Below are 57,671 nucleotides of genomic sequence, written 5' to 3' on the forward strand. Positions count from 1 at the left end.
ACATTTTCTCTCCGGCGCCATTAAGCCGATAAATATTGCGATTTAGGGAGAGAACCCCGGGTTTTGGACGAAAGTGTCCAAGGTTAGGGGGTTGAACCGAAATTGCACTTATCGGCACCGTCAGAAGCGTCGCAGATGCGGCGTTAGTGTCCAATTGCGCTTATCGGCACCGTCCGGAGCGTCGCAGATGCGGCGTTAGTGTCCAATTGCGCTTATCGGCACCGTCCGGAGCATCGCAGATGCGGCGTTAGTGCCCATTTGCGCTTATCGGCATGGCGTTACGCGGTTTTTCCGTGTAACTACGCTCTTCGGCGCAGCCTTATCTCCAGAACCTCCGGATTTTATACAAAATCGCCGTTTTCCCGCATTATCCGGAGGGGCTTCCCCGGGTTACGATAGTCATGCAAGCACTTACAACGAAGTTCTATAGGGGGTCTACCAAAGTGAATCACTTGCTCACGAAAAGCCGCGCCGCCGGCGCGCTCTCGCTGCTCCTGCTCTCGGGCGCGCTCGCGGCGTGCGGCGGCAACAACAATGAGAACGGCGGCGCATCGCCGTCCGCATCGTCTCCCGCCGCAAGCAGCGCAGGCGCATCGTCCTCCGCTCCGGCCGCCAGCGCCGATCCGACGCAGCTCAGCGGCACGGTCAAAGTATGGGATTGGGACGAAGCGTTCCAGAAGGGCATGATCGCGGAGTTCAACAAAAAGTACCCGAACGTCAAAGTCGAGGTCACCGTCGTCAACCCGAACGACTACCTGCAGAAGCTGCAGAGCGGCATCGCCTCCGGCTCCGACGTGCCCGACGTCATCCTCGGCGAATCCGCGTACCGCGGCAAGCTGTTCGACCTCGGCGTACTCGACAATCTCGAAGGCGCGCCTTACAACTTCGACAAGAGCACGGTGCTAGACTTCACCGTTCCGTACATCTCGAACGGCAAGGGCGAAGTCATCGCGGTCGACCAGGCGATCACGCCGGCCGGGTTCGCCTATCGCCGCGACCTCGCCAAAGAGTACTGGGGCACCGACGACCCCGCCGAGCTGGAGAAGCTGATCTCCACCTGGGACGACTTCATCGCCAAGGGCAAGGAGCTGAAGGACAAGAGCAGCGGCAAGGTGCTCATGCTCCCCGGACTCGGCGACGCCTTCATCCCCCTGAAGGGCCAGCGCTTCGCGCCGTACGTGAACGGCACGGAGATCGATCTGACATCCAAGGTCAAGGAGCCGCTGAACCGTCTGTTCGAGATGCGCGACGCGGGCATTCTGGGCAAAAACGAACTGTGGACGCCGGCCTGGTCGGCCTCGATGGCCAAGGGCGAATTCATGTTCTACCCGATGGCGCCGTGGGGTCCGAAGTGGCATATCTCCGCCAACGATCCGGACGGCAAGGGACGCTGGGGTCTCGTCAAGGCGCCGGAGGGCGGCTTCACGCGAGGCGGCACCGCCGTCGGCATCTACAAAGACAGCAAAAACAAGGAAGCGGCCTGGGCGTTCGTGCAATACGCCTACCTGTCGGACGAAGGCTCCGCCTATAACTTCAAGACGTTCGGCAACATGACCGGCTCCAAGTCGTTCTACGAGACGCACAAGGACCTGATCGAAGCGCCGGGACCGTACGACGAATTCTTCGGCGGCCAGAATCTGGCGAAGTACTTCATGGAGAAAATCGTCCCCGACATGAAGGGTGAGCCGCAGTCGAAGTACGACTCGGTCGTCGACGGCGTGTTCAACGCGCTTTACCCGCTCTGGACCAAGGATACGTCGGTCACCGCGGACGCCGCGCTGCAGAAGTTCATCTCCGAGACGAAGAACAAAGCGTCCGACGCGACCGTCAAGTAATCTACAGAATAGAGGGATGAACGTGAACGCGGAACAAAGCCTCCTACCGGCCGCCGCCACCTCCGCCGCATCCCGCAAACGCAGATGGGGGCCACATTTGTGGCCCTATCTTTTCGCGCTGCCGTTTGTGCTGACCTATGCGGCTTTTCAACTGTATCCGGTCCTCTACTCCTTCGTGCTGAGCCTGCATGACTGGAACGGCATCGGCGAGAAGACCTATATCGGCTTCAAAAACTACGTCCAGCTGTGGACGAACGATCCCTTGTTCATCAAGTCGCTGTGGAACACGCTGATCATGATGCTCATGTTCATCCCCCTGACGCTGATCCTGGGCCTCACGCTCGCGTACTGGACGTTCCAGCTGACGCGGGGCAAGCGCCTGTTCCAGACGATCAACGTGCTGCCGTATATCACGACGCCCGTCGCGATCGGCTTCATCTTCTCTTATCTGTTCGACTGGCAGACCGGGCTCGTCAACCTGCTGCTGACGAAGTTCGGCTGGCTGCAAGAAGGCTTCTATTGGCTCCAGGACCCTTGGGGCTCCCGCGCGATCATCGCGCTGATGGTCATCTGGCGCAATCTCGGCTACTTCATGATCATCTACATGGCCGGCATGACGGTCATTCCGCAGGACGTATACGAGGCGGCCAAAATGGACGGCTCGACGGGCTTCCATACGTTCCGCAGAATCACGATGCCGCTGCTGCGCAACATCACCGTGTTCCTCGTCGTGACGTCGGTCATCGGCGGGCTGCAGCTGTTCGACGAGCCGAAGCTGCTGTACGGCGGCTGGTCGGGCTCCGCGCAGGTCGGCGGACCGGACAATACGGCGCTTACTGTCATCTGGAAATTCGTGGACGAATCGTTCATTTCCAATACGCGCTTCGGGTACGCCTCCTCGATCGCCTACTCGCTGTTCGTCATTATCGTGTTCTTCTCGATCTTGAGTTACCGTCTGACGGCGCCGAAGGAGGATAAGCGATGAACGCGGCAAAAACAGCCAAAACGCTCATGTGGATCTGCCTGATCGCCATCTCGCTGCTGTCGCTGTTTCCCTTTTATATCATGATCGTCATGGGCACGCACTACAACGAGGACCTGTTCAAGGGCATTCCGATCGCGCCCGGCGGCTACTTCGCCGACAATCTGAAGACGGTCATGTCCGCCGACTTCATGGGCGTCTACCTCAACAGCCTGATCGTGTCGGTCTCCTCCGTCGTCCTGGCGACGCTGACGAGCACGCTGATCGGCTACGCGCTCGCGAAGTTCGAATTCCGGGGACGCAGGGCGCTGCAGACGTTCGTCGTCCTGACGATGATGGTGCCGACGCAGGTCGGCCTGATCGGCTATATCATCGAGATGCGCAACCTCGGCGTCGGCAACACGCTGTGGCCGGTCATTCTCGTGTGGGCGGCGTTTCCGTTCGGCGCGTTCTTCATGGTCCAGTTCATCCGCGATTCGATCCCCAACGACTTGCTCGAGTGCGCGCGGATCGACGGCTGCTCGGAGCCGGGCATCTTCGTCCGCATCGTGCTGCCGATCATGAAGCCGGGCCTCGCGACGCTCGCCACGCTCGTCTTCCTCTGGTCGTGGAACAACTACCTGCTCCCGCTCGTGACGATCAACAAGGCGGACTGGTACACGCTCCCGATCTTCATCTCGAACCTCGGCATCGTCCACCGCACCGACTACGCGGCGCGGATGCTCGCGCTGACGCTGACGACCGTGCCGGTGCTGATCCTGTTCGTCCTCGGGTCGAAGACGTTCATGAAGGGGTTGACCGCGGGGGCGGTCAAGGGTTGACGGCATAGCCGTTGAGGCTGGCAGGCGCAGGGTGCCATGCGCCGCAGGTTGGGCTGGCACGCCGCGGGGTGCAGTGCGCAGCAGGCTGAGGCTGTCACGCCGCAAGGTGCAGTGCGCCGCAGGTTGAGGCCGTCGACGACGATAACTGCATTTATGCCGTTATTCGCGTCGGATGGCCTCTTCCTACACCGGATAGCTGCAAAAACGCAGCTAAACCGAGCTCAAGGGCTACTCCACAGGGCGTTTCGGATCAATTAACTGCATATTTTCTGCTACCTCGGACGGCCTGTCGGACTCGGCTCAAAATAGCTGTAAAAATGCACTTATCACCCCCTTCCTGCCTCCGTGATACGTGTCTGCGAGAGGCCGAGAATACGCAAAAAAGCTTGATGTTACTTAGTGGAACGGAGTGTTGCGGCGATGCGGAGGAACGAACGACATATGAAGCTGGACGGGGAATGGCGGTTCCTGCTCGATCGGGACGATCGCTACGCGGATGCGCCGCCGCCGGACGACGCCTTCGGCGAAGGAAACATCCGCGTGCCCGGCTCTTGGGAGGAGCAGGGCTACGGGGACGAGCCGCCGTACGGCCAGATCGATACGTGGACCAAGGTTCGCGAGTACGAAGGCGCGGCATGGTACCGGACGACGTTTCGCATAGGGGACGGGGAAGCGCGTGCGGACGCCGGATCGGCGGCAGCGATCGACGCGGAGGGAAGCGGCACGAAGGGCATCGGCACGGGGGGCATCGGCACGGGGGGCATCGGCGAGTCTGTCAAGACGGCGGACGGCAGCGCGACAGCGGCTGGCCGGTCGGTCGGCGAACCTGACGGCGCGGCGGACGGCCTGTCCGAGGCGTTCTGGGAGCTGACGATCGCGGGCGCGCGCTGGACGACGCAGGTCTGGTTGAACGGCGCGTACGCGGGCAGCCAAGACAGCCTGTCCGCGCCGCACGCGTACCGGCTGGACGGCACCGTCCGTCTCGGCGTCAACGAGCTGGACATCCGCGTGGACAACCGGATGCGATTGCCGCTGTCGGACAGCCATATCCATACGCGGCATACGGCCACCGCATGGGGCGGCATCACCGGCGGCGTGCGGCTCCGTCGCCTCGCCCGCGCGCGCGTCGAGGCGATCGCGATTGAACCCGAACCGGAAGCCGGCGTCTTCCGCTGCCGCGTGAGGGCCGGCGGCGAGATCGCGGCGGGCGACACGATCGTCGCGACGTTCCGAGCGCCGGACGGCGGGATTTTCCGGGCATCGGCGGAGCTATCGCCCGCAGGCCCCGTTCGCAGCCACGATAGCCAAGGCGGTCACGGCGGTCACGGCTGGCGCGGCGATGGCGGCGGTCACGGAAGCAGTGGCTGCGAAGTTGCGGAATTCGCCGCCGAGTTGACCTGCGCGCTCGGCGACGCGCCAGCCCTCTGGAGCGACGCCCGGCCGCTGCTGTACGAGGCCGAGTTTGCCCTAATCCGAGACGGCGAGACGCTGGACCGTAAGACGCGTCGCACCGGACTGCGGCGTCTGACCGCCGACGGCAAGCGGCTGCTGTTGAACGGGCATCCCATCTGGCTGCGCGGCTACGTCGACTGCTGTATTTTCCCCCTGACGGGCTATCCGGTCTGGGACAAAGCGCATTACGAGCGCCAGTTCCGCATCGCGAAGTCGTACGGCTTCAATCACGTGCGGCTGCACGGGTGGACGGCCCCCGAGCCGTTCTGGGAAGCTGCCGACGAAGCCGGCATGCTGGTGCAAACGGAACTGCCTCACTGGTCGGCGTACTATCAACCGCGCGAAGCGACGCCGCCGGCGGACGTTGACGCCTTTCTCGAATCCGAGCTGCGACGCATCTACGCGCAATTGAACGCGCATCCTTCGTTCGTCCTGTTCGCGCCGGGCAACGAGCTCGCTCCCGACAACGGCCATCCGCGGCTGAACGAGCTTGTCCGGCTGGCGCGCGAGCTGGATCCGACGCGGCTGGCCACGGATAATACTGGCTTCGGGCAGCTGCCGGAGCAGGACCGCGAGGGAGACTTTTTCATCCCCTCGTTCAACTGGCACGTGCCGCTCAAGACCGAGGAGATCGCCATGCCCGCCACCGACCGCGACTTCTCCGCCGTCGCCAGGCTCAGCGCCAAGCCGGTCATCGGGCACGAGCACGCCCAATTCACGATGTACGCGCGGCCCGAAGAAAAGGAGAAGTACACCGGCGTCCTGCGTCCGACCTGGCTGGAGACGATCGAAGAGACGCTCGAAGCCAAGGGACTCGCTGCGCGCGTGCCCGAATGGATCGAGGCGACCGGCGTCCACCAGATCAGGGCGCTCAAGGAAGCGATGGAGCGGGCCCGGCGCACGCCGGACGCGGCAGGCGTACAGCTGCTGGATATCCGCGACTTTCCCGGACAGGGTCATGCGACGACCGGGCTGCTCGACGTATTCTGGGACAGCAAGGGGACGATCGCGCCCGAGCGCGCGCTCGACTTCAACGGGCCGACGGTGCTGCTTATGTCCTGCCCCGCCCGTACCCTGTTCGCCGGAGAGCGCATGCCGGTGCGGCTGCTCGTCTCCCACTACGGCGAAGCGCCGGTGCTGAAGGGTCGCGTCGCTTGGCGGCTCTCCGCCGGGGAGGAGACGATCGGTTCGGGAGAAATGGAAGTCGCGGGCCTGCGCGCCGGCGAGGTGGCGGAGATCGGCGTCGTACACGTCGGCAGCGGGCCGGAGCGGGCCGCCGCCCGGATCGCGCTCGAGGCAAGATGGCTTGACGATGGCGCGACGACATCCGACGCCGCGATCCGCAACAGCTGGTCGTTCTGGTCGTTCCCGCGTCCGAGACCGGCGGACTCCGACGCGACCGTATGGACCAGCGCGCCCGCCCTGAAAACCGTGCTGTACGGCGCGATCCATGAACCGAACGCGAGCTTCGACCCCCGCTTCGATCCCGCGCGGCGCGGCGTGCGCCTCGCCGTCGTCGAACGCCTGACGACCAACGTGCTGCAGCACCTCGTCGCGGGCGGCCGCGTGCTGCTGCTCGCCGGCGAGCCGGAGCTGTACGACGCCGTCACGACCAAGTACCTGCCCGTCTTCTGGAACTACCTCATGTTCTCCGAGCAGGCGGGCGGCACGATGGGCGCGATCGTCCGGGATCATCCGGCGCTCGGCGGATTCCCGCACGAAGGCGCATCCGACTGGCATTGGTACCACCTGCTGAACGGCACGCCCGCCATCTGCCTCGATGCGGCGCCCGGCATCCGTCCGATCGTCGAGATCGTGGACAACTTCAACCGCGCCAAGCGGCTCGCGGCCGTCTTCGAGGCGCGCGTAGGCGCCGGCCGGCTGCTCGTATCCACGCTGGCCTGGCGGACGCCCGCCGACTTCAAGCGCCCCGAATCCGCCTATCTGTTCGCGGAGATGTTGAACTATGCGCTCGGCGACCGCTTCGAGCCCGAGACAACGCTGACCGTCGGACAAGTGCTCGGCATGGTCCGTCTGCGGGGCATCCATTCTTTTCTATAAAACGGCACCTGCCGCTTCCCCGTAATTTAAGCTGCCGCCAGCCCGAGGCTGGCGGCAGTCGTTCGTCGGCGCGCCGATTTCCGCACAATTAGGGCTCCCCGCCCCAACTCCCCGTCTGCCGATATTCCGCCGGCGTCAGCCCGGTATATTTCTTGAACACCTTGTAGAAATAAGTGCTGTTGTTGTACCCCGTTTTCTGCGAGATCTCCTCTACCGAGTGCGGCGTGGCGGCAAGCAGCTCCTTGGCCCGCTCGACCCGGTATTCGTTCAAGTAGTCCGGCACCGACTTCAAGGTGAGCTTCTTGAAAATGCGGCCGAGGTACGCGGGAGACATATCGAGCATTTCCGCGATCTTGTACAGCGACAGCTCCCGGTCGGCGTACTGCTGCCGGATGATGTCGTCGATCGAGGCGATCAAGTTATCGTGCTTCGCATTGTTTTTCTTTTCCCGGAAGCCCTGGCACAGCTGATCGATCAGCTCGCCGAAGTGATCGCGGACGTCCTGCAGTGTCTCCAGCTGGTGCATCCGCTGGACGAAGGCGCCGAAGTCGTAGTCGGCCGCCGCGCCGGAGCCCTTGTCCATATAAGCCGTCGCCGAGCTGATCGAGAAGGCCAGCTGGTTGAACAGCATGTTGTAAACGAGATAAACGGGCGGATCGACGCAGCGGACGATCTCGTCGAACCGCTTCCTGGCTTCCTCGGCTTTGCCCAGCTTGAGCGTCTCCAGCATGTTGTGCTCGAGCGCCGCAGGGTAGATGAACGCCGCGGTCGCCTGCGGTCTGTGCTGCCGGCCATGCAGGATGCAGCGGTGGCCCTCTGTGAATTTAAACTCCATCTGCAGACGCGCCTCCTCGTACAGGTCCGACACGCCTGCCAGACCGTCGCCGATCCGACTGACGGACGCGGACAGGGACAGTCGCAGGTACCGTTCGGCCGCATCCTGCACCCGCTTGACCGCGTCGCAGATCGCCGTCTCCGCGAGCGCGCCGCCGTTCGCGAGCACGGCGATCGTCCGCTCGTCCATATCGATGCATTCGCGGACGCCGCCGATGCCGGAGAAGCATTCGGAGGCGATATTCATGACGCCATACTTTAGCAGCACTCTGTCGTTGAACGGATATTGGCCGGCGAACGCGTCGAACCGGTCGATGACGAACAAGACGACGACAAAATCGCCGGCAGGGTCGAGCGCGATATCAAGCCCCTTCATTTCCGATTCCAGGTTCGGCTGCCATCGGTGTCCGCCGTGACGCAGAAGCTGACGCATGAAGTTCTGCTTGAGCTGGTAGTCGTGGTTGCGCTTCTCCTTCATCAGCGCGTTGAGCCGGGCGAGCACCTTCTCGATCGGCTTGTACAGCGATTTGGACAAGAAAAAGGACACGCTCAATCCCAGCAGCAGGATAACGAAGCACACGATCAGCACGGTCTTCTTCATCGCGTCGATTTTCCCCATGATCGTGTCGTAAGGAAGCACGCGCATGAAGATCCAACCGGTCGCCTCATGCTTGGAATAGACGACGAGCGAGCGGGCTCCCTCTACGTCGCCGACGAAGTAGCCGGTCTCGTGCGTCGAAGAGCCGCTTAAGGCTTCCTTGACATAAGGCTTGTCGCTCAAATTTTCGAGAAACGGAAACGTCTCGGTGCTGGTCACGAGCGTCCCCTTGCCGTCGACGACGAATGTCGACCCGTTCTGGTTGCGGTCCAGGCTCGCGATCGCGTCCTTCATCCAGCTCTCGGGCACGTTCAGCATGACCATATTATCGATATCGCGGGACGCGCCCTGCAGGTCGTAGAAGACGAACGTGTAGACGTTGGCCGTCTTCGGATCCTGGAACCGCGTCGGGACCGGGAGGATCCGCGGGATCGGAGCGAGACGCTGGTAATCGCCGAACCGCTCGACCAGACTGCGCGCATCGGCATCATAGAAGTCGCTATACGCCTGCACCGCGTTAACGGACGACTTGGAGGCGGTATAGAACGTTTTTGAGTTCCTGCTATAAATGTAGATCGAGTGGAAGGAATAGTTCACGTTCAGATAGGTATTAAGCCGGTTCAGTGCGGTGCTCGTCTCCATGAGGGTGCCTGGGGACGCATAATGAAGCAGCTTGTCCAACTGGGGATCGGCATAGATCTGCAGCGCGTAGTTGGTCGAGTAGTCGATCATCGACTTGGCGCCGTAGCTCGTCTGGGCCAGGCTGCTCTTCTCCGAGGCATAGATGTTGGACAGGGCGATCTTCTCGAAGCTCGTGTACAGCGCGAAGGACAACGTCGCGATGGTGAGAACGATGCACACGCAAAACGAGAGAAAGATCTTGGCGTAAAGCTTGTTGGAGGTGCGGGCCTCGGCGGGATTCATCGGGCAGTCCAGGCTCCTTCGTCGGGCGGGATATTGCTCATTATTATAATGAATAACGCGGATACAGGTAAGGGAAGGTGCAAAAAGTGTAGCGCAAATGCAATTCGTATAGCGCCTTTACGCAAAAAAGTAGAGTCGATTCGCCGGTTTGTTAAGTATACGAAGGGCCCTTGCCGCGTCTAGTATGGAATCAGGAAATCGATTGTCCCCTGCAACGGACGGACGGAGGGCTTCATGGAGAGAAAAGCGCAGATAGAAATGTATTCGTTTCAGATCATCGGCTATGTCTTGATCACGTTGTTCGCGGCCTTGTGCCTGATTCCGTTTCTCATGATCGCGGCCGGCTCCTTCACGGAGGAGTCCCATATCGTGAAAAACGGATACAGCCTCTTCCCGAGCGCCTTTTCGTTAGAGGCGTACGCGCTCATCTTCAAAAATCCGAAGCAGATCTTCGGCGCCTACGAGATCACGCTGCTCGTCACCGCGGTAGGCACGCTGGCAGCGCTGCTGCTGACGACAATGACGGCTTACGTCCTTCAGCGCAAGGATTTTGCCATGCGCAACGCGTTTGCTTTCTACTTTTTCTTCACGACGCTGTTCTCTGGCGGACTTGTGCCCTGGTACATCCTGATCGTCAAGTACCTGGGCTGGAAAGATTCGGTGCTCGCCTTGATCGTGCCTTCCTTGCTCAACGTGTTCTATATCATCATCATGAGAGCGTTCATCAGCTCGACGATCCCCGACGCGATCAGCGAGTCGGCCAAGATCGACGGCGCCGGCGACTTCAGGATCTTCGCGTCGATCATCCTGCCGCTCAGCAAGCCCGCGCTCGCGACGATCGGACTGTTCATCGCGCTCCACTACTGGAACGACTGGTATCTTGCCACCCTGTTCATCAACAAGGAACACTTATATCCGCTGCAATACTTTCTCTATAAAATTCTAAGCAGCATCGCGTTCGCCAACTCGTCTGTGGCGCAGCAGGGCTCGTTCGTCGTCGACGCGCCGAAGGAGTCGTTCAAGCTGGCCATGACGGTCGTCGCGACCGGCCCGATCGTGCTGCTGTATCCGTTCGTGCAGAAGTACTTCATCCAGGGCATCACGATCGGCGCCGTCAAAGGATGAATCCGGCCGCAAGCCGGTTTATCGCATATAAACAATAGGATCTGAAGGGGTGCGTGCTTCAATGATGAAAGGATCGAAAGCGCTGATGGCCGCCGGGCTGGCGGCGGCGGTACTGGCCGGTTGTTCGTCCAACTCGGGTAGCAATTCCTCGGCTTCGCCCACGGCGAGCGAGAGCGGGAGTCCATCCGCAAGCCCAAGCGCAAGTCCGAGCGCGAGCGCGGCGCCGGAAGCGAACAAGCCGGATACGTCCAAAGAAGTGAAGCTCAAGATGTACCTGATCGGAGACGCGCCCAAGGATCTCGGGCTCGTGTACGACGAGGTCAACAAACTGATGAAAAAAGACATCAACGCCACGATCGAGCCGATGTTCCTGTCGTGGGGGGATTACGTCCAGAAGTACCCGCTGCTGTTCGCGACGGGCGAAGAATTCGACCTGGTCTATGCCGCCAACTGGAACAAGTACGGGGAACAGGCGAACAAAGGGGCCTTCCTTGAACTCACGCCGGAGCTGCTGAACACGTACATGCCGCAGACGATGAAGGAGATGCCGCCGGAAGCCTGGGAGCAGGCGAAGGTGAAGGACAAGATCTACATGGTGCCGTCCTCGTACAAAGGATTCTCCCATGTCGTCGTCGGCGTGCGCGGCGATCTGCGCGAAAAGTACGGCATCCCGGAGTTGAAGACGGTCGACGACTTCGAAAAGTATCTGGACGCCGTCGCTAAAAACGAGCCGAGCCTGGTCCCGTTCGATGCAGGCGCAAGCACCTATGCGACCGGAGATTTGATCATCAACACCAAGTTCACGCCCAAGCTTATCATCGGCAGTTCGGGCGTCTCGGTCGACCTGAAGGACCCCTCCGGCAAGCTGATCGACATCTCGCAGACGCCGGAATACATGGCATACGCCAAGAAGATGGCCGATTGGAACAAAAAAGGCTACTGGTCCAAAAACGCGCTGCTCAACAAAACGCCGATCAAGGACTCGTACCTGGCCGGCAAGAGCGCATCCATGGCCGGCAACCTGCTCGATATGAGTCTTAGCGTCGCGACCGCCAATCAGAACCATCCGGAATGGAAGTCCGAGCTGTTCGACCTGTACAACGGTGCGGCCACCTTCGTCAATCCGTATATCGGCGACGGCATGGCGATCAACGCTAACTCCAAAAACCCAGAGCGCGCGCTCATGGCGCTGGATCTGCTGCGCAACAATGAGGCCTACTTCAACTTGACGACGTATGGCATCGAAGGCAAGCACTATAAAATGACGGCCGACGGCAAGGTACAGGAGCTCGGCGGCGCGGAATCCGGCTACAAGGCCGACTCCGGTTCGCCGTGGGGATGGAAGACGGCCGCGCTGTATAAACCGATGTCGGACCAGCCGCCGGAATTCAAAAAAATCCAGGAGGCCTGGACCAAGACCGCCGTCAGTAACCCGCTGCTCAACTTCGTTTTCGATACGACGAACGTGAAAAACGAATTGGCCGCGCTTAAAAACATCGCGGACCAGTACCGGACGCCGATCACGCTCGGGGTCGTGGACGATCCCGTCGCGGCGGTGAATACGATGAACGCCAAGTATAAGGAAGCCGGTCTCGAGAAGGTCGTGGCCGAGGCGCAAAAGCAAATCGACGCGTTCCTGCAGAGCCAAAAATAACAAGCTGAAGAGGACGGGAGAGACGCGGTGCCGCTAAGCCCGACGTCTCTCCCGTTTCGTTTGACTGGAGGAGATTACCTTGCACCCCAAAAGAATATGGCGCGACCTGCGCAACAACCGCACGCTATACTGGATGATCCTGCCGTCCGTCGTGTTCTTCTTCGTGTTCTGCTATTTTCCGATGGCCGGCATGATCGTAGCTTTCAAGGGTTATTCGTACACGAACGGTATTTTCGGCAGCCCTTGGGTCGGCTTAGACAACTTTCAATTTTTCTTTCAATCCGGCAAGGCATGGCTCGTGACGAAAAATACGGTGCTCTATAATCTGGTATTCATGATCGTGAACAACCTGCTCGAAATCACGATAGCCATCGTCCTCTTCGAGCTGGCGGGCAAGTATTTCAAGAAATTTTTGCAGTCCGTCATCTTTCTGCCCTACTTTATCTCCTGGGTCGTTGCAGGCGCGATCGTCTACAACCTGTTCAACTATGAGTTCGGCGCGATCAATACGTTCCTCAAGTCGATCGGCGTCTCGCCGGTCAACTTCTACAACAATCCCGATCTGTGGCCGTATATTCTCGTTTTCTTCAGCGCCTGGAAGTCTGTCGGCTACGGTACCGTCGTCTATCTGGCGACGATCGCCGGGATCGACAAGGAGATGTACGAGGCGGCCAAGATCGACGGCGCCAACGTCTATCAGCGCATCCTTCGCATCACGGTGCCTTCGATCGTCCCGACGATCGTCGTGCTGCTGCTGCTCAAGGTCAGCCAGATCGCCAGGGGCGACTTCGGCATGTTCTACCAGCTGATCGGCGGCAACGGACCGCTGTACGACAAGACGGACGTCATCGACACGTACTCGTTCCGCGCGCTGCTCGACCTGCAGGAGTTCGGGATGGCGGCCGCGGTAGGCTTGTATCAGTCCGTGCTCTGCTTCGCGCTCATATTGATCACGAACGAATCGGTCAAGCGGGTTCGCAGGGACAGCGCACTGTTCTGAGCAGTCGTCTTTCGTCTTATAAAAGGAGGTGATGCGAACGTCGGAAGATTGGAGTTGGCAAGGAATGGCTGGCTGCAAGAAACCGCAACAAAATCGACAAGGGAGCTGATCGTTGAAGATGATGGGTCAAGCATTGAAAAGAAGACTCGCGCTAACGATGGTATTCGTATGGGTGCTCGGCTGCTTCGCCAATTTCCCGTTCGCCAAGTTAACTGCCGCGTCAGCCGCTACGGCGTGGCCGGCAAGCGTATTATCCGGCAACAATATGCCTTTCCGGCCGGCCGACGGGCTCGTCACGACGCAGAATCCGCCGGACTTTAGCTGGCCGGCCGTACCCGGATCGGATCAGTATCAACTGCAGGTGGGCCGCAGCGCGTCCGTCGCCGATGCGGTGTACGATCAGACGCTGGAAGACAACTTTTACAACTTCCCCGATATTTTTGGCGCCGGTACATGGTACTGGCATGTCCGCTATCATACGGACGCCGATGGCTGGTCCGAATGGAGCGACGCCCGCAGATTCCGGATCGAAGAGGATTACGTGGAATTCCGCGTTCCCTCTGTCGAATCGCTGATCAACAAGATTGGCACCACGCACCCGCGCATCTGGACCAACCCGACGACGCTTGACGAATTCAAGGAGTTGAGCACGACGCCGGGACCGGCGCAGACCTTTTACCAGGGTGTCTACAATGGCGTGATCAAGGACGTATTATGCACGCCGACGGCGGCGCAACCGAATAAATGCAAATTCGTCGAACCGATCTGGACCGCGACGACCAATGACCGAACGTCCCAAGAGTACATCGACGCGACGACCGCGATCCGCAAGTATACGGAGCCGCTGATGAGTAGGATGCTGAACGCGGCCTTCGTCTATTTGATTACGGATAACGCCGAGGTTGGACAGTACGCGAAGGCAAGACTGCTTGAAGTCGCCGCCTGGGATCCGTTCGGGGCGACGAGCTACGAGCACCAGGATCAGGTGTTCCGCCTCATCGCGCTCAACAGCGCGATGGCTTACGACTGGCTTTACGGCATCCTCAGCCCGACCGAGAAGCAGGCGGTTCAGGATATGATCGACGTCCGCGCCTCTAAGATGGTGAGCGAGCTCGTCGACGAGCATCCGATCCAGAGTAGCCCGTTCAACTCGCACGGCTGGTCGGCGTTCGGATACATCGGCGTCATCGCCACCGCGATGCTGGGCGATCTCGAAGACGCCGACGACTGGTTCCGTAAGGTCGTGCCCGCTTACATCAACATTCTGCCCCCTTGGGGCGGAGAAGATGGCGGCTGGTCTCAGGGTACCGGCTACTGGCAGTGGTCCACCACGATATCCAAGCAATTCACGGATGTCTTGCTGAGCGCCAGCGGCTTCAACCTGTACGACAAAGCATACTCACGCAACGAGGGCTTGTATCCGTTGTATGCGTTTCCCAAAGGATCTACGAAAGGCATCTTCGGACACGACAGCCAATACGTACCCTCCGACCCCAGCGTGACCGTCTACAGCCGTCTCGCGCAGATGTATCAGGATCCCCGGCTGCAATGGGCGGCACAGGCGGTCGGCACGGGCATGAACGAGGCGCTCTACAACTACTTTTACGGAGACGACGATCTGGAACCGCAGCCGCCCGTGGACCTGCCGGACGCCAGATGGTTCCAGGACATCGGACTCGTGACGATGCACTCGGAGTTGTACGATCCGGACCGCGTGTCCCTCTACTTCAAGTCCAGTCCGTACGGCTCCTACAACCATAGCTTGGCGGATCAGAACAGCTTCATTCTGAACGCCTTCGGCGAATCGCTGGCCGTCGAGGCCGGCTTCTACGACTCTTACGGGAGCGTCCACGACAAGTACTTCGCGAAGCAAACGTTGGCCGCGAACGCGATCACGATCGACGGCAAACAAGGTCAAGCCTACGACAGTCTGGACGCGGACGGCAAGATCGTGAGCTTCGTCACGCACCCGGACTTCGACGCCACGACCGGCGCAGCCGCGCCGGCCTATGCAGGCAAGCTGACCGAAGCGAACAGGAGCATCGTTTACGTCCGGCCGGATGCCTTCGTCGTAATAGACAAGCTGAAGACGGCGAATCCGGCGGGTTCGAAGTTCGAGTGGCGCCTGCATGCGGACGACGAACTCGTCATCGACGAGGATCAATCGGGCGCGACGATCCGGAAAAGGGGGGCCGCGCTGAAGGTTCGCATTCAGGCGCCCACTGGGCTGACCGCGACGCTCGAAAACGAGTATCTCGACGAAGAAGGCATCGTGCGGAATCCGTTGGCATCCACGGCCTTCGCGGACAAAAGGCAGTTGCATGCGGCCTTTACCACGGCGCAGACGCCTGCCACCACCTTCGTGTCCACCATGGAGGCATACAAGAAAGGAACGACGCCTGCGGAGGTCGCGTCCGAAAACCACGGCACCTATGAGAAGCTGACGTTCGCGGACGGCTCCGTCGTCTACGCTCGGCTCGCGGAGAGCGGCGAGATCGACGCCGGCACCATCAAGTTCGACGGCACGGCCGCCGCGGTGAAGGGCGACACCGTCCTGCTCGTAGACGGTACGAAGCTGGTCAAGGACGGCGTCACGGTCATTCAGAACGACCAGCCGGCGACGGTCGTATACGGCGATGGCCGGCTGTCCGTGTCCGGTCCATCGGATACGAAGGTCAGCCTTCATGCGCCGGAGGTCGCGCGTCTGCGCGAGGCGGACACCGGCACGGACATCCCTCAGGGCGGCGCCGTGACGGAGACTGTCGGCCTGCGCGGCATGCAATGGGATAAGTCCGGAGACACGATCACCCTTCACGTCGAAAAAGGCCAACGCGCCTTCAAGCTGAACGACGCGCCGATGCCGCATTCGATGGCGCCGGTCACCGTAACGACCGAGATCGACGGGGAGCAAGCAGAGAAGACGCTGCAAGTATACACGGATACGGAAGGCGTGCCCGTCGCCTGGGGCAAGCTCGGCAACACGCCCGGTCTGTACCAAGTGATAGAGGTGCCCGAGGGCTTTGTTTTCGATCGGCACGGCGCACCGAAGAACGTCTATCTGGAAGCCGACGCTTCCTTTATCATTCGCGGCGCGGTCGGTCCCGTGAAGCTGACCAGGGTCGGCGGGGATGACATCGCGCCTTCCGAAGTCTGGGCCGATCCGGAGGATGCCAGACAGAAGCTGTCCTTCGATTGGGTCGAAGCGGAGAAGTATACGTATGCCGATCCCGGCGTGACCACTTACACGACCCGTCCATTTTTGTCGGGCGGCAAGGGCGTCGGCACTTGGAGCGTGGTAGGCCAGCAAATCGACTGGACCTTGAACGTGCCCAAGGCGGGCACCTACGATCTGGTGCTTAAATATGTGGCGGGCTTCAATCTAACCGCCGGCCAGACCATCTCGACCCGCAGCATGATGATCGGCGGAGAGCCGACGGCGTTCGAGGCCCCGACGACGTTGGATGCGAACGGAAAGCCGGACTTTGGCACGCTGCCCGAGTATTGGCGCGGGCTCCGGATCAAGCTCGGGAAGCAGCTCCCGGAGGGTCCGGTCGACATCTCCATGTGGTACGACGTCGGCGCGATGAACCTGGATTGGATCGGCCTGATCGAACGCAAGGACGATGAAGTACGCCCGGCGACGCCCGGCGGTCTCCATGTCGTCTCGCAGACGGACACGTCGGCGACGGTCGCCTGGAGCGCTTCGACGGATAACGTTGCCGTCGACGGATACGCCGTGTACGTAGACGGCGTCAAGAAAAAGACCTTGCCGGCCGGCACGCTGACCGCGACGATCGACGGGCTCGCCCCCGGTAAGACGTACGCCTTCAAGGTGGAGGCGACGGACACGAGCGGCAACCGTTCGCAGCTCAGCGAAACGCTGAGCGTGACGATGGGAGACGACATGGCGCCTTCATGGGGCGAAGCTGCCTTGCGGCCCGTTCACCTGTTCCCGAACGCGGTCCGGCTGGCCTGGGATCCCGCGGCGGACAAATCGGGCGCGGTGGCCGCGTACGAAATCTACCGGAAGGACGCGGGACAGTCGGCCTCTACGAAGATCGCTACCGTAAGCGGCAGCACGTATGGCTACGACGCGATCGGTTTGCAGGCGGGAAGCGGCTATACGTTCCAGGTGCAAGCACTGGACGCGCAAAACAATAGGACGACGGACGGTCCGAGCTTGACGGTCACGCTGCCGCAAGCAGGCAGCTCCGGCGACTACTACGAATCGTTCGACGACAAGCCGATCGGCGATATGTTAAGCGGCAGCGGCTGGACGGTGGAGAAGAGAGCCGAGACGTCGGTCGCGATCGAAGCGCTGCCGGACGCAGGCGGCCAGGCGCTGGCGCTGACGGATCAATACCCGACGTCTACCGTTGCGAACGAAAGTCCGGTCGTGCTGCGGTCGAACGCAGGGATCGACGGCAAGGTCGCGTTCGAGACCAAGTTCATGTACAAGAAGGTGGACGCCGACAGCATCGGCAACTTCGAGCTGTGGCTGCGCGGCAACGGCAAAGACGTCGCGCGGTTCAACGGCTTCACGGACGGCACGGTCGGCTATTGGACCATGGCGGGTGGCACGCTCAAAAATGTCAGGATCCCGGGGCCTTCGCTCTTCCTGTTGCCGAACGACAAATGGATCACGCTCCGCGTCGATCTGGATACGGCGACCAAGACGTTCGACGTCACGTTCCAGACGGACGCGCTCAAGGACTATTCAGGATCCTCTCCTGCCGCTCCGGCAACATTGGACCGGACGACCGGCACCTATAAAGTCAGCGGCATTCCTTTCTACAACAATGCGACGACGACCGCCATCGATGCGTTCCGCTTCAGCACGTTCGCGTCGACGAGCAAGTTCCTGATCGATTACGTGACCTTGTTCAAAAACGTGCCGGTCGACGCCACGGCGCCCGCATGGGGAGAGACGGCCGCGCTCCGCGCGAATCAGCTGTTCCCGACGACGGCCAGACTGGATTGGGATCCGGCAACGGACGATTCGGGCAGCGTGCACGGCTATTCGATCTTCCGACAGGAAGCCGGGCAGTCCGGCTTCACGAAGGTCGCATCGGTGAGCGGCAGCACGTACGGCTACGACATGACCGGTCTGCAGGCGGGCGGCACCTATACGTTCCGAGTGCAGGCGACGGATGCGAAGGGCAACGAGTCGATCGACGGCCCGTCCGTGACCGCGACGCTGCCTGCCGCGGCGACGGGCGGCGACTACTATGATTCGTTCGACGACAAGCCCGTCGGGAACATGATGAACGGCGGCGGTTGGACGGTGAGCATAAGAGACGGAACGTCGGTCGCGATCGAAGCGCTGCCGGGCGCGGGGAGCAACGCGCTCCGGCTGACCGACAACTATGCGCCGTCGAATACGGACACGACGGAAAGTCCCGTGGCGCTCCGTTCGAACGCGGCGCTCGCGGGCAAGCTGACGTTCGAGACGAAGTTCATGTTCGGCAAAGTGAACAGCGACATCGGCAACTTCGAGCTGTGGCTGCGCGGCGGCGGTAAGGACGTCGTGCGCTTCAACGCCTTCTCGGACGGCACGTTCGGATACTGGAAGCCCGGCGGCGCGACAGCGACTGCCGTCAAGATTCCGAAGGCCGCCGGCATCCAGCTGCCGCGCGATAAGTGGGTCACGCTTCGGTTCGATGTGGATACGGAATCGAAGACGTACGACGTCACCGTACAGACGGATGCGCTCAAAGATTACGCAGGCACGGTGGATGCGCCGGGCACGGTGGACGCTGCCGCCGGCATCTATCGCGCGACTGGCATTCCGTTCTACAACGGCACGGCGTCCTCGGTCGACGCCTTCCGGTTCAGCTCCTTCAGGTTCACCGGTATGTACACGCTCGACTACGTGACGCTGTACAAGAAGGCCGAGACGCAAGCAGACGCCGTCAAGGTCTCGTTGAAGGACAGCGCCGGCCAGCCGCTTAGCGGGGCCGTCGTGTCGTACTATGACGGCGGCTGGAAGGACTTCGGCGTCACCGGCGCCTCCGGCTCGGTCAGCAAGTCCCTGCCGGACAAGAGCTATTCCTTTGCGGTATCGTATGAAGGCACCCGCAGCCAAAAGGAGCAAAATACGGGAGATAACGCGAACGTCGTCTTCCAGACGAAACGCGTCAAGGTACAGCTCAAAGACAGCGCAGGCCAGCCGCTCGGGGGCAGCGCTACGGTCAGCTATTATGCGGACGGATGGCGGACGTTCGGCACGACGAACGACGGCGAGGCCGGCAAGGAGCTGCTGCCTGGCAACTATACGTTCAACTTATCGTTCGAAGGCGCCTATCAAAGCAAGGCGCAGGATGTCGGCAACGACCCGAACGTGGTTTTCCGGACGGCTAGCGTCAAGGTGCGGCTGGAAGACAGTGACGGCGATCCGCTGGACGGCGGCGAAGCAAGCTACTATATGGACGGCTGGCACACGTTCGGCGCCTTGACCGGCGGCGAAGCGACGAAGGAACTGCTGCCCGTGAACTATACGTTCAGCGTGTCGTACGAGGGCGCAAACTTGAGCAAACAGCAGAACGTCGCGGCGAATGCGACCGTCGTTTTTCAGACGTCGAACGTCGCGGTCCGGCTTGAGGACGGCCAAGGGAATCCGATCGCAAGCGGCGAGGCGAGCTTCTACGCGGGCGGCTGGCGAACCTTCGGCACGACGGACGTCGGCGGCGAAGCGCGCAAGAAGCTGCTGCCCGGCAACTACACGTTCGCGATGACCTATGACGGCAAGATCAAATCGCTCACGCAGGATACGTCGGTCTCGCCAACGGTCGTTTTCGAAGCTTAACGCACCGCAAATACAAGAAAGCAGCCTCCGCCAGTCGATGAGACCGGCGAAGGCTGCTTTTTTGCGATCGATCGGAATGCGCCGGCGCCCCGGCCGTCAGCCCTCCAGAATATTCTGGCCGATGTACGTGCCCTCGCGAAGCCCGGTCGGGCAGGCGAACATGGCGCTCGCGACATGGTCCACGTATTCGTTGAGCGCGTCCTTGCTCTGCATCAGGCGGAGCATCCGAATGAACTGTTCGTCCGGGTTGCGCTGGTAGCTGATAAAAAGAAGGCCGGCGTCGACGTTCCCCGTCCGGGGATCGACCTTGTCCGTATACGAGTAGGCCCGGCGGTGCATCTGCTGCTTGGTCTGCTTGGCCAGATGGACGTGGGCGTTGACCGGCTGGCTGGACAGGTCGACGGGATCGAACTCTCCCTTCGCGCCGTACGCCGCGCCGGACACCTTGTGCCTGCCGAACGTGTCTTCCTGGTCGGCCAGCGAGGTCCGATCCCAGGATTCGAGCTTCATCCGGATCTTGCGGTAGGCGAGATACGAGCCGCCTCTCAGCCAGTCCGGTTCCCCCTCGTCCGCCCAGACGACGCGGTCGTAGCCGTCGGGCGAGTCATGCAGCGCATTCGCCGTGCCGTCCTTGAAGCCGAACAGGTTGCGCGGGGTCGTCCCCGGCTTGCCGCTGGCGAAGCCCTCCTGCATCCAGTTCAGCGACGCGATGCCGGTCGACAGCCGGATCAGGTTGCGAATCGCATGGAAGGCGACCTGCTGGTCGTTGGCGCACACCTGCAGACAGATGTCCCCGCCGGAGATGGAGGGATCGAGGTGGTCCCGCGCCATGCGGGGAATGTCCTTCAAGTGCTTCGGCGCGAGGCGGGCGATGCCGAAGCGATCCTTGCCTTCGTCCAGGAAAAAGGAAGGCCCGAACCCGAACGTCACGGTCAGCTTGGACGGCGGGAGATCGAGCGTCTCACCCGTATCGCTCGGCGGCACCAGCGGGTTGTCCCCCGTCCGCATCGTGCCGCCCGCCATGCTCAGATCGCAGAACCGCGTCCAGTCCTTGAACATGCCGGCCAGGTCCGCCTTGCTCTTGGAGGTCACGCGGAAGCTCGCCAGGTACAGGTATGTTTGCGGAGGCGTGACGATGCCCGGCTGATGCGCCCCGTAGAGCGGGATCGCGTCGTCGTTCGACTCGGCCGAAGCCTTGTTCGCCGGCTTGCCGTTCAGGTTCAGGATCGCGCCGAGCCCCGAGGCGCCGATGGCGAGGCCCGCGCCGGCAGCGACCGACAATTTTAGAAAATCCTTGCGCGTCATGCCCGGTGGATGCTGCTCCACGTCGGTAACCTCCCCGAATTAGAGGATGGCGGCGGTCTGGGACATCAGATTGGACAGCACGCTCAATTGATCGCTGATCTGGCGAATCTGATCCGTCGTCAACTCCGTATAGCTGATATACTGGCCGTCCTTCACGAATCCGGCCAAGCTTTGCTCCATCGATTGAAACGCCTCGTCAAGCTTCACGGCCAGATCGTCGTGGCTCTCGTTGAGCGCGGGAATGATCGCCAGGTAGACCGTCTTGGAGCCTTCGACGTTGGCCGCCAGGTCGACGAGGTCGATATGCGAATACAGCTCTTCCTCGCCCGTGATCTTGGACGTCGCCGCTTCGTTGAGCAGCTCCATCGCGCCGGCTACCATCGCCTTGGGCTCGAGCTCGTACCCCTGCGCTTGCTTCTGCAGTTCCTTCACGTCGGTCATGAGCTGATCTGCGTATTTGTCTTGGCCGGCGAGCGAGTTGTCGGCCCATAGCGCCTTCTCGATCCGGTGGAATCCGGTCCAGGCGTTCGGATCGTCCACGTCCGCCAGGCGGGCGTCGATCTTGGGATCGAGGTCGCCGAAGCTCTCCGCGATCGGCTCGATGCGCTCGTAATAGATGCGCGCCTGCGCATAGTCGAGCTTCGCTTGATCCGCGTTGCCGGCCTTGACGGCGTCCACGAACGATTGCGTCTGCGCGGCGAGCAGGTCCATCTGCTCGGAGACGTAGGACTGGTACTTCTCGACCGCCTTGGCCAGCAGCTCGGAGGCGTTCGCGGCCGACGGCTTGGCGTTCTGCAGGGCGGTCACGGCATCGATCAGGCTCGCGGCGTTGGCCTTGAGCGCGGCATAGTCGATCTTATCATAAGCGGAGGCGGAGAAGATCGGCATCTCGTACTTCTCGACGTCCGTATATTCGAGCGGGAAGGACTGGCGGACCGCATTTTCGTACGAGAGCCAGATGTCGTTGATCGACTTGCCGAGCGCCTTCACGTCTTCCGCGTCCTGCTTGTCGATCGCGTCCTGCAGCTTGCGAGTCTCCTCCAGCAGCTTGGCGGAGCCGTCCTGGATCGCGCCGGGGGCCGCGGACGCGGACGAAGATGCCTGCGCGGACGCAGACGCTTGCGCGGACGCGGTCGCGGATGCCGCCGTCGTCGCGCCGTTTCCGCTGTCCGCTTCGTTCGCGTCGTTGCCGCAGGCGGCGAGCGCCATGACGCCGGCCAACGCGAGCACGTTCAAAAATGTCTTTTTCATCAACAAAAACCCTCCATTATCTATGCGGGAATCGGACGCGGTTCGCCCGCCCTCCCTTAGGAAATCGCGCGCCGGCGCCGGCCGGCTGCATAAGATAGGATCGCGGCGAGCGCGCCGGCGACGGCGAACAACAGCTGGGGCAGCGTGCTGTACCACGACGGATACAGGCTCAGGACCGCGAGATCCGGCAGCCCCTCCTGCACCGTCGCGGGCAGCAGGCCGGCCATCTGCAGGCTGTGGATGCCGGATCCCATGAACTTGAAGCACAAGTAGAATACGATGAGGCTGGATACGAGGAAAACTGGCCTGACCGGCAGCCGGGAGCCGGCCTTGACGATCGCCAGCGCGACGGCCGCGAGCACCCCGAATCCGACCGCGATGCCCAGCACAAGCTGTGCGGCCGGCATCTTGCCCGTCATGCCGATCAGGAAGACGACGGTCTCGAGCCCCTCGCGCACGATCGCGAAGAAGGCGAGCAGTCCCAGCGAGATCATGCGGCCGCCGGACAAGGCCCTGGAGCTCTTGGAGGCCAGAAACGCGTTCCAGCGCTGCACGTCCGAATTGCGGTGCAGCCAATAGCTGACGTACAGCAGCAGCAGACTCGCGCCGACGCCCGTCCAGCCGTTGATCAGCAGGCCGTTGTGGCCGAAGGCGCTCGATGACAGCAGCAGCGCTACGGCGATCCCCGACCCGACGCTGGCGACGATGCCGGCGGCGGATCCGCCGACGACCCAGCGCTTCGCGGGCGCGGAATCCGCACGCTTGGCATACATGAGGAGCGCGCCGACGACGAGCAGCGCCTCGAGGCCTTCGCGGATCGGGATCAATGCCGCATCCCACCACGAATACCGGGCATCGGCCAGCGGAGCCAGCGCCTCGACCATGCGGTCGACCACGGCCGCCGCCTGGTCTCTCTTGCCCGCGTCGTTCAGGTACCCGTCCAGCAGCACCAGGTCCCGCTCCGTAGCGTCGTAAACGCGCTGGGACTGGCTGACGACATCCCCTTCGACCGACAGCCACTGCCGCTGCAGCAGCTTGACTTCGTCCTGCGCCTCGTCCCATTGCCCGCGCTGCGCCAGATCTCCCGCACCCCGCAGCTTCAGGATGTACGCGGAGAGCGTCATCTGGCTCTTGCCGTCATTGTCGGCGAAGGCGCCGTCCGCCAGGTTCTTCACCGAGAACCGCAGGTTGCTCGCGACCGTCGCCGCCTGCGCGGCATCCTCCGTCAGCAGCGCCAGCGAGAGCGAAGCGATCTGTCCGTCGATCTCGAGCGCGAGATCGAGCGAGCGCTGCTTGGCGCCGCTCTTGGACGACGTCCACCACTTCTTGACCGCGGCGAAGTCCTGCTTGGCCGACGCGAGGTCTCCCCCGTCCAGATGCCGGATCATCGCGTCGACGCTCGCGGACGCGGCCGTCGTCTCCTCCCGGGAGGACGCGGCGTACGCGGTGACGGGCCACGCCGTCCAGACGATCAGACAAGCCGCCGCCAGTATCATCAGCGGAGCGAACAACGCCCGCGGGAACGATCGGCTCGAACCCTTCACTCCCATTGGCCTCCTCATGTTCTTCAAGCGAGTCGCTCAAGCGGCACCGTTTTTGAGAACAATTCTCACTATACTAAGCGATTATAGTGATGCCGCATGATTTCTGTCAACAAGTTACTAAAAAAACGACCCGATCTATCGTCAGGAAAATTCAGCGCGTACAACTTCTTTTTGGATGGCGCGCGGGGCTTTTGTTAACCGCAGGTAAATAAACGCGTGTTCGCTTGGCGAATGGACGCGTTAGCGTTATGATAGTGCCGTAAGCGATATCAAGCATAGGCAGGGAGGAATTTAGGGTGAGGACGATTAAGCTGGGGACAAGCTCGCTTGAAGTACCTGTAATCGCGGTCGGCTGCATGCGCATCAATTCGCTGGAGAAGGCGGAGGCCGAGCGCTTCGTTCGCACGTCGCTCGAGGCGGGCGCGAACTTTTTCGATCATGCCGATATCTACGGCGGCGGGGCCTGCGAGGAGATTTTCGCCGACGCCATCCATATGAACGACGACATCCGCGAGAAGATCGTCCTGCAGTCCAAGTGCGGCATCCGCAAGGGCTCCTTCGACTTTTCCAAGGAACATATCCTGACCTCGGTCGACGGCATTCTGAAGCGTCTGAAGACCGACTACCTGGACATTCTGCTGCTCCACCGCCCGGACGCGCTGGTCGAGCCGGAGGAAGTCGCCGAGGCGTTCGACCTGCTGGAGCGCTCGGGCAAGGTGCGCCACTTCGGCGTATCGAACCAGAAGCCGATGCAGATCGAGCTGCTGAAGAAGTACGTCAAGCAGCCGCTGGTGGCGAACCAGCTGCAGCTGAGCATCACCAACGCCAACATGATCTCCAACGGATTGAACGTGAACATGGAGAACGAGTCCGCGATCGACCGCGACGGCAGCATTCTGGACTATTGCCGCCTGAACGATATCACCGTCCAGCCGTGGTCGCCGTTCCAGTACGGATTCTTCAAGGGCGTCTTCCTCGACAACGAGGAGTTCCCTGAGCTGAACGCCAAGATCGACGAGATCGCGAAGAAGTACGAGGTCAGCAACACGACGATCGCGATCGCCTGGCTGCTCCGTCATCCGGCGCGCATGCAGCCCGTCACCGGCACGATGAACATCGAGCGTCTCCTCGACTGCGTCAAGGCGAGCGACGTGCAACTGACGCGCGAAGAATGGTACGAAATCTTCCGCTCGGCAGGCAATATCCTGCCTTAACCAGCAGCTTGGCGTATAGCCCCGGTCCTTTGCGGATCGGGGCTTTTTTACTGCGCGTCCAAATGCGGAGCCGTCGATACGAACGAACGTAAGAAGCCGCCCGGCGCCGAAGCCGGACGGCTGTTCGTTCGATGTGCTTACTCGACCTCGGCGAGGCGCTCTTCCAGGCGGTCCCACGTCTCGGTGATGCCCTGCAGCATGCCCATTTCCATGACCTGCTTGAGCGCTTCGGCGGACACGTACTCGCTGCTGCTGACCAGCTTCGTCTTGCCGCCTAGGTCGACGAACTCCATCGTGACCTCGGTCGACGGCATCTCCGCGTTGATGTTTCCATCGGCGTCGGAGAAGTAATCGGTGTAGACGATCTTCACCCCTTCGACGATTTCTTTGTATATGCCTTTGCCCCAGGATTCCATGCCGTAAAACTGTCCCTGGCTCTGATCCGCGCACTTCATGCAGAAGTGCCATACGCCGCCCGGCCGGAAGTCGATATTGCAGACCGGAAGCTCCCAGCCCCTCGGTCCCCACCAGCGCTTCAGGTGCTCCGCTTCCTTGAACATTTTGAACACGAGCTCCCGCGGGGCGTCGAATACGCGCTCCAGCACCAGCACCCGTTCGTTTTCCACTCTCGAAGCCATCGCGTTGTTAGACATCGTTAATTCCTCCTCGTTAATATTGAAATCTATTGTCGTTCCTTGTCCTGCAATTCCCGCAAGTAGTCGTCCAGCTTGTCATACCGCTCCTCCATGATGCGCCGGTAGGAGCTCAGCCACGCATCCAGCGCCTTGAACGGTTCCGGACGGAGCTTGTAGATGCGGCGGTTGGCATCGGCCTTCGCCTCCACGATCCCGCTCTCCCCCAGCACCTTCAGATGCTTGGAGGCCTGGGGCTGGCGCAGTCCCAGCCGCTCGGCGATCTCTCCCACGGTCAGCGGACCGTCGCGCAGGAGCTCTACGATATGCATGCGATTCGGCTCGGCCAGGGCGCTCAGCGTCGTCATATCCATGCCTGGAGTGTTCCCCGACATGCGCTCACCTCTTTAACGAATGGTCTCTCGGGAATCCCATCTCCTTCGCCGCAAGGTCATCTTCCTGATGAACCTAATATACACCAAAGGGAATATTCCTGTAAAGGAATATTTAAAACTTTTTTTGAGAAAAGAAAAAGCCGCCCTTAAGAGGCGACTTGATCGGGTACAACGGGTGATGCATAAAAGGATTCCGGAAAGCCGGACTTAGCCGCGGTGCGCGATGCAGTCGATCTCGACGAGCGCGTTCTTCGGCAGCTTGCCGACCTGTACCGTCGCGCGGGCAGGCAGGACGCCCCCGTCGAAGTAGCTCGCGTAGATCTCGTTCACCTTCGCGAAGTCGTCCATGCTGTCGAGGAAGATCGTCGTCTTCACGACGTCGCCGAGCGAGAGGCCCGCTTCTTCGACGACGGCCTTCAGGTTCTGCAGCACCCGATGGGTCTGGGCTTCGATGCCGCCCTCGACGATGGCGCCCGTGGCGGGATCCAGCGGGATCTGCCCGGAAGCGAACAGGAAGCCTCCGGCGAGTACGGCTTGCGAATACGGCCCGATGGCGGCTGGCGCCTGGGCGGTGGATACGGCTTGGTTCATGCGATGATTCCCTCCGGTTAAGTTAGTTCCTTTTACATCGGCAAGAAGATGTCCATGCCGCATCATTTATTATCTATGAGATTCGGATTGAACACAATGAAGGAGAGAACGCCGCCGTTCTCTCCCCAGCCCATGCGCTATTTGGTTAACTTCCTTAACTCCGGGCCGCCGCCGGCCCCCGGCCGCTCTTCTCTGCCGAACTTCTGCCTCTCGAGCAGGCCGGCCATCTTGGCCACGCCCATGCTGACGGCGACCGTGAACACGACCAAGCCGTAGAATCCCGCGCCGATACCGATCCCCACGCCCCCGACGAACAGAATCATCGCGGCCGAGGTGAGCCCTTTTACCTTCAATCCGTCCTTCAGGATCACGCCGGCGCCCAGGAAGCCGAGACCGGACACGATCTGCGCCGTCAGGCGCATCGGGTCCATCATCGTGTGCGCGTAGACGCCGCTGAACTTCCCGACGCTGTGGATCGAGATCGTGGTGATCAGCGTGCTCGCGACGCAGACGTACATGTATGTCTTGAGCCCGGCAGGCTTGCTCTTGGTCTCGCGATCCCAGCCGATGATGAAGCCCAGCAGCGCGCTGAGCAGAATCTGCAGATAGATCTCGTGATCCTGCGCGAACGCATGGAACCAGGCTCCGCCCGCCGTATCCGATATTACATCCAATCCCATCGTCTCCTTAAGGCTCATCCGCCAGGATCAGCAGCGAGGAGAACACTTCCCGGGGCACGCCCGGCGTATTCACGCCGTTCACTTTGTTAATCGGCGTATTCTTGATCTCGTATTGGTCCTGCGCTTCGTCGTAGACGACCGCCGTCGAGGAGCCTCCGCCGTCCATGTTCAGTGCCTGGTAGGCGCCGAGCTCCTTCATGTAGAGACCCAGTTCCTCGATGTAAAAGCCCGTCGCGTCATTGGCATCGCGTCCATCCGCTACGACGAAGAACACGTCGCCGTCGGCGCGAATCCCGACCGCCGTGCGCGGATGCCTCTCGTTGTACCGATAGTACGTCTGCTCGTCGTAGTTAGGATCGGCCGGATTCGAGATGACGAGGCCTTGGAAGCTCTGCGCCGCGCCGTTCTTCACGACCTGATACTGGCCGCCGGAGGCTTGATACAGATCATTCTTGACGGCTTCCCAATCCGCTGCATAGTTGCCGATGACGGCGGTGCCGTCCGTCTTGATGCCGAAGAAGCCGTGGAACGGATACGTCTTGCCGTCGACGCCCGGCACGCGAACCCCGTTGATGATTGAAGAGCCGTCCTTGATCATGTAGCCTTCCGGCCCCTGCTCCGTGTAGAACTCTCCGTTCACGCCGGCGACGACCCGCTTCCCGGAGATGACGGTCGTCGCGGCCTGCTCGGCTACCGTCGCCTTGATGACGTCATGCCCTTCGGCGTCCACGGTCCGGATATAATTGCCGCTCGCGTCCGTCGGAGGAACCTGATTGTTTTTCACGCCGACGATGATCTGGTTTTGCGGCGCCTGAAGGTCGACGTCAATGATATTGGCCTTCTGGATATTGCCGTTCGCGTCCAGGAAATCCATCTCCCGATGCGAGACGCCGGCCGAGAGGGTGACCGATTCGTCGCGGTAAATCCGATAGATGATCGGATTCTGCGGCGCCGGCGCGTCCTCCGCGAAAAACCGGAGCACCGGGCGGTTCGTCGCCGCGCTCATTTTCCACACCTTGACGAAATCCCAGCCCAGCGTGCCGGCGTAGGTCGACTGCAGCGCGAGCGCCGCGTCCGTCACGCTCAGTCCCTTGTTGTTCGAGGCCGTGCCGCCCGTCACGACGGCGCCCTGCACGAGCGCGTTGGCCGAGGCGACATTGTTCAGGAGCGTCGGCGTGCCGTTCACCCGGCCTACGATGCGCGAGATGTTGCCGTTGCCGCCGTTCGCGATCGTGCCGGCGAGCAGCGCGTTGTTCTGGATGACCGCGTTCGTATAAGCGTAGGCGGAGATGCCGCCGGTATTATTCAGCTTGGAATATACGTCGGGCGACGCGTAGGAGGATTCAAGCTTAGATCCGCCTTCCGATACGGCCACCAAGGCGCCGCTCTCCCCCCTGGCCTTGACGATCGCGTCGCTGTAGACGTTTTTGATGACATTGTAATTGTGAGCGGCTATACCGCCGCTGCGGTACCCGCCGACGACCATGCCGGTAACGAAGCTCTCGCGGATCGTACCCCGGTTCGCCGCGACGATGCCGCCCGCCCAGTAATCGGTGGTCGCGCTCTTGCCGATGACGGCGACGTCCGTCATGCCGAGCCGCTCGATGAGGCCGAGATTCTCGACGATGAAGGCGACCTTGGGCCGGCTGGCGCTCGCCGTGACGGTGAGACCGGAGATCACGTGACCGTCGCCGTCCAGCGTGCCGCTAAAAGAGGGGATCGGCACGAACGCGCCCGTCAATTGGATATCGTCTGCCAGCCTGTAATCGCCGGACGGGTTGCTCCGGATCAGTTCGAGGTCGGCCGCCGTCGAGACTATGACGTCCTGGCGCTCGGGCGCGTTCCGCAGGATCGGGCGATCCAGATAAGCGCTCATTTCCCATACGCCGTAGAAGTCCCATCCCAGATCGTCCTCGTAGACCGGCTGCGCAGCCAGTTGCGCGTCCGTGACGGACAAGCCCTGCTGGTTGGACAGGGTTCCGCCGGTTGCCGCCACGCCCTGCACGAGCGCGTTGGCGGAGGCCCTATTATTTGCGAAGGTCGGCGTGCCGTTCAGCCTGCCCGCGATGCGACCGATATTGGTGCCGCCGCCGTTCGCGACCGTGCCCGCCAGCAGCGCGTTATCGCGGATCAGCGCGCCCGTATAGGCATAAGCGGAGATGCCGCCGGTATTGTTCTGCTGCGAATAAACGCTCGGCACCGCGTAGGAGGACCGGATGGACGAGCCGTTCTCCGAGACGGCGACGAGACCGCCGCTCTCGACCTTCGCGCTCACCGATGCGACCGCGTACACGTCGCGGATCGTCCCGTAGTTGGTGACGGCGATGCCGGCGCTTCGGTAGCCGCCTTCGATCGCGCCCGTCACGAAGCTCTGCTCGATCGTCCCCTCGTTTTTCGCGACGATGCCGCCGGCCCAGTAGGTCGAATCTGTGCCCAGACCGTTGATATCGACGTTTTTGAATCCGATCCTGGATACGGTCCCTTGGTTGTCGACGATGAAGGCCGCCTTGGGCTGGGCCGCGCTCGCGTCGATCCGAAGGCCGGTGACGACATGCCCGTCGCCGTCCAGCGTGCCGCTCAGCAAGGGGATCGGCGTAAAGGCGCCCGACAAGGCGATATCGCTCGTCAGCTTGAAGCTGCCGGAGGGATTGGCGCGGATCAGCGCCAGGTCGGCGGCGCTGCCGATCGAGATGACGGTATCCGCGACAGCGGGCCGCGGCGCGTACGAGGTCACCGCGACGGAAAACAAAACGATGAAAGACAAGAGCGAATGCATGACAAGCTTGGTAAGCTTCATTTCATCTCCTCCTCGAAATCGTTCTCCATACAACCTTGCTTATCGGTTCGTTGCATCGATCCAGACCGGCGCGGTCGCCGCGAACTCGCCGTCTTGCTGGTAGACCTTCGCGAAGACGTATCGGCCCTCGCGCGGCAGCGCCGCGCGATAATCCAGCCGCTCGCCGTCATTCTCGATCGCGTGGAGAACGCGCCCCTGCTCGCCGACGATCTCCGCCCGGATGATCCGGCCGCCCGTCTCGGCGCCGAACAGCGCCTTGATCTCGATCTCGAGCGTATCCGTCCGCTCGATCGTCGAGCCCATGATCGCGCCGTTCACCTTGAACCATACCTTCAGATGGAGCGCGGACGTGAAGTAGACGCGATGGTGACGCACGGCGTCGAAGAAGTGCTCCCGCGTCAACCGCTCCACCAGTACGCCCGTGCGCAGCGTGTTCTCCGTGCCCCACTGCCCATGGTGGTTGTCCTGGCTGCCGACGGGCGCGACGTGCCAGCCTTTGTCCAGTGCCATCACGTAGTAATAGAGACCGCCCAGCTCCTTGGACTCGATCGTATTGATCTCGATCATGTGCAGCACTTCGTCCAGCTCCGGGTCGTACGGCTCGAAGCCGTCGAGATGCCGCTGTCCGCAGGACCACGGATGGTTCCATTGCTGGATCGAATCCTTGTACGGCTTGACGGTGTCGTAGTATGTGGGGATGTCGTTGAACTCGGTCTCGTAGGCGTTGATGAAAAAATCCATATTGTACGTATTCATGTGCCCGAACTGGTTGTACCAGGTCGTCTCGGCGCCAAACAGCGCGAGGAAGGCGCCGTCCTCGGTCTTCTCGTCGGCGGTCCGCTGGATATCGACCCATTTGCGGCTCTTGTCCCAGTCCAGATAATGGTCGTACAGATTGCTGTGCTCGGTGATCGCCAGGAAGTCCAGACCGGCCGTATAGCGGGCGTAGTCGTACGCGTATTCGGGCACGCCGATCCCGTCGGAGAATCCGGTATGGCTATGGAGATTGCCGAAGTAGATCCGATATTCGCCATCGGCCGGCGCAGGCAGCGCCGCGGGGCGGGGCCTCGGCGCGGGCAGCGCCGTCTTGCGGACGAATGCCACCCATTGCAAGAGGAGCCGCTGCTCGGGATCTGCATCCGTAATGACCAGATAGACGTCATGTACGCCCGCGAGCAGCGCCGGGTCCGCATGCGAGAGGCCGCAAGCCAGGATCGACCAGCGCTTCCACTGCTTGAACAGGACGATCTCCCCGACCTTCTCGCCCGTCAGCGCGTCGACCCGCACCTCCATCGTGATCCGCTTCGCTTTGTCCAAGTTCTCGAAGCCGAACTGTCCGCGCAGCTGATCCACGCCCTCCGGCGTGAAGTCGACGCCGCGGAACAGAATATAGCTGCCCGCCGTGCCGCCGCCCAGGACTGGATCCGTCTGGCCGGGCTCGATCTCGTCCGATACGGCCGGCTCGAAGCCCCGCGCTTCGTCGCAGGACACCGCCGCGAGCTTGCGGGGCGAGCGCCTGCCGCCGGCAGGCTGCGCCGACGCGTCCGACGGATGTCCGTAGGCCTCGAAACTGCGAATCGTCGCGGTCTCCCCGGCCGAGCAGTAGGTCACCGTCACCCGGATATACCTCGCCGCGAAGCTCGCCTCGTATTGCTCCCCGTCCGCATCGTGGGGCGCCCGCTCCGTCCGCTCGGCGACCGTCTCCCAGTTCAGGCCGTCCTCGCTGTATTCAATATAGTAGGTCGCATAAGCATCGGATCCCGCTTCGCCCGTGCGGATTCGCAGCCGCTCTACCCGGCAGCAGGCCGCCAGATCGAGCTTCCACCACACATAATAGGGCGCGCCCGCCCAGTACGTATCCTCTCGACCGTCGATAGCACGCTCGGGACCCGCGCCATCGACAGCGTGCTCGGCGGTCACGGTCTTGCCCAGACTCAGCAGCACGGGCTGCGTCGCCGTCTCGTTGTATTCGTTCATTTCGCTTCTCCGTTCTCGTTCATCGATAGGATTGTGGCTCGCGGAAGTCTTCTTCAGCCTTTGACGGCGCCCATCATGACGCCTTTGACGAAGTGCTTCTGCACGAGCGGATACATGAGCAGCATCGGCAGGCTCGATACGACGATCACGGCATACTTCATGCCCTCGGCCTTAAGCATTTGATCCATCAGGCTCTGGCCGCTGCCCGTCATGGCGGACATGTCTTCCTGGATCAGAATGTTGCGGATGACCATCTGCAGCGGCTGTCGCCAGCCGTCATGGAGATAGATGAGCGCCGTGAAGTACGAATTCCAATGCGCGACGCCGTAATACATGGTCATGACGGCGATGATCGGCATCGACAGCGGCAGGACGATCCGGGTCAGCGTGCGGATATTGCTGCAGCCGTCGATAAAGGCCGCCTCTTGCAGCTCGTACGGAATCGACGTCTGGAAATAAGTGCGCATGACGATCAGATTCCAGACGCTGACGGCGCTCGGGATGACCATGGCCCATAGGTTGTCGTACAGTCCGAGCATGTTCTTGTAGGTTAGATACGTCGGCACCAGGCCGCCGTTGAAGATCAGCGTGAAGGTGAAGATAAGCGACAGCGCATGTCTGCCGACCAGATCCTTGCGGGACAGCGCGTAGGCGCCCATCGTCGTCATGACGATGTTGATCGTCGTACCGACGACCAGGTAGATCAGCGAGTTGCGATAACCGGTCCAGATGTCGGCGTTGCCGAATACCTCGCGGTACGAATCCAGCGTGACGCGCTGCGGCCACAGCCACAGCTTGCCTTTGACGATCGCCATCGGATCGCTGAACGATGCGCTGAGGATATACAGCAGCGGGTAGAGCGTAGCGAGCGCCGCCATCGTGAGGATCGCGTAGACCGCTATATCGAACAGACGGTCTCCGGCGCTCGCCGTCTTCGGGTTATATTCCATATGCGTACGCCTCCGTCACCATAAGCTGGTACCGCTGCGTCTGGCGACTTGGTTGACGATCATGATCAGCGCGAAGTTGATGACCGAATTGAACAAGCCGACGGCGGCGGAAAAGCTGAACTGCGAGCCGAGCAGGCCCATCTCGTAAACATACGTGGAGATAACGCTCGACGAGGAGCGGTTCAGGTCGTTCTGCATCAGGAAGATCTTCTCGAAGCCGACGTCCATGATCGACCCGAACTGGAAAATGAGCATGATGACGGCCGTCGGGACGAGGCTCGGAACGGCGATATGGATCAGCCGCTTCATCTTGCCGGCGCCGTCGATCATCGCGGCCTCGTACAGACTCTTGTCGATGCCGGCCAAGACGGCGATGTAGAGGACGGAGCTGAAACCCATGTTCTGCCAGATGTCGGAGAAGACGAAGATGGACTTGAACAGGCTGGGCTCGGTCATGAAGTAGATCGGGTCTCCCCCGAACAGCTTGATGACGTTGTTCACCAATCCGGTGGTAGGCGACAGGAAGGCCATCACGATGCCCACGAGTACGACGGTGGAGAGAAAATGCGGCATAAACGCGATCGACTGCACGCTTTTCTTGAACCATTTGCCGCGGACCTCGTTGACGAGCAGCGCGAACAGGATGGGCATCGGAAAAGCGACAAGAATCTGAAAAATGCTGATGCCCAGCGTATTCTTAATGAGCGTCCAAAACTGATAATTGTCGAAGAAGCGCTCGAAGTGCTTGAACCCCGCCCACGGACTGCCCCAGATGCCCTTGGCCGCCGAGAAATCCTTGAACGCGATCTGAATGCCGTACATCGGCAAGTACTTCAGCAGCAAAAAATAAAGTACGACTGGCAGAACCAGCAAGTATAAGTCCCAATTCTTGCGGATGGAGCGGGGCAGCAACGCTCTGGCCGCGCCTCCCTTGGTGCCTGAAGCCATAAAGAACACTCCCTCGGTGTATGGAAGCCCCGGCAGGCGGATTGCCGAAGCGCCGGCAGTTAAAGATGACCGTGCCTGCCGGCGCTCCGCGTCTGTACGCGCATGGTAAGATGCGCGCTTCGGCCGTCAGCCTGCCTGGTACCGCGCGTAGGCGGACTCGTAGATTTTCTGAAGATCGTCCAGTCCCATTTTCTTCAGCTGGGCTACGTACTTGTCGAAATCCGCGAGCGACGCCTTGCCCTGGATGAACTCGGCGGCGCGCTGGTTGACCATGCCATTGATATCCGCTTCGAGCGCCTGCTTCTGCTCCGACTCTTCGGTCGTGAAGCTGAAGGGGGACCATAGCGTCTTAGGCAGGTAGGGCTGCAGCTTCTCGGCGGCCGCCTTGGCCGCGGGCTCGGTCTCGCCGCCCTTGAAGTACGCCTCCTTGGTCAGCGTCGGCAGCGATCCGCCGGCGTACGGCACGTACTTCGATACGACCTGGTCGAAGGAAGAGCCTTCCGGAATGTTGCCGACGATCTCCGGCAGAAACTCGTAATTCCCGTCCGCGTTTTTCTGATAGGACTGGCCTTCGATCCCCAGATACATCATCCGGATGCCTTCTTCGCCGTAGAAGTGGTCGATCCAGCGCATCGACGCCTCCGGATTCTTGTTCGTCTTGCCGAGCAGGAATGCGCCGCGCGCGCCGATCGGACCTCTCGCGCTCGTATACAGGCGGTCCCCGTTCGGACCTTCGAGCGCCGTCTCGAGACCCGCGTAGTCGCTCGCGTTTTTATTGGCTCGGGCTACGATGTTGCTGAAGGAGAAGGCGCCGACCTGATTCTCTTCGTTTTTCGCCAGCACCTTTTTGCCGTCGTTCGTGAAAATCTCCTGATCGATCAGCTTTTCCGAATACAGCTTGTTCATGTAGACGAGCAGTTCCTTGTAAGCGTCGCTGGCCGGGAAGAACCGGAGTCCGCCCGAGGCGGAATCGAGATCCCAGTTGCCGTTGCCCGTGCCTTGATTGCCCAATCCGAAGGCGCCGCGCAGCACCAGAATCAGATCCTCCAGGGAATCCGCCGTCAGCGGCACCTCGTCCTGCTGTCCGTTGCCGTTGGCGTCTTGCTCGCGGAAGGCTTTGAGCACGTCGTACAGTTCGTCGGTCGTCGTCGGGGAAGCCTTGCCCGTGCTTTTTAGCCAGCTCTGGTTCAGGAACAGCTTTTTGGTAATCTCGATACTCGGAGATTCGGTGAGATTGGGCAGCGCGTAGATGCTTCCGTCCGCCGTGGCGATGCCTTTGCCGATGGCCTTATTCTTGTCGAGAAGCGCCTTGAAGTTGGGGGCGTACTGGTCGATGAGATCGTTCAGCTTGAGGAAGGTGCCCTCCGGGCCGTACTTGTCGATGTCGTTGTCCGGCATCCGCGTCCGGAAGAAAATATCGGGCAATTCATTGCTCGCGAGCGCCAGGTTTCTCTTCTCCGTCATATCGGCGGCGGTGTATTCATCCCATTCGATATGAATGCCGGTCATCTTCTCGTATTCCTGCCATACGAGGATGTCGTTCCACTCCGGCGGCTGCGCCGGGCTCAGCTGGACCATGGCGGTGAGGGTCAACGGCTCATTTACGATAGGAAATCCGGTTTTGTTCAGCTTTTCCGTGCCGGGCTGGGTTGCAGCCTGCCCGTTCGAGGAGGAGGATGCCGGAGCCGAGGCGTTTGAATCGTTGTTGCTGCTGCACCCGGCCATGACGCTGGCCAGCAGGATTAAGGCCGTACCGATCGTTAACGACTTCTTCAATTGAATGCCTCCCCATATGCTTTAGCTTCATTGCGGCAGTACGAATCATTAATTTACAGAATATTCTGAAATTAAATGCCTAAAGCAAGCCCTAGCCGTCTATAGACATAGCAGACCTCCCCGATCATGCGGATTCAATTCGATTTATATAGTTAAAATCCGGCCGACTCGCACAGATGACCGACCGGATCTTATACTCAGGACGGCATAATGTTTTTCTTCCGCAAGACTTGCTTGTACCGGTACTTGTACTTGTCGCTTCGCACATAGCTCTCGCAGTACTCGATATTGCGGTTCTGCGCCTTGGTGATGCGGGTCAGCAGCATGACGGCAGCGCCTTTCTTGAGCTGCAGCAGGCCGGCGATGTCGGCCGGGCAATTAATGGCTTCGGATTCGACTTCGGCCTCCTCGGCCATGAAGCCGGAGCAGCGGAAGATCGTGATATACAGCCCTTCCTTCTGCAGCTGCTCCTCGCCGGCCCCCTCCATCAACGCGCATGGCGTGTAAGCCCGCTCCCAGGCGAATGCCTCGTTGCCGATCAAACGCAAGCGGGTAATCTCGTATACCTGCTCCGCGGCGGATATGCCGAATACTTGCTGCTGCAAGGGGGTCGGCGCGCATGCCCTGAAGTCCAGAATTTTAAAGTCCGAAGACAGCCCTTCCTTCTCGATCTCCTGCGACAGGCTGTACGAGCTGTGAAATTCATTGACAAACTTGGGCATGGACACGAAGGTCCCCTTCCCTTGCTTGCGGACCAGGTAGCCCTCTTGAACCAGCTCCTTGAGCACTTCCCGTACCGTGATGCGGCTGACGCCGTATTCGTCGCACAGCTCCCGTTCGCTCGGAATCTGGGTGCCGGGCGCCCAGAATTTCTTATTGATCTTCTCCAGCAGCTGGCCGCGCAGCTGATATTGCAACGTTACCGGCAGATTACCGTCCAGCAAGATGAATTCCTCCATTTCCACGCCGCACGCCGCGATCGTAAGCGCGGGGGTCCTATCCGTAGTGCAGACGCTCGCGCTCAACTGGTTATAACATTATAATATAATAAACTGTCTGTCAACGGCTTTAACGAAACTCATCGTCTTTTTACAAAACACTGCAATAAAAAAAACTGCGGCCGCTGTGCGGCGCAGTCCGGATAGGGAACGGCGGCGAATACGCTCAAGCTCCTGCTCTCTCCTCCAGCGCGAACCGGAACATCTGCTCGAACAGGAGGAAGTGACAGTCAAGAATCTCGTCAGGAGTGAAGCGGAGTCCCGGCCCGTCGATACCCATATTCGACTCGTAAGTCATACTGAGGCCCCCGCTCACGTGATGGACGGCCGTGGTCAGGTTGAAGGACGGATACGGATAAGTCTCCCCGTCCTGCGTCACCTGGTCGACCATGCCGAACGGCAGCCCCCGCTGCCGGTGCGCCTCCTCCATCCGAAGGTTGAACGCCTGCTGCTTGCGCTTGACGTCGACCGGCAGATAAGGGATCCACGGGAAATGCACCGCCGTGTCCGCCCCTCCGTGCAGCGACATATGGAAGTCGACCGCCTCGCGGTCCGCCAGTCCGAGCAGCGCCGACGACTCCTTCGCCATCGGGGAGAAAAAGTTGTCGTGCATAAAGTTGACGCCGTCGTCGTTAAAGTAGGAGCCCAGGAAGCCCGAAGCTTCCTTGATCGGATGGACCGCCTTGCAGTCGGGCCACCGGCAGAGAGTGCCGTCCTTCCATGCCCCCTGCATGAAGTAGACGAACTTCTCGTAAGGCACGCCGATCAGCGAATCGACCGGCAGTCGCGCCCGGCCGTCGGGATTCATGCAGGGGATGAGCAGCAGCCTGAACCGGCTCGCGTTTTCATAGATATAGTCGTAGCGGCGCCCCCGGTAATCCTCGCCGGTCTCGAGCAGCCGGATCAGGTTCATGACGCCGGCGATGCCTTCGAGCTCGCCGCCGTGCACGCCGCCTACGATCAAGAGAACCGGCTTCGCATCTTCGCCTTTGTCCGCGTACTTGGACGGATCGCGCGCGCCGCATGCCGAGCTGTAGTTGGCTTGCCGGCCGAAGTCTTCCTTATCGCCGTACTCGGCCAGATAAACGCTGCGTCCGCCCGCCGACTCGGTCAGGACGCTGGCCTTGCCCAGGGACAGATTCGCCATCGCATGCTCGATGTCCGCCAGCTTGCTTTTCCAGAACGATGCTTCCAAGATCGATTCCTCCTGCGACCGTATCGTAAGCGCTGTATGGTCACCTGTATTATGACGGCGCCTGTCCGCGGGCGCTATCCCTTTTCCGCTGAGTTTTTGAACATTTCTGCGAATCTGCCGCGATGTCAGAACTTCAGAGACGTTCAGCGTAATCGCGTTATAGCGCCTAAGACGCCAGTTCGGCCGACGCCCGCGCGTTCGTCAGCCGCTTCGCCGGCTTCAAGCCCGCGGCGACCAGCAGCAGCAGGAACCCGCCTCCGATGCTCCATAATACGACCGCATTGGACGAAGCAGCGTCCAGGCCGCCGAAGTACATGACCTCGCGGAGACCTCCTGCGGCGAACCGCAACGGCGTCCAAGCGTAGATCCAGTCATGGGCGGTCTGCGACAGAAACTCGGGCGCCATGTTGAGCATCGGCATCGAGAAGAACATCAGCAGGACGAGGATCGCCATCGCCGGCATCCCGGCCCAGTTGAGCAGGGCGGACTGAATCATATAGAAGGTCGCGCCGGCCAGCCACAGGAACAGCCACGTCTGCGATGCTTGGGCCAGTTCCATCCCGTACCAGGCGGAGGCGGTCCATACGAGGAAGGCCGCAGCGAGCCCTACGAATACGACCCCCGCGACGGGCTGCCATGCGGTCGCGGACAGCCTGCGCGAGCCCGCCTTCACCGCGCCGCCGCCCGCGAAGAACAGGAGCAGCGCCGTCACCAGGCTGCCCATCCACATGATCTGCGTGAGCAGACCCGGCGCGTTGCCCGTCGCATTGTTCGCGCCGACCGCGTGCGCGGTCTCTTCTTGCACGGCGAAGGGCGTGAGCAGCGCCTCAGCCGCGGCAACCGGCACTTGCTGCGTCTGGGCGCCGATGCGCGCTAGCATGGTCCGCGACAGCTCCGCGCCGGCGAGCTTCATCGCCTGCCCTAGGCCCTGCTTAACGACCGTGGCGGCTTGCGCGTTCAAGCCTTCGTTCGCGACAATCGTCACGGTCGCCGGCCGAGGCGCCGCGCTCGCGAGCGAAGCGACGCCCGCGCTGAGATCCGCCGGCACGATCAGCGCGCCGTAGAAGCGCCTGTCGTCCAGGCCCTCGCGCGCCTCCGCCTCGGAGCCGACGATCGTCCAGGCGATCGGCAGCTGCGCGGCGGACGTCAGCTTTTCCTTCAGCATTTCCCCGACCGCGAGCGATTCGCCGCCCGGCAGCGCTGCCGGGCGGTCGAGCACGACCAGCGCGACCGGCACCTCCTTGGGTTTTGCGCCGAGCACGGACCCCATCATCGCGGCCCCGAATAGGATCAGCACGATCAGTACGATCGCCGCGCCGAGCCAGAAGATTTTTTGTTTGAATATCGCCATGCCACTATCCACTCCCCTGTCCCAATATAATGAACACCATGTTGAATAATGTTCACGTTGTTCATTATAATATCGTTATCGCGGAGTTCAATCGTCAATGTGCGGCCGCGGTGTTCATTAATGATCAGATGGACGGACGTATGTTCAGCAACGCCACTATAGAGCGGGAGAAATGACGATGACGGAAAAATTGGACAGGCGTAAAGCTCGGACCCGGCAATTGCTGCATGACGCGCTGATGGCGCTGTTGGCGGAAAAAAACGCGGAGGCGATCACGGTCACGGACGTGACCGAGCGCGCGGATATCAACCGGGGCACCTTCTATCTGCACTACCGGGACGTGGGGGACATGCTGCAGCAGCTGAAGGACGGCGTTTACGACGGCGTGCGCGCCTGCGTCGAGCGGCTCGACATCGCGGATGCGATGCGTTACATCGACCTTGAGGAGCCTTATCCGGTCAGCGTCGCCATATTTGAAGAGATCGCCCGCCACGGCGAGTTTCTTCGCATCATGCTGGGCCCGCAGGGCGATCTTTCCTTCGCCATACGGCTGCGGGAGCTTTTCTCCTCGCGCGTCCATGCCAAGCTGCAGCTGTTATCGCCCGACGACACCGCCATCCCGACCGACTACCTCGTCTCCTACATCGCCTCCGCCAACTTCGGGCTCGTCCTGCATTGGCTGGGCACCGGCCGGGCGCTCTCGCCCGAGCGGATGTCCAGGATCATGGTGAACCTCATGAATTACGGACCGCTCGTCTCGAGCGGAATCCGGAAGGCGCCGGGGCGGGAGGGCTAGGATGGGATGGACGGCGGGCGAGCGGCGGGCGAAACGGGAGAGCGGCGGGCTCCGGGATAAATAGACCATTTAGTTGGTGGGAGAACGCCCTCGTGGACAGTATAGCGATGTGACACATTCTTATTTGTCCGGGAACGCGCCTTCGTGGCGAAATAGCGATGTGACACATTCTTATTTGTCCGGGAGTGCGTCGTCGTGGCGGGATAGCGATGTGACACATTCTTATTTGTCCCGGAGTGCGCCGTTGTGGCGGAATAGCGATGTGACACATTCTTATTTGTCCGGGAGTACGTCGTCGTGGCGGGATACATTTCCTGCGGGGCGGTACGCGACACGGCGACGGAGCGAAGAACGCAAAAAAGAACGGTCAAATACGCTTGACCGTTCTCCATAACACTTCTTTTTGGACGCCCGGACGGGAGACACGGCGATGCAGGAAACGGACCATGTCTTCGTTGCGCGCCTCTACGAATAAAAGCCACTCCGAAAATGCGGAATCGCGGACCAAGCGCCGCCCCATCTCGGCCGCCAACGCGATGCCGCGTCCCATACGCTGATGTCGGCGGCGTACGAACATTGTTTTGAACAGCATGGTACGGGCGTCGAACGGTTCGAGGATCATCCAGCCCACAACTTCACCGTCGGCACGTAAAATAAGGCTGCGCTCTTTGTCGATCAGTTCTTCGTCGGCAAAAGGCGAGAAGTCGGGCGGATACCAGACGCCCTCTCCTCGCTGTATCTCCTCGTACTCCTGCCTCGTCAGCGTCGTGAAGGGGGCTACGTCGAACGTGTCCGGCAGCCGCAGCTTATGAACCCACGGCAGCTCCGGATGAAGCCCCGTCGAGCCGCCCCAAATATGGATGCCGGGCCGCGGTTCATTAAATCCGCAAGCCCTCAAAAAAGCAGCCTCGGGCGTGCCGGGCTCGGTACCGCCCAGGAACTCCGCTCCAATGACGCGGATTCCCGTTTGCAGCAGTACGGCCTCGATCTCTTCGAGCAACATGCGTCCCAGTCCGTGGCGGCGCTCCGGCTCCGCCACGGTCAACGCAAGCAGGCCGGCCGTCTCGGTCCCCTCCCGCCGCTCTGCGATCGCCAGTCCGACCGGCCGGCCTTCTCTATAAGCTCCCAGCGTCAGGAACGACGTCGGCAGCCGCTGCAAGGCGTGGCGCAATTCAGGCGAAACCAAGCTTGCAAAGACGCCGGGCAGCACGTCCCGAATCGCCGCAATCTCCAAAGGCTTCATCTCAGTATCGCGGCACGTCGACCGTTGAATCGATGACAAGCGTATTCCCTGCATAATCCGTAATTCCAGTAACTCTAATCCGGAATTTGCTGGACGACTGAGGAATATATTGCGTTTTGGCTGCGCCGGTAAGCGTTACGACAATGGGATTGCCGTTGGCATTCACATTAAAATCGGAACCCTGAGTTAGCGGTCTGTAATCGACGGCAGCGCCGCTTTCCGAAAACTCCACTTGATAGGAATACGAATCAAATGCTTTTACCGGTTCGCTTGCTGTCAGCGTGAACTGACCATCGCTGTAGGCGCTGCCGATCAAAGTCGGGGCTGTCTCGTCCATGATGATCGGCATCGTCACCTGACTGACCACCTTGCCGCCTTCCTTTACAGTAAACACAAGGGCAGACTCCGTGCTTTCGGTCGCCGCTTCTAACGGATGAACGGTAATTCCGTTAGAGGCTTCAATGAGCTGCACGTCTGCGGACGTGGATTCGACGGAGATCGTTCCTACCACGTTGTCATGATCGACCACGTTGAACACATTAAACTCAGGATTGTTGCTGTCATATTGGATCGTTTCGCTCTGAGCGCCGCGTTTGATTTGCAAGTAGTTTTTAATATTGCGCTTCGTGTACGTCTCGAACTCTTCCGTCGATAGAACCGTATCGCCATTCGTGCCCGTCCTACCGCTATTAAGATAGAAAGAGCGGTCCGTCAACGAGGCTTTCAGCAAATGAGAGACTGCGTCCTTAAACGCATCGATCGCGTCGAGCAGGCTCGCCGCGGCACCATCGATCTCGGCCTGCGTAGCCTGCGTGTCTGCCTTCACTTCTCCGGCAGCCTCGACCGCCTCATTGAGCGCGTCGATCGCGCTCTGCGGATACTGGCCCTCTTCGCTGCCCGCGACCGCCGCATCGGCAAGCCCCGATGCTTCATCGAGCGCTGCGTTCAGCTGCGCAAGATCGATATGAACGACATCGTCCTTAAACGCATCGATCGCGTCGAGCAGGGTTGTCTCCGCGCTATCGATCTGCGCCTGCGTAGCCTGCGTGTCTGCCTTTACTTCTCCGGCAGCCTCGATGGCCTCGTTCAGCGCGTCGATCGCGCCCTGCGGATACTGGCCCTCGGCGCTGCCCGCTACCGCCGTAGCGGCTAGACCCGATGCTTCATCGAGCGCTGCGTTCAGCTGCGCAAGATCGATATGAACGACAGCATTCTTAAACGCATCGATCGCGTCAAGCAGGCTCGCGGCTGCTCCGTTGATCTCCGCCTGCGTAGCCTGCGTGTCTGCCTTTACTTCTCCCGCAGCCTCGATGGCCTCGTTCAGCGCGTCGATCGCGCCCTGCGGATACTGGCCCTCCGCGCCGCCCGCCACCGCCGCGTCGATAAGATTGGCTGCGTCCGCGATCGCGGCTTCCAACAGCGCGGTGCCGACATGCACGACCGCATTCTTGAATGTATGGATCGCCGTGCGCAGCGTCGCCAAGGCGCTATTGACCTCCGACTGCGTAGCTCCCGCGTTCGTTTTCACCGCTTCTGCAGCCTCGACCGCCCCGTTCAGCGCGTCGATCGCGCCCTGCGGATACTGGCCCTCCGCGCCGCCCGCCACAGCCGCGTCGATAAGACCGGCTGCATCCGCGATCGCGGCTTCCAACAGCGCGGTGCCGACATGCACCGCCTCATATTTAAACAAATAGATTACGTCACGCAGGATCGCCGCCGCGTTGTCGACCTCCGTCTGCGTGGCTTGGGCGTTGGCTTTCACTTTGCCGGCAGCCTCGATCGCCTCATTCAGCGCATCGATCGCGCTCTGCGGATACTGGCCCTCCGCGCTACCCGCCACCGCGCCAGACGCAATTCCCGAAGCTTCGCCGATCACCTCGTTCAGCGCGCTTTTGTCCGCGACGACCGGAGCGCCGTAAGATACGGGCGCGGATGGCACGGGCAGCGACGAGCCGCTTGCCGAGACCGCGCTGCCGATCTGCGCCTGAACCTGGCTCAGATTCGTGACGATATCCGTCAGCGCGACGCCGTCCGGCAAGACCAGGCGGGCGATCCGCACATCGGCGCCGACGGTCAGCTTGGCTTTTGGATTCGTAATCTGAATCTCGCGATATTGGCCTTTGCCGGACAACGTCACGGGCTCTCCAGTCAGTTCCAGATGATCGACGCTCGCATCGACGGACACGTTGGTTACTTGATTTTGAAGCGTCAGGTTGGCGATCGTTCCTCCGCTGACGGCTACATGGTCGCCCGATATCTTCAGCGTGCCTCCTGCGGGCATCCCGGTCGTATCCAGCTTAACCGGGGAACCTGCCGTGCCCTTAGCTACGATCTCCAGCTCCGACAGACCGTTCACGCTCCGTACGGCGGTCTTGAACCGGAGCACCGCGCCCTCAAGCGCCTCTATGTTGCCATCGGCAAGGAGCAGACGCTTCAGCTCGCCCGATACGAGCAGCGGCGTCCCGCCTACCGTGATTACGTCGCCGTCTATCTTCGTTACCGCTGCGGTCTGCTCTTTTTCCGGGAAAATATCCAGCAGGAACTGCGCGATATCCGCCCTCGCAACCTCTTGCCGGGGCTCGAAGCCGTTCGCCGTCGAAGTCATCAGGCCAAGCCGCAGCGCGGCTTGCACGGACGTCGCGGCCCAGCCGCTGGCCCCGTCGGCGAGCGCGGGATCCGTCTCCAGTCCGCCGGTGGTGTTCTCCCCGTTGACGGCACGTACGAAGACGGACGCCAGTTCCTGCCTGGTCACATTGCGGTTCGGATCGAATCCGGCATCCGTGCCATTCATGAGCCCCGCCTTGCGGACCGCCTCGATATAACCTGCGCTCCAACTCCCGGCGGCAACGTCCTTGAAGCTCGAATCGGCATTCGTATCCACCGGCAAACGCAGTGCTCTAACGAGCAATACGGCCAATTGCGTGCGCGTAAGAGACGCGTCCGGCTTGAACTCTCCGCTCGGGTAGCCTCCGATCAGACCCAGCGAGACCGCTTGCTTGATGGCTTCCTGTTGTTCGGCCGACATCGGGCCGATATCCTTAAATGAAGTTTGTTCCGCGGATACAGTAGGAGCGGCGAGTACGTTCCGCGCCCCGAAAGTTGTCGTCGCGATCATGCTTGCCAGCAAGACCGCCTTCCAGTTGGTTGCCAATGTGATCCCATCCCTCTTTTAGCCTAACCCTTAGTATAATCCTCGCCAATGACGGCAAAATGACAAATTTCGACGAAATTCTAGCTACTTGCAAATACGCAGGCACGAAACTCGGGCGCTCGCCGCGCAAACGGAAGAACCGTCCGGGAGAATATCTCCCGGACGGTTCTCACCTGCTTATTCCGTTGTCATGCGCCGCGAACGGATCAGTCGATCAGGTCCGCATGCTGCATGAAACGCTTGAGCATGACGGCTGCTTGCGCGCGGCTTGCCTTCGCGGACGGCGCGAACGTGTCGCTCGTCATGCCGGTGATGATGCCGGCATCGACGGCTTGCGCGACGGACGCGCGGGCCCAGCTGCCGATCGCAGCCTGGTCCTTGAAGCCTGCCAGCGATGCTTCCGCCGATGCCGCAGCCGCGGAGCCTTGCGCGTATGCGACGGCTCTCGCGATCATGACCGCCATCTGCTCGCGGGTGATCGTATCGCCGGGCTTGAAGACGCCGCCTTCAAAGCCTTCGACCAGCTTCGCCTTCGCAGCGGCGCCGACCGCGCCTGCATACCACGAGCCGGATGCGATGTCCTTGAAGCCGGCAGCGCCAGGAGCGTCTGGCGTAAGGCCCAGCGCGCGGACCAGCAGCGCCGCGAACTCGGCGCGCGTGATATTGTTGTTCGGCGCGAACTTCGCGTCGGACACGCCGTTCACGACGAGCTTGGAGGCAAGCAGCTCGACGTCGGCTTTGGCCCAGTGCGTACTCAGATCGGAGAACGCCTTGCTAGCCGTCAGTACGGCGTAGATGCTGTTGCCGTTACGTTTAAACGTAATCTTGACGGTGCCGTCCGATTGCTTCGTAAACTGCGCGGGCACGAAGGTGAGCGCGCCGGTCTGCGGATCGTACAGCACGACGGTCGCATGGGACGCATCGAGCGTGCCCGGCGCGACGACCGTACGCGATACGTAGGCGGGGCCGAATTCATTGAGCGCTACGGTCTTGCCGCCGCCGGATGCGACGATCGAGAACTCGATCGCGCCGCCCGCCTGCGCTGCGCCGATGCCTGCGGCGCTCTGCTTGATCTTGGCGTTGATGTCGTCAGCGGACGGGACGATGTTGACCTGGATGCTGATGTCCGATGCCGACGCGCCGAGGCTCGCCGCGATCGCGTCGAAGTCCAGCACGCCGAGCGGCAGCGAATACTCGCCCTCGCCCGTTTGAAGCGATACGATCGCGCCCGACGAGGCCGCGTCCTTCAATACGGAGAACGGCAGGTTGAACTGCACGGCTTCGCCCGCCTTGCCCTCATAGGCGATGTACACGACAGGCGCTGCGCCCTTGTTGTCTTGCCCCGCAGCCTTCTTCAGCGCGTCCGCAAGCGATACGCCGTCCTGAGAGACGACCGTCGCCTGGCGTCCGCCGACGTCCGTCGTCGAGATCTTGTTCTTGCTCGTGTCGACCAGGACCGGATCCGCTCCGCCTACCGGCGTGATGACCTTGCCCGGCGGCGGTGGAGGCGTCTGCGTCAATATCGCCCCGCTTGGAGGCGGTGTAATCGTTCCCGCCGTCACTTTGAAGCTCTTGCTGGCTACGTCTTTCCCTTGCCCGACGACTACCGTATAAGTGCCCCCCGGCTCGCCCGATCCGATCGTGAAAGGCGCCGCGAACTGGCCTGCGGTCACCGGTACGATGTCGAAGTACACGATGCTGCTATCCGGACGCAGTACCTTGACGATGACCTCGTCCAGCGAAGCATTGCCCTTGATGTCTACCTTCTGGCCGGCTTGCACATCCGCTACATCCTGCAGCGAGACAACGGCGCTCTCGGCGGCATAGGCCGCAGCCGCCGGTACGAAAGCCAGACATAGCGTCAATATCATGAAAATACGTATCATACGCGATTTCACTGCTCGTTTCCCCGCTCCCTTAGTCGTCATTTTTATTGTTGTTTTGAGACAGCATGAGGGCTTCGTCGATTTCCGACTGCGTCTTTACCGTTCCAAGATTCAACCCTACATTATGGGTCTCGGCATCAAAACTGCTGACGATGAACGCTTTGACCGTGTAATTCCTCGAGACTGAGGCGGCGTCCGAAACGCTAAACTTGGCCGTATAGGTACCCGTGCCGACCGCCAGCTCGGCTGCCACAATGCTGACCGGCGTATCGCCGTCGAACAGCTCGAACACGACCGATTGCGTACCTGCGCTGCTGCTGCTGGATTCGGATACCATGGCGAAGGGATTATTATTGAAGTTAGTAACGAAGGCACGGTTGTAAATGAAAACACTGGCCGTAATGCCGCTGCTCTTCGTTACCGTAGGCGCAGTCATGTAGAAAATGTCGGACGACTTATACGCATTGCCGCTAAAACCCTGACTGCTGTAGCCATCGGCTGCGACATTAATCTGATAAGCCCGGCCCTTCAGGAAAACACCTTTATAAATCGTAAGCTTACCGCCCGAGATCTCGTATTCCGACGCAGTCAACGTTCTGGAGGAATAGCTGGTGCGATCCATGATCTTAATGCTCGTGATATGGGCGCTCCATTCAGCATTCTCCTCGTACTTCAGCACAGTATCCGCATCGCTGAACAAATAACCTGTAATTGAGGGCGTGTTGTACGCAATCGTCTGCCGGATCTCATCATTTGCTTGATAATGATGTGAATCCATTAAAGCGTCTGCCTCAAGCTTGACCTGCATCGTTCCCGCTGTGACCCGATCATGCAGGAAAATAGCGATCCGTGATCCGTCGAGAATGACCTTGTCTGCCTCGGACAGCGACTTGAACGTCACGCCATTATCCGTGGAGATCTTAATCTTTTCTTTAAGATGAGATCCGTTTTCATCTACGGTTAAATCCACGAACTGGTCGGCGTAATCGCTCTGGATGTCCAGATTTAAATAACGGCCGTTCAGATCGAAGTAACCGGACAAACTAATGGCACTCACATTGGCCGAGTCAAACCAGTTTGTGTAGAAAGTGCGATCGTTACTGTTACCCTTCAAGTCCGTGATGTACCCGAGATAGAACTTCATGTACAGTACCGAGCCGGACAACGTTTCAAAATGAATTTTAATATCGTCCTCAATAATCGTAACCGTGGCGTCTGAAGGAAGACCGTACATGTACCCATAATTGGAATCGTACCAACGAACGCTTGCTTTAAATTGGTCTAAGCTTGTATTGGGGATTATCACAGGTTCATTAAACAGCAAAGTGATATCTTTATGATCCGGTGACACGAGATAATCAACCAGCTCCGGAGCTGTCGTGTCCGATGCGTCTCCCTCGGCGTGTGCCTTGAGATATGGAGAAACCGTATCTTGCGAAGAATAATTGCCTGACACATCCCGCAGGGTGCTATCATCGATAACAATCTGATTGGAGTCGCCGTTCAATGCAGTCTCGAAATGGATCTTTAGTTGGTCCTCGGTAATCTCTACGGTATCTTCTACATCCAAATCTCTGCTGCGACCGCTGTCTTCTAGCAGCCAGATGCTTGACTTCAAATCTTCCGGAGTATAAGTCGGTGTGGCGTAGATATTCCGGTCGAATGTGACCGTGACGTCATGATTGTTGGCACTGAGCTCAGCGCTCATAATCGACGGCGGACTAACGGCAAGCGTCATCTCCGGCGTGACATTGCCAACCGCATCCTTAAACAACCCGGCCGGCAATTTAATTTTGGTTTTCGATCCGGATACGATCTCAAGTGAGTTGTCGTAGCTAATCTGCAAGTAGTTTCCATCCCATTCGGGATTTACAAGACTGTCCCAATTGAGGTTTACAAGACCGTCCACCAGCGGGGAGAAATGCTCGCCATCTTGCGCAATTTGAATTTTGCTTTGGAATTCGGCTTTCGCCGCTGAGTATTGAGCTTCATTCTCAGGATCGAAATCCTCGGAAAGCACAGGACTAATCTTCTCGTCGAAGTACAGCGTCAATGTATTATTGCCGCTCTCCGCCCCCGCAAACGCCGGCGGCACGATGTCTGCGCCCACAATTCCTTTCAGTTCGATCGGAGCCGCGTACGCATCGGGTTCGCCGTTCAGAATAACTGCGCCCGCAGCTATGCGAATCGCATTGCCCTCGCCGACAAGCTGCGACGCCAGGGTCAATACAATCGTATCGGGCTCTTCGGCGTCATAGGCCACCGTATCCGTAACGCCAAGCGCCTCATAATCTTCGCTTCCCAGTTTTTGAATCGTAATGGCGCTCTTCAACTGGTCCAGCGTTCCGGCAGGTTCTATGCTCTTATCAAAGCGGATCGCGAACGTCTTGAAGTCGTCGCTGAGCGTGCCCGTCACGCTAGGGATGCCCTCGGGCAACAGGTCGCGCACGTCGCATTGCTTTCTTTGAGACGGCGCAGGATCTCCTTCCCACGCCTCGTTCGAACAGGCGATACCGTCGGTTACCGTGTCCGTGTAATAACTGCCGTTCGCTCCGTACCTCACTTCTTTGGTCGTCCCGGTGAACTCGCATACCCCTTGTTCGTCCGCGCACTTGGTCCATACGGGCGTATTGTCGACGGTGGTGGCCGCATTCGCGGCCGGCGCGTATCCAAACGACGCAAAAATCAAAATAGCCAGCATTAAAGCAATTGAAACTTTTTTCATTCTTCTTTTGTCACTCCTATATGATTTTAATTGATTCTAATAGCCCATATATGAGTATAAACAACGCCAATGACGGCAAAATGACAAACTTCGACGATATTCCAGGGTGCCTGCGCATACGCAAAAAGACCCATTCCCACCGGAACGAGTCTTCTCTGCCACCATGACTATTCAGCGGCATCCAACTCCGCCAGCAACGATGCGTACAGCCTGCTTAGTTCAACGGACGGCCGTACGCCCATCTCCTCCTGCAACGTGTCCGCGTACCTGGCGTACAGCCGCGTCAGCGCCTCCCGGTTGTGCTGCATGGCGAGCGCCTGCATGTACAGCTTGACCGTCTCTTCGTCGAGCTCGTTGTGCGCGGCGAGCTTGGCAAGCAGCCGGATCGCGCGCTGCGAATCCCCGGCATTCATCAAGGCCAGGGATAGGCGCTGGGCGAACGCCGCGTACATCTGGGAGATCCGCTCGATCTCGCTCCATGCCCAGGGATAGTCCAGGTCCCCGAAAAGATTGCCGACATACGTGCGCTCCAGCTCGGTCGCCCGGTCCAGGTTGGTCTGGTCTACGACCGCCAGCTCCCGGCATCCCGCTTCGAACAGGTGCAGATCGACCTGCGCCGGCGACAGGTTGAGCGCGTAGTGGTTGGCGTCGGAGTGCAGACTCTCCTTCATGCCGATCGCGTCGAGCAGCTTGCGAAGCTGATAGGCCGTCGTGTTCAGATAGACTTCGGCGTTCTTGCGGGGCATGCCGCCGAAGATATCCTCGATCAGCCGCGCTCTGGACACGAGGCTCCCGCGCTGCAGGATCAGGTAGGCGCACAGCTCCGCGCTCTTGCTGGACTTCCACTTGACGAGACCCTGCCGGACGCTGCGAATCTCCAGCCTGCCGAGGCAATTGATATGAACCCGCGGCTCGCTTGCCGCCGCCCCCGCTGCCTCTTCCCTCCCGCCCCGCGCTTCGGCCAGCGCCCTGCGGACGGTATGCTGCAGCCGCTCCGGCTCGAAGGGCTTCACCATATAATCGTAGGCATAGACGTCGAACGCGGACAACGCGTATTCGGTATGCGACGTCACGAAGACAAGCTTGATCTCCCTACCGCTCTCCCGGAGACGCTGGGCGAAGGCGACCCCGTTTTCCCTCGGCATGTTGATATCCATAAAGATCATGTCCGCCTCGTTGCCGCTCAGGAACGCCTCGGCCGAGGCCGCGTTCGTGAAGCTGCCGACGACCTCGACCCCCTCGATCTTGGCCAGCATGCGCTTCATGATCAAGTGCATCGCTTTTTCGTCGTCCAAGAGTACGACTCTCATCCGATCTCCCTCTTCGCCGTCTGCCTATCGTCGCCCGCGATCTCGGCCGGGGCGGCCGGCACGGTGAAATAAAAGGTGCTGCCCTGCTCGGGCGCGCTGTCGAACCAGATCTCTCCGCCGTTCAGCCGTACGAACTCCTTGCACAGGGTCAACCCGAGGCCTACGCCCCGTTCGCCCGCCGTTCCCTCCGACGAGACGGCTTGATCCTCCTGCAGCAAGGTATACATCTGCTCCTCGGGCACGCCCATGCCCGAATCGCGGACGCTGACGACGATCTTGTCCCGTACGTGCGACGCGCGAACCTGAATGTTGCCGCCGAGCTCGGTGAACTTGATGGCGTTGGAGAGCAGGTTGCGCAGGATCAGGTCGAGCATCTCCTTGTCCGCGTGCACGCGGATGTCCGGCGAGATGTCGGAGACGATCCGGATGCCCTTGCCGTCGCTGCGGCCCTGCAGAAGCCGGATGCTTCGCTGCACGGATTGCGCCAGATGCTGGACGACAGGCGCGAACACCATCCCGCCCCGCTGGCTGCGGAACCACTCGAGCAAGCTCTCGACCAGCGCGAAGGTGCTGTGCACCTGCCGGCTCATCTCCTGCACGATCTCCTCATGATCCTCCCCGCACGCGGACGCCTCCTCCTCCAGCAGCTCCGTCAGGTTCAGGAGCACGGCCATCGGGTCTCTGATATCATGCGCCACGACGTTGAACATCTGGTCCTTGAAGGCATTGATATCGCGCAGCTGCCTGGCGTTGTCCAGCATCCGCTCCTCCGCGCGCACCGCGTCCGTCACGTCCCGCAGCAGCAGCATCTTGCCCGCGGGCCTGGACCGGTAATCCGAGATGTAAGACAGCTGGACGCGGTAGTACCGCGCCGTAGCGGGATCCTGCACCAGTTCCCCGTCGTCGGACGCGGGCGCCTCCAAGATCTTGCGCAGCAGCGCCGGACGGCCGGAGAATACGGCCTCAGCGGGCTGGCCGATCCCGATCCTGCTCCCCATGCCTTGCACCGTGCGGCCCGCCGCCTGATTGAAGCTGGTCACGTTGTGCTCCGGATCCATCAGCACGACCGCGTCCTGCATGGACTCGAACACCTTCTGCAGCGCCATCGGCGCCAGCCGGAGCAGGTTGAACTGATAGATGCCGAAAAGGAAAAACACGCCCGAGAGGACGAAGCCGAACGGAGAGATATCGAAAGGAGTCGTCAGCACCTCGCTGAGATAGACGAGCGTGAAGCTATAGGGGGCGAGCGAGCCCACCAGCATGAGGACGACGTGCTTTTTCATGGATGGCGCGGATTTGAAGTACATGCGCAGGAGCAGGACCGTGCCGACGAGGATGAGCGCGTAGGCATAGACGGCGTGGACGTAGTAAAGCGGACCTCTGACGATCCGGGCAAGCGGGAAGCCTTCGGAATAGTCGAGCGTCAGGCTTTTGTAAAAGAGATGATGCCATTCGTTCGTCTGGTGGGAAATGAACGTCAGGACCGGTATGGCCATGGCCGCGACGACGGTCCATTTACGTATGTAAGCCTGTCTTCCCGTATATTGAAGCACCATGATGATCCAGAACACCGTGCCGAACGGGATGCCGATATACTCGATGCGCAGCCAGAAACGGATGGCCTCGAGCGACGTGCTGACGAGCTCGGACGCGTAGCCGAACGTGTAAAAAGCGGTGCTGAGCATGCATAATCCGTAGCTGACGGCGATCGGCATCTCTCTTCTTTTCCAGCAGAGATAGACCACCACCGCGGAGCAGCAGGTGGCCGCGAGAAGCAAGGCGGACAGGTACAAGTTGAAATTCATAGAGAGGAGGCTCCTCATGCGGATGGTGGACGGACAGATGCGCTTCGCGAATAGAGATCGACCTGCCGCGGCCTTGGGCCGCAATCATCCGCATGTTCAGTATACACGCCTTTAATGACGAGGAAATGACAAATTTCGACGAATGCAAAAAAGGCGCCTACCCGCCTGCGGCGCCCTTCTCCCCGATCTCGCGTGCCAGCACGTCGACGAGCTCCCGCATCGTGACGGCGGCCAGCACGTCCTCCATCGCCGACTGCGCCTTGGACATCATCAGACGCAGGACCAGCTCGATATTGGCGCCGACCGGACAAGCGGGATTCGGCTGCTCGTGCATGTGGAACAGCTTGCCCGCCTCCACCACGTCGACCGCGCGGTATACGTCTAGCAGCGTGATCCCGTCCAGCTCCCGCGCCAGCGTAGCGCCGCCGCTGCCGGCCTTGACATGGGCGAGGCCCGCCTTCTTCAGTTGGCCCAGTACCCGGCGGATGACGACGGGATTCGTCCCTACGCTTCCTGCCAGCCACTCCGACGTATGATGATCCTGCGGACGAATCGCGAGCAGGGACAGAATGTGCACGCCGATGGAAAACCTGCTGCTGATTTGCATATGCAACACCCTTTCAATGCAACTATCATAGTTACAGCTCCGGCCGATTGTCAACTCCCGCCGGGGAGTCGGCACCGGCGGAGCCGCCTACTTAGAGCCCGCTTTCCCGAATGGCCGCCTTGGCCTGATCCAGCGCCTCGATCACCTTGTCGCACCAAGCATCGAACGCCGGATCCTCGCGCTGCAGCTCCGCATTCGCCAGCAGGTTCGCTACCGTCCCCTTGATCCCCTGGTCGAAGCGTATCGTCGCGACGAAGCCGGGGACCAGCCGCTTGAGCTTGGCGTTGTCGAAGACGACGGAGTTCGCCTTGTCCCCGATGAGCCCGCCCGTATAGTCCTCCCGGCTGCACGCCGCCAGAAACTCCGACGACACGTGCACGGCCCGCAGCCGGACGCCGAGCGCGTCCGCGATGGCCTCGTAGATCTGGTTCCATGTCAGCGACTCGTCCGACGTGATCTGGACCGACTCCCCGATGGCGTGCAGATTGCCCATCAGGCCGATGAAGCCCTTGGCAAAATCTTCGTTGTGCGTCATCGTCCACAGCGAGGTGCCGTCCCCGTGAATAAGGACGGGCTTGCCCTCGAGCATCCGTTTGGCCGCCTGCCAGGAACCCTTGCTCCCGTGAACGCCGAGCGGGATCGATCTCTCGTCGTACGTATGGCTGGGGCGCACGATGGTCACCGGGAACCGCTGCTCCCGGTATTGCTTCATCAGATAGTCTTCGCAGGCGATCTTGTTCCTCGAGTATTCCCAATAGGGATTGGCCAGCGGCGTACTCTCCGTGATCCGGTAGTCGGACAGCGGCTTCTGGTAGGCGGAGGCGGAGCTGATGAAGACGAACTGCTTGGTCTTGCCGGCAAAAAGACGATAGTCCCGCTCCAGGTGAGCTGGCACGAAGGCGATAAAATCCGCCACCACGTCGAACGACATATCGCGGATCAGCTCCGCCACGCGCGCTTCGTCGTTGATATCCGCTTCGATCGTCTTGACGTTGTCGGGCAAATCCCCGTTGCGCGTCCCTCTGTTGAGCAGATACAATTCGCAGCCCTGCGCGGACAGCTGCCTCGTGATCGCGGCGCTGATCGTGCCGGTCCCTCCAATAAATAGCGCTCTCATCCCATCGCCTCCTTATTAATGAACAAATCGCTGGACGGTCTCCTCCCTACATTCGCGATCCGGCCCCCTAGTTCCTACCGCTAGGCGCGATTGTCATCATCCGGACGGCAGAGGTCACCAGCTTGACCGTAACCGTGTAGTTCGGCAACACGATCATGGGCGCCGGCACGTACGGCGTCTATGCTTTATCTGACTTTGCCGAAGTTTGTCATTTAGCCATCATTCGGGGTTGCTATAATGAGCATTCACGGGTCTGAATACCCAATACATAACCCTGTAGGAGGGCTACTTTGCGCAAATTCAATCGCTTTATCTCTATGATCGTCATGGCTTGTCTCATCCTTTCGACCTACTCCATTGGAGGCCGCGCGGCCAAAGCTGCTGTCGCGCCCGCTGGCTCGGATGTTGAAGGCCATTGGGCCGAAAATACCGTCTCCCAATGGATCGGCCAAGGGCTGGTCCAAGGATACCAAGACGGGAACTTCAAGCCGGATAGCCCGATCACGCGGGCGGAGTTCATCACGCTGGTCAATCGCTCGTTCGGATTGACGGAAAAAGCGGAGATCGCATTCAAGGATCTATCCGCGAACAACTGGGCTTATGGTGAAGTCGCAGTCGCCATCAAGGCGGGCTACATCGCCGGCTATGCGGACAACACGATTGGCACGGCACGGCCGATCAGCCGTCAAGAGGCGGCCGTCGTCGTCAGCAGACTGCTGAAGCTGGAGTCCGCAGACGACGCGGGAGCGGACGGGTTCTCCGATGCCGGCAAGATCGCCGGCTGGAGCAAAGGCGCCGTCGGCGCCGTCGCTGCGGCGAAAATCATGAACGGCTACGGCGCGGGCAATCTCTTCAAGCCGGAAGCGCCGATCACCCGCGCAGAAGCGGTCGTTACACTGGATCGGGCAAAGGCGTCGCAGACGGTCGCCTACGATAAGGCTGGCGTTTATGGCCCTGCGACAGGCATGGAGACGGTAAATAAAAACGTCGCCATCCTTGCGTCTGGCGTAACGCTGCAGAACATGACGATCAACGGCGACTTGCTGCTGGGGGCCGGGATCGGAGACGGCGACGCCTTCCTGGAAAACGTCAAGGTCACCGGTACCGTCACGGTGCAGGGCGGCGGCGAGAACAGTATCCATTTTAACAACTCCGTACTCGTTGATATCATTATCGACAAGCAATCGGGCACCGGCATGGTTCGTATCGTGTCCGAAGGCTCGACGACCACCGCGCTTGTCATCCTTAACTCTCCCGCCATCGTAAATAACGCCGGCTCTACCGGCTCCGGGTTCAGCAACGTCAATATAAGCTCCTCGCTGCCGGCCGGTTCGCAGGTCAAGCTGCTCGGCTCGTTCGAGACGGTCAGCGTTAGCGCCAAGCAGATTCAGATCGATGTCCCGGAAGGCAGCATCTCCAATTTCAATGCGACGTCTGCAGCGTCAGGAATGTCGCTGAACCTGAATCAGGGAGCAACGATCAACTCCCTCGTGCTGGATTCGGTCGTCAAGCTGCTGGGGAAAGGAACGATCGTCGCGGCGACGATCAATACGCCGGGCTCTACCTTCGAGACACCGGCCCAAACGACAAAGACGCCGGCGCCGACGACAACCCCAACATCTTCTCCGACGCCTGCACCGTCCGCCACCCCTTCGCCCGCCCCTGTCATCAAGACGGCATTGACTGAAGCGATCGGCGAAGCAACCGCGCTGCTGTCCGCTCATAAAACGGGTGCGGCAGCAGGCAACGTGTCTCAAGCGGCACATGACGCTTATTCGAATGCTATCGCGGATGCGACCGCGGTAAAGGATAGCTTGAACTCGACCCAACCGCAGGTGGACGAGGCAATCGCAGCATTGGCAAAAGCGAAGATCGCCTTTAACAGTACGATTGTTGTCATTAATCTCCTCGGTTTGGATGCAGCTATCGTAAATGCCCGGAAGGTGCTTGATGACCGTCATGTGGGCGCTGCCGGCGGTAACGTGCCTCAAGCGGCACATGATGCTTACGCGAAGGCTATCGCGGATGCGACCGCCGTCCGCGAAGCTGCCGGCTCGACGCAGGCGCAGGTGGACGCGGCTATCGCGGCGCTGACCAAGGCAGCGATCGCTTTCAACGACGCAATCGTCGTGATCGACTTCGTCAGCTTGGACGCAGCCATCGCAGACGCGAAGAAGGTGCTTGACGCCCACGCCGTGGGCGAAGCGAACGGCAATGTATCGCAAGCGGCGCACGACGCCTATAACCAAGCCATCCAAGCGGCTGTCCTCGTGAAGAATGCGCTGAGCTCGACGCAAACGCAAGTGAATTCGGCTATCGAAGCGCTCGACGAAGCAACCGGCGCTTTCAACGACGCCTATGTTTCGGTCGATACGTCCGATCTGACGGTTGCGATCGAAACCGCAGAGGCACTGCTTGTTGCGCACCCTGTGGGAGACGCTGCCGGCAACGTGTCTCAAGAAGCGCACGAAGCTTTCCGGCAAAATATTAACGACGCGATCGAAACCAGGAATTCGGTCTATTCGACGCAAACCGATGTGGACGATGCAATCGATTGGCTGGAGGCGGCAGGTTCTGAATTCACTGACGCGTTTATTGAAATTGATACTTCAGCTCTTGAGCTTGCCAAAGGCGAAGCTGAGGCTACGCTGTCAGCCTACGAGGTGGGCACGGATGAATACAATGTATCCCAGGAGGCGCACGACACGTTCGAGAGCGCGATCGCAGCCGCCACGGTTACGCTGAACGCCGCAAGCTCGACGCAAGCGGATATCGATGCGGCCGTCGGCGCGTTGACCGAAGCAACCGCCGTCTTTATGGATGCGAGAGTGCTGCCGATCCCGACGATCGCAGTCGACGGCTCGCTCGCCAATTATATGCCGGTTGTCGCGGTCGGCAATCTGATCAAAGGCTCGAATGAGATTACGGTCTACGACGGAGATACCGCCATCGGCTCAGGCACCGCCACCGCATCCACCGCGACGATCGCCGTGGACGCGCTGACGCCAGGCACCCATACGCTGAAGGTCAAGTCGGTCAACGCTGAAGGACAAGCTACGGTTTATTCTGCCGAGACTTCCTATACGGTCGATCCGATCGTGCCGCGGCCGCAGGACCAAATCTCGGAGAGCCAGGCGCATATCGCCGTATTGGATACCAACGGCCGCGTCTATACGTGGGGTTACAACTATGCCGGGCAGGTCGGCAACGGCTCCACGGCGGTTCAACCGAGCATCTTCTTGGTACCGGGCTTGCCTGCGAATATCGTTGCCGTTCAGGCGGGCGAAGGCCATACGACGGCGTTGACGTCGGACGGACATCTTTGGGCATGGGGCT

35 protein-coding genes (1 of these 35 running past the window's edge) are annotated in these 57,671 nt (G+C 60.5%); 11 read left to right on the forward strand and 24 right to left on the reverse strand.

Going from position 1 to position 57,671, the window contains the following annotated elements:
* The first annotated feature begins 443 nt into the window (after positions 1-443).
* From PQG80_RS25325 to PQG80_RS25340, 4 genes are all read left to right on the forward strand, one after another.
* Positions 444-1,835 (forward strand): extracellular solute-binding protein, encoded by a 1,392-nt coding sequence (locus PQG80_RS25325; protein WP_271754478.1) that lies wholly within the window; start codon positions 444-446, stop codon positions 1,833-1,835.
* 97 nt (positions 1,836-1,932) lie between these two features.
* Positions 1,933-2,820, forward strand: coding sequence for a carbohydrate ABC transporter permease (locus PQG80_RS25330; protein WP_271754479.1), 888 nt, complete (start codon positions 1,933-1,935; stop codon positions 2,818-2,820).
* A complete protein-coding gene (locus PQG80_RS25335; RefSeq protein ID WP_271754480.1) occupies positions 2,817-3,638 on the forward strand; it encodes a carbohydrate ABC transporter permease in 822 nt (273 codons plus the stop codon). Before PQG80_RS25330 ends, PQG80_RS25335 begins: the two co-directional genes overlap by 4 nt.
* A gap of 441 nt (positions 3,639-4,079) precedes the next feature.
* Positions 4,080-7,151: a DUF8487 domain-containing protein gene (locus tag PQG80_RS25340; protein ID WP_271754481.1), complete on the forward strand. Its 3,072-nt coding sequence runs from the start codon at positions 4,080-4,082 to the stop codon at positions 7,149-7,151.
* A gap of 88 nt (positions 7,152-7,239) precedes the next feature.
* Here the strand turns inward: PQG80_RS25340 and PQG80_RS25345 are convergent, their stop codons facing one another.
* Positions 7,240-9,507 (reverse strand): AraC family transcriptional regulator, encoded by a 2,268-nt coding sequence (locus tag PQG80_RS25345; protein WP_271754482.1) that lies wholly within the window; start codon positions 9,505-9,507, stop codon positions 7,240-7,242.
* A 234-nt stretch (positions 9,508-9,741) separates the two neighbouring features.
* On the opposite strand from PQG80_RS25345, the gene PQG80_RS25350 reads away from it, so the two are divergent.
* From PQG80_RS25350 to PQG80_RS25365, 4 genes are all read left to right on the forward strand, one after another.
* Positions 9,742-10,632 (forward strand): carbohydrate ABC transporter permease, encoded by an 891-nt coding sequence (locus PQG80_RS25350; protein ID WP_271754483.1) that lies wholly within the window; start codon positions 9,742-9,744, stop codon positions 10,630-10,632.
* A 61-nt stretch (positions 10,633-10,693) separates the two neighbouring features.
* The gene (locus tag PQG80_RS25355; protein WP_271754485.1) at positions 10,694-12,286 is read left to right on the forward strand and encodes an extracellular solute-binding protein; all 1,593 of its coding nucleotides are present in this window, start codon (positions 10,694-10,696) and stop codon (positions 12,284-12,286) included.
* A 79-nt stretch (positions 12,287-12,365) separates the two neighbouring features.
* Positions 12,366-13,286, forward strand: a complete 921-nt coding sequence (locus PQG80_RS25360; RefSeq protein WP_271754486.1) for an ABC transporter permease — start codon at positions 12,366-12,368, stop codon at positions 13,284-13,286.
* Positions 13,287-13,404: 118 nt separating this feature from the next.
* Positions 13,405-20,091 carry a fibronectin type III domain-containing protein gene (locus tag PQG80_RS25365; RefSeq protein ID WP_271754488.1) on the forward strand — a complete coding sequence of 2,229 codons (6,687 nt, stop codon included), beginning with the start codon at positions 13,405-13,407 and terminating at the stop codon, positions 20,089-20,091.
* A 96-nt stretch (positions 20,092-20,187) separates the two neighbouring features.
* Here PQG80_RS25365 and efeB read toward each other — a convergent pair whose 3' ends face one another.
* Genes efeB through PQG80_RS25380 form a run of 3 tightly spaced genes read right to left on the reverse strand, consistent with a single transcriptional unit; the run spans position 20,188 to position 24,191 of the window.
* Positions 20,188-21,417, reverse strand: coding sequence for an iron uptake transporter deferrochelatase/peroxidase subunit (efeB, locus tag PQG80_RS25370; protein ID WP_271754489.1), 1,230 nt, complete (start codon positions 21,415-21,417; stop codon positions 20,188-20,190).
* A gap of 18 nt (positions 21,418-21,435) precedes the next feature.
* On the reverse strand, positions 21,436-22,647 hold the full coding sequence (efeO, locus tag PQG80_RS25375; RefSeq protein WP_271754491.1) for an iron uptake system protein EfeO: 1,212 nt from the start codon (positions 22,645-22,647) through the stop codon (positions 21,436-21,438).
* Between the two features lie 56 nt (positions 22,648-22,703).
* The gene (locus PQG80_RS25380) at positions 22,704-24,191 is read right to left on the reverse strand and encodes an FTR1 family iron permease (RefSeq protein ID WP_271754492.1); all 1,488 of its coding nucleotides are present in this window, start codon (positions 24,189-24,191) and stop codon (positions 22,704-22,706) included.
* Positions 24,192-24,487: 296 nt separating this feature from the next.
* Between PQG80_RS25380 and PQG80_RS25385 the strand changes: the two genes are divergently transcribed.
* Positions 24,488-25,405 (forward strand): aldo/keto reductase, encoded by a 918-nt coding sequence (locus tag PQG80_RS25385; protein ID WP_271754493.1) that lies wholly within the window; start codon positions 24,488-24,490, stop codon positions 25,403-25,405.
* 137 nt (positions 25,406-25,542) lie between these two features.
* On the opposite strand, the gene PQG80_RS25390 is transcribed toward PQG80_RS25385, so the two are convergent.
* From PQG80_RS25390 to PQG80_RS25445, 12 genes are all read right to left on the reverse strand, one after another.
* Entirely contained in the window at positions 25,543-26,058 is a 516-nt protein-coding gene (locus PQG80_RS25390; protein WP_271754494.1) for an SRPBCC domain-containing protein, read from the reverse strand.
* Between the two features lie 29 nt (positions 26,059-26,087).
* Entirely contained in the window at positions 26,088-26,432 is a 345-nt protein-coding gene (locus tag PQG80_RS25395) for an ArsR/SmtB family transcription factor (protein ID WP_271754496.1), read from the reverse strand.
* 207 nt (positions 26,433-26,639) lie between these two features.
* Entirely contained in the window at positions 26,640-27,023 is a 384-nt protein-coding gene (locus PQG80_RS25400; protein ID WP_271754497.1) for a RidA family protein, read from the reverse strand.
* 137 nt (positions 27,024-27,160) lie between these two features.
* Complete coding sequence (locus PQG80_RS25405; protein WP_271754499.1) at positions 27,161-27,697, reverse strand: MgtC/SapB family protein; 537 nt, start codon at positions 27,695-27,697, stop codon at positions 27,161-27,163.
* A gap of 13 nt (positions 27,698-27,710) precedes the next feature.
* Positions 27,711-30,500 (reverse strand): phosphodiester glycosidase family protein, encoded by a 2,790-nt coding sequence (locus PQG80_RS25410; protein ID WP_271754500.1) that lies wholly within the window; start codon positions 30,498-30,500, stop codon positions 27,711-27,713.
* Between the two features lie 39 nt (positions 30,501-30,539).
* Positions 30,540-32,477 carry a CehA/McbA family metallohydrolase gene (locus PQG80_RS25415; protein WP_271754501.1) on the reverse strand — a complete coding sequence of 646 codons (1,938 nt, stop codon included), beginning with the start codon at positions 32,475-32,477 and terminating at the stop codon, positions 30,540-30,542.
* 53 nt (positions 32,478-32,530) lie between these two features.
* Positions 32,531-33,427, reverse strand: coding sequence for a carbohydrate ABC transporter permease (locus PQG80_RS25420; RefSeq protein ID WP_271754502.1), 897 nt, complete (start codon positions 33,425-33,427; stop codon positions 32,531-32,533).
* Positions 33,428-33,442: 15 nt separating this feature from the next.
* Positions 33,443-34,375, reverse strand: a complete 933-nt coding sequence (locus tag PQG80_RS25425) for an ABC transporter permease (protein ID WP_271754503.1) — start codon at positions 34,373-34,375, stop codon at positions 33,443-33,445.
* A gap of 126 nt (positions 34,376-34,501) precedes the next feature.
* Complete coding sequence (locus PQG80_RS25430) at positions 34,502-36,151, reverse strand: extracellular solute-binding protein (protein ID WP_271754505.1); 1,650 nt, start codon at positions 36,149-36,151, stop codon at positions 34,502-34,504.
* Between the two features lie 197 nt (positions 36,152-36,348).
* Positions 36,349-37,095 carry a GntR family transcriptional regulator gene (locus tag PQG80_RS25435; protein WP_271754506.1) on the reverse strand — a complete coding sequence of 249 codons (747 nt, stop codon included), beginning with the start codon at positions 37,093-37,095 and terminating at the stop codon, positions 36,349-36,351.
* Positions 37,096-37,315: 220 nt separating this feature from the next.
* Positions 37,316-38,344 carry a M14 family zinc carboxypeptidase gene (locus tag PQG80_RS25440; RefSeq protein ID WP_271754508.1) on the reverse strand — a complete coding sequence of 343 codons (1,029 nt, stop codon included), beginning with the start codon at positions 38,342-38,344 and terminating at the stop codon, positions 37,316-37,318.
* A 166-nt stretch (positions 38,345-38,510) separates the two neighbouring features.
* On the reverse strand, positions 38,511-39,695 hold the full coding sequence (locus tag PQG80_RS25445; protein ID WP_271754509.1) for a YhgE/Pip domain-containing protein: 1,185 nt from the start codon (positions 39,693-39,695) through the stop codon (positions 38,511-38,513).
* Positions 39,696-39,873: 178 nt separating this feature from the next.
* Between PQG80_RS25445 and PQG80_RS25450 the strand changes: the two genes are divergently transcribed.
* Positions 39,874-40,491 carry a TetR/AcrR family transcriptional regulator gene (locus tag PQG80_RS25450; RefSeq protein WP_271754510.1) on the forward strand — a complete coding sequence of 206 codons (618 nt, stop codon included), beginning with the start codon at positions 39,874-39,876 and terminating at the stop codon, positions 40,489-40,491.
* Positions 40,492-40,858: 367 nt separating this feature from the next.
* On the opposite strand, the gene PQG80_RS25455 is transcribed toward PQG80_RS25450, so the two are convergent.
* From PQG80_RS25455 to PQG80_RS25490, 8 genes are all read right to left on the reverse strand, one after another.
* Positions 40,859-41,734 carry a GNAT family N-acetyltransferase gene (locus PQG80_RS25455; protein ID WP_271754511.1) on the reverse strand — a complete coding sequence of 292 codons (876 nt, stop codon included), beginning with the start codon at positions 41,732-41,734 and terminating at the stop codon, positions 40,859-40,861.
* A 1-nt stretch (position 41,735) separates the two neighbouring features.
* Complete coding sequence (locus PQG80_RS25460; RefSeq protein WP_271754513.1) at positions 41,736-44,885, reverse strand: S-layer homology domain-containing protein; 3,150 nt, start codon at positions 44,883-44,885, stop codon at positions 41,736-41,738.
* A 206-nt stretch (positions 44,886-45,091) separates the two neighbouring features.
* Entirely contained in the window at positions 45,092-46,756 is a 1,665-nt protein-coding gene (locus PQG80_RS25465; RefSeq protein WP_271754514.1) for an S-layer homology domain-containing protein, read from the reverse strand.
* Positions 46,757-46,802: 46 nt separating this feature from the next.
* Complete coding sequence (locus PQG80_RS25470) at positions 46,803-49,496, reverse strand: hemoblobin-interacting domain-containing protein (RefSeq protein WP_271754515.1); 2,694 nt, start codon at positions 49,494-49,496, stop codon at positions 46,803-46,805.
* 167 nt (positions 49,497-49,663) lie between these two features.
* Positions 49,664-50,806, reverse strand: a complete 1,143-nt coding sequence (locus PQG80_RS25475; protein ID WP_271754516.1) for a response regulator — start codon at positions 50,804-50,806, stop codon at positions 49,664-49,666.
* Positions 50,803-52,611, reverse strand: a complete 1,809-nt coding sequence (locus tag PQG80_RS25480) for a sensor histidine kinase (protein ID WP_271754517.1) — start codon at positions 52,609-52,611, stop codon at positions 50,803-50,805. The genes PQG80_RS25475 and PQG80_RS25480 overlap by 4 nt, the downstream gene beginning before the upstream one ends.
* Positions 52,612-52,768: 157 nt before the next feature.
* Positions 52,769-53,218, reverse strand: a complete 450-nt coding sequence (locus PQG80_RS25485; protein WP_271754518.1) for an Rrf2 family transcriptional regulator — start codon at positions 53,216-53,218, stop codon at positions 52,769-52,771.
* Positions 53,219-53,309: 91 nt separating this feature from the next.
* A complete protein-coding gene (locus PQG80_RS25490) occupies positions 53,310-54,335 on the reverse strand; it encodes an SDR family oxidoreductase (RefSeq protein ID WP_271754519.1) in 1,026 nt (341 codons plus the stop codon).
* A gap of 290 nt (positions 54,336-54,625) precedes the next feature.
* Here PQG80_RS25490 and PQG80_RS25495 point away from each other — a divergent pair, with 290 nt between their 5' ends.
* Positions 54,626-57,671, forward strand: partial view of an RCC1 domain-containing protein gene (locus PQG80_RS25495; protein WP_271754520.1) — the 5' portion only. Its footprint extends 1,325 nt past the window's final position; only the first 3,046 of its 4,371 coding nucleotides appear in the window; the start codon lies at positions 54,626-54,628; its stop codon lies off the right edge, out of view.

This window comes from Cohnella rhizoplanae, from assembly GCF_948329515.1.
Lineage (GTDB): Bacteria > Bacillota > Bacilli > Paenibacillales > Paenibacillaceae > Cohnella > Cohnella rhizoplanae.

Excerpts from the sequence above, each read along its gene's own strand:
- PQG80_RS25480 (WP_271754517.1), bottom strand. The coding sequence starts at position 52,611 with ATGAATTTCAACTTGTACCTGTCCGCCTTGCTTCTCGCGGCCACCTGC.
- PQG80_RS25395 (WP_271754496.1), bottom strand. The coding sequence starts at position 26,432 with ATGTCGGGGAACACTCCAGGCATGGATATGACGACGCTGAGCGCCCTG.
- PQG80_RS25355 (WP_271754485.1), top strand. The coding sequence starts at position 10,694 with ATGATGAAAGGATCGAAAGCGCTGATGGCCGCCGGGCTGGCGGCGGCG.
- PQG80_RS25390 (WP_271754494.1), bottom strand. The coding sequence starts at position 26,058 with ATGTCTAACAACGCGATGGCTTCGAGAGTGGAAAACGAACGGGTGCTG.
- PQG80_RS25465 (WP_271754514.1), bottom strand. The coding sequence starts at position 46,756 with ATGATATTGACGCTATGTCTGGCTTTCGTACCGGCGGCTGCGGCCTAT.
- PQG80_RS25490 (WP_271754519.1), bottom strand. The coding sequence starts at position 54,335 with ATGAGAGCGCTATTTATTGGAGGGACCGGCACGATCAGCGCCGCGATC.
- PQG80_RS25365 (WP_271754488.1), top strand. The coding sequence starts at position 13,405 with ATGATGGGTCAAGCATTGAAAAGAAGACTCGCGCTAACGATGGTATTC.
- PQG80_RS25450 (WP_271754510.1), top strand. The coding sequence starts at position 39,874 with ATGACGGAAAAATTGGACAGGCGTAAAGCTCGGACCCGGCAATTGCTG.
- PQG80_RS25475 (WP_271754516.1), bottom strand. The coding sequence starts at position 50,806 with ATGAGAGTCGTACTCTTGGACGACGAAAAAGCGATGCACTTGATCATG.
- efeO (WP_271754491.1), bottom strand. The coding sequence starts at position 22,647 with ATGAAAAAGACATTTTTGAACGTGCTCGCGTTGGCCGGCGTCATGGCG.
- PQG80_RS25410 (WP_271754500.1), bottom strand. The coding sequence starts at position 30,500 with ATGAAGCTTACCAAGCTTGTCATGCATTCGCTCTTGTCTTTCATCGTT.
- PQG80_RS25425 (WP_271754503.1), bottom strand. The coding sequence starts at position 34,375 with ATGGCTTCAGGCACCAAGGGAGGCGCGGCCAGAGCGTTGCTGCCCCGC.
- PQG80_RS25470 (WP_271754515.1), bottom strand. The coding sequence starts at position 49,496 with ATGAAAAAAGTTTCAATTGCTTTAATGCTGGCTATTTTGATTTTTGCG.
- PQG80_RS25415 (WP_271754501.1), bottom strand. The coding sequence starts at position 32,477 with ATGAACGAATACAACGAGACGGCGACGCAGCCCGTGCTGCTGAGTCTG.
- PQG80_RS25445 (WP_271754509.1), bottom strand. The coding sequence starts at position 39,695 with ATGGCGATATTCAAACAAAAAATCTTCTGGCTCGGCGCGGCGATCGTA.
- PQG80_RS25400 (WP_271754497.1), bottom strand. The coding sequence starts at position 27,023 with ATGAACCAAGCCGTATCCACCGCCCAGGCGCCAGCCGCCATCGGGCCG.
- PQG80_RS25485 (WP_271754518.1), bottom strand. The coding sequence starts at position 53,218 with ATGCAAATCAGCAGCAGGTTTTCCATCGGCGTGCACATTCTGTCCCTG.
- PQG80_RS25340 (WP_271754481.1), top strand. The coding sequence starts at position 4,080 with ATGAAGCTGGACGGGGAATGGCGGTTCCTGCTCGATCGGGACGATCGC.
- PQG80_RS25350 (WP_271754483.1), top strand. The coding sequence starts at position 9,742 with ATGGAGAGAAAAGCGCAGATAGAAATGTATTCGTTTCAGATCATCGGC.
- PQG80_RS25455 (WP_271754511.1), bottom strand. The coding sequence starts at position 41,734 with ATGAAGCCTTTGGAGATTGCGGCGATTCGGGACGTGCTGCCCGGCGTC.
- PQG80_RS25420 (WP_271754502.1), bottom strand. The coding sequence starts at position 33,427 with ATGGAATATAACCCGAAGACGGCGAGCGCCGGAGACCGTCTGTTCGAT.
- PQG80_RS25345 (WP_271754482.1), bottom strand. The coding sequence starts at position 9,507 with ATGAATCCCGCCGAGGCCCGCACCTCCAACAAGCTTTACGCCAAGATC.
- PQG80_RS25335 (WP_271754480.1), top strand. The coding sequence starts at position 2,817 with ATGAACGCGGCAAAAACAGCCAAAACGCTCATGTGGATCTGCCTGATC.